This window comes from Arthrobacter methylotrophus (assembly GCF_039539965.1).
GTDB lineage: Bacteria > Actinomycetota > Actinomycetes > Actinomycetales > Micrococcaceae > Arthrobacter > Arthrobacter methylotrophus.
Window position 1 is genome coordinate 2,468,468 of sequence record NZ_BAABED010000001.1, and the last position, 54,751, is coordinate 2,523,218.

The window sequence follows — 54,751 nt, forward strand, 5'->3', positions numbered from 1 at the left end:
GGCAATCCTGGCGATGGCCTCCGCTGACGAGCACCTGCATGAGAAGTCCTTTGCCGAGCTGACCCCCGAGGAAGCTGCCCAAGTGCAGCGGTTGGTGCGGCGCATCGTGCTGGCTACCCCGGAGCGCCAAAGCCGCAGGACACGACAGCGGGCACACGGGGGCGCCAAGCTCGACCTCCGGCGTACCATCCGCGCGGCCCGGCGCACCGGTGGCGACGCGAGCTCCTTGGTCTATGCCCGCCGTCGTCCGCGTCCGCGCCGCTTGGTGTTCCTGTGCGACGTATCCGGTTCCATGGAACCGTACACGCAGGTCTACCTTTCGCTGCTGCAAGGCGCAGTGTCCGGGGCCCAAGCCGAGGCTTTTGTGTTTTCCACCCGGCTGACCAGACTGACCCGCCAGCTTTCGTACCGGAACCCGGACAAAGCGCTGGCGCTCGGAGCTGCCGCCGCCCCGGACTGGGCGGGCGGCACAAGGCTGGCGGAGAGCCTGCGACGCTTCATCGATGGCCACGGCCGCCGCGGCTTGGCCAGGGGTGCGGTCATTGTGGTGCTCTCCGACGGCTGGGCCCAGGACGCGCCGGAACTTGTGGAGGCCCAGATGGCGCGGCTGAGGCGCCTGGCCTACCGGATCGTCTGGATCAATCCGAGGAAGGCCGGTATTGATTACCAACCGCTGGTGGGCGGCATGGCCGTCGCGCTGCCCTACTGTGACGCGTTCGTCAGCGGGCACAATTATGCCGCCCTGTCCGAGGCGGCGGCCGTGATTCGCGCCGATCGGCCACGTCCAGCAGGCAAGCCACAGTGAGCGCGAGCCTGGGCGGCTTGCGGTGGCCAAAGGCATGATCGCTAGCTTTTGGCGTGGGCATCGAGCAAGACGGAGTCCGGAAGTATGGATAGCAGGTCACCTCCTGCCCGCGTAGAAGTGCAGTATTCGCCGTTGCCGGTCAGGAGGCGAGTAGGCTCGGCACTATGAGCCTTAACTCTTCTTCTGACCGGGTCCGGCGACTGGGTGGCTGGCTGCCAGAGCAACAGGACGACCTCGAGGAATGGATTGCCGGTCATCGGGAACGGGCGGAGGCGCGGGGTGAAGATGTTCCTCTGCATCCCGTGATCGTCGAGTTCAAGGAACTGATCGCGAGCGATCCGGTTGTCCGCCTCTACATGACGGAGATGATCGAGCAGGTTCCGAAGTCGAAGCCCTACCGCAAACGGCACCTCACGAGCGTTGACCAGATGCTCCGGCTGATCAACGAGGTCCTGACGACTGCCCCGGAGTTCAGCGAAGGCGGCATGGTCACCACGCCGTTGACGGCGATCCTCGATTGGACCATGGGAACCGAGGCCGGCTTCGCTGCCCACCGCGATCCGCGGATCGTCGCCATGTTCCGCAAGATACTGAACGCTTGGTGCGTGTTCCTGAGCAGCGAGGAGTCGCTGTACGTGCTCAACGACTCGCCTTCGGGGTGGATGTCGGAGAAGGCGCGGCAGGTTGTCGGGATGGACGACTACCAACACGATGCTCTCGCCGAGCACTGGGGATTCACGTCGTGGAACGATTTCTTCACCCGCCGGCTCACATCGACCTCCCGACCCGTCGCTGCACCCGAAGACGACAAGGTCATCGTCAGCGCCTGCGAGTCGACCCCCTACAGGATAAGCTCCGACGTTCAACGCCAGAGCCGGTTCTGGGTCAAGGGCCAGCCCTACTCACTCGAGGACCTGCTCGCCCGCGACGAGTCAGTGGATCACTTTGTCGGCGGAACGGTGTACCAGGCGTTCTTGAGCGCGTTGAACTATCACCGGTGGCACGCTCCCGTCGCCGGAACTATCGTGCGGGCGTACCTCAAGGACGGCACGTACTTCTCCGAAGCGGAATCCGAGGGGGCCGACGCCGTCGAGGCAACCCTCTCACAATCATATTTGGCCCACGTCGCAGCCCGGGCGATCATCCTGATCCAAGCCGACGACCCCGTCATCGGGCTCATGGCGGTGGTCCCCGTGGGCATGGTCGAGGTCTCGTCCTGCGTCATCGATCCGGAGATCGTCCCGGGCCACCACGTTAATAAGGGCGATGAGCTGGGGTACTTCCAGTTCGGTGGCTCGACCGAGTGCCTCGTCTTCCGGCCCGGTGTTATCGAGCAATTCGCCCTCACTGCGATCCCCCAACCGCAGGATCCGAACGCACCACTGGTGCGGGTCAGGTCGAAGCTTGCGACTGCCAAGTCCTGAGCACGACGGCCTGGGACTAGGCAATTAGCTAGCTACATCGGAAGGCCTACCTAACGGCGGGTCAGAAGGAACGAGTGTCGACCACTCGTTTTTGCGGCAACCCGGTAGTCGTAGCCTCTAAGGTACGCGTGTGCGAACTAGTCACAACGGGTGCCATCCACCGGAACCCCTGATCGGACCCCTCTTTCGAGCGGCACCCTCCTGGAATATCAACGAAGGATCACTCGGCCTCTGGCGCAGTGCCTAAGCCGGGGAGGAGTTGGCCATGAGTACCACAAGTCAGCAGCGAGGGACGAGCGAATCGTCACGCGGGGGCCCCACACGGCCCACCGCGAACGGAGCGGGGCCCGGCAGGCTGCTCCGCAAACGCTGGACGGCATTCGGCAGCAGTACGCTGCTGGTTGCCGGCCTGCTGGCCGCGGTGGGGTTCGCCGCACCGGCGCACGCTGCCGCGAACACAGTGGTATCACTGACCTTCGATGACGGCAACGCGGACCAGTTGACGGCTGAAGCCACGATGAAGAGCCTGGGCCTGAGCGGCACGTTTTTCATCACCACCGGGTGGATTGGCCAACCCACCTACCTGACCACGGCCAATCTTCAGCAGATCGCCGCCGACGGCAATGAGATCGGCGGCCACACCGTGACCCACCCGGATCTGGTGTCCCTGACCGCCGCTGAGTCGACGCGGCAAATCTGTGACGGGCGCGTGGCACTGATGAACATGGGCTTCAAAGTCACCAGCTTCGCCTATCCCTTCGCTTCCGAAGACCCGGCCACCGAAGCCCTCGTGAAGCAGTGCGGTTTCAACAGTGCCCGCGGACTGGGCGACACCTCCAGCCCGGATCCCTCTACGGCGACGCTTCCCGCGGCAGATACCATCCCACCCGCCAACCCCTACATCACGGCAGCACCGGATGAGGTAGACAGCACCTGGACCCTGCAGAATCTGGAGGATCAGGTGACCCACGCCCAATCAGCCGGAGGCGGCTGGGTCCAGCTTACTTTCCATCACATCGCCGTCGGCACGGACCCGACGCTGACGATCACTCCCACCCTCTTCAGTCAGTTCGCCACCTGGTTGGCCCAGCAAAAGACGGCCGGTACCGTTGCGGTTCAGACCGTCGACCAAGTCATCGGAGGCACCCAGCAGCCAGCAGTCCAGGGGCCCGCGGTACCTCCACCACCACCGCTCGGAACGAACCTGATCCAAAACCCCAGCCTCGAAACCCTGGTCAACACCATCCCGCAGTGCTGGGCAGCCGGCGGGTACGGCACCAACACCCCCGCTTTCTCCGTCGTCACCCCCGGCCACACCGGTACGAATGCGGAACAGCTCACCGTGACGGGCGCGGTGTCCGGGGACGCGAAACTCCTCCCCGCCTTGGACCTCGGCGGCTGTTCACCAACGGGGATACCCGGACATACCTACCAGTTGAAAGCCTGGTATAAATCCACCGCAGCAACCCAATTCGAACTCTATTACCGTATCGGCAACGGCTATTGGACCTATTGGACTGCCAGCCCCCTCGTCGCCGCCGCGGCGAACTGGACCCAAACCACCTGGACCACCCCACCCCTGCCGGCCGGTGCCTCGGGGATCAGCTGGGGCTTGAACATCCAAACGAACGGCACCATCACCACGGACGACTACGAGATGTACGATAACGGCGCATAGTTCGCATCCCACAACGCGGCGCTCCCTGCATGAGGGCGCCGTCGATGAACACGGACGTCGAGGTCAGTCACCCCGGCGTTCGTCGTCGTGGCGGTAGTCTCTTTGATCCGAGATCGACGCATCTGGCATCCCAGGGCGCGCCGCCGAGGGATGCTCCTGCTCCGAGGTTCTCTGCCCGGACGTCGTCCGTTTGGTGTGCCGTGGCCGTGGTCCGTGAGATTTCCCGCGGCCCGTTCGCCGAGTTCGGCGATCTGCGGGCAAGTTCATCTGGTGTCCAAAGACCATGACTGCAGCTAGGATGATTGCTCCCACGATCACTGCCGCGACCCAGATCCATTGTTGTCCGTCCACGTTCCCGCCTCCGGAGCCCCTTGACCCGATCCGGAACTGCTTCCCCAAGAAGCGTCCAATATCTCACCGAGCATAAGTCACCAAATTACAGCGCGGAAGAGTGGATTATCGTCCAAGCCACAAGAGGGGATGCTCCGCCGATGCTTCCGGTGTCGCCGACGATCAGGTCCGTGGAGGGACCGTGGCTCATTTTTTCTCCTTGACCGGTACCTCTGCGGCGTCGAGCTGAGTCGCTGCCCAGCTGGCGAGCACTTTCAGGGCATCCTCGGAGGGTGTCCCGGGGTCCGCTGTGTAGACGTTGATGCGCAGTCCCGGGTCGGCGGGGAGCTCGAGTGCTTCAAAGCTCAGGTCCAGGTCCCCGACGATCGGGTGGTGGAGGCGCTTGCGGCCGGCGCGGTGGTACTTCACGTCGTGACGGGCCCACCGGGTACGGAACTCCTCGCTTCGCGTGGACAGCTCGCCGATCAGGTCCGTCAGGTCCTTGTCGTACGGGTTCTTCCCCGCGGTGGAACGCAGGACCGCGACGATGTCATCTGCAGCGCGTTCCCAATCGGCGAAGAACTCCCGCGCTTTCGGGTTCAGGAAGGTGAAGCGTGCACTGTTCGGCGGAAGAGGCCCCTCTGCCATCATGTCCAGGTAAAGGGCACGGCCGAGTTCGTTGGAAGCGAGGACATCCCCGCGGTCGTTGCGAACCCAGGCCGGTGCGGCCGTGATCGCGTCGATAACGCGCTGCACGCTCGGCCGCACTGTCTGCGGGCTGTGCCTGCGCCGCGCCCGAGGGGAGGCGGTAGCGGCGCGGGCAAGGTCAAAAAGGTGGGCCGTTTCGGCGTCGTCGAGCTTCAACGCGCGCCCAAGGGCTTCTAGGACGCTGTCCGAAGCGCCGGAGAGATTTCCCCGTTCCAGGCGTATGTAGTAGTCAATGCTCATCCCGGCGAGCATCGCGACTTCCTCGCGACGCAGCCCGCTAACGCGCCGGTTGCCACCGTAGACCGGCAGACCGGCATCGTCCGGCGTGAGCCTGGCACGGCGGGAGGTCAGGAACTTCCGCACATCATCGCTATGTGTCATGGATCCACGGTACGCCGTGGCTTGTGGGACGAGGGAGGGTCCGGCATTACTTGGAACAACCGTGACTCCCGGCCCGTACAGAATCACGGTTGCATGTAAAGCATGAAACCTGCACCCGCAACAGCCTCCCATCCGGGGGCGATCCTGGCGATCATCCTCGTCAGCTACTTCATGATCCTGCTGGACAACTCGGTCATCTTCACCGCCTACCGAGCCTGCAGGCAGAGCTGCGGCTGAGCACGGGCGAGCTCTCCTGGGTCCAGGACGCGTACACGCTGGTCTTCGGCGGCCTGCTCCTCCTCGGAGCCCGGGCCGGTGACCTGCTCGGCCGACGGCGCGTCTTCGTCCTCGGGCTGGTGGTGTTTTCGCTCGCGTCGCTGTTGATCGGGCTGGCGCCGGCGGGCTGGTGGGCCATCACCGGACGCGCCGTGCAGGGTATCGGTGCTGCGATCGTCGCGCCCGCCTCACTCTCCCTGCTCACCGCTAGCTTCCCGGAAGGACGTGAGCGCACCCGGGCCGTCGCTTTGTATGGCGCGACCGCAGGGATCGGCGCCAGCCTGGGCCTGGTCATCGGCGGCGCCCTGGCCCACTGGATCTCCTGGCGCGCCGGGTTCTTCGTCAACGTGCCGATCGGCGCCGCGATGATCGCGCTCGCTCCCCGGTTCCTCCCTGAAACCCGCCGTGCCCGCGGACGCTTCGATGTGTTCGGCGCGCTCAGCGCCACCCTCGGCGTCGGCGCTCACGTGTTCGGCATCATCAACACCTCCGACGCCGGCTGGACGTCCCCGGTCACGCTCACGGCGATCAGCGCCGGCGTCGTACTCCTGATCGCGTTCGTGCTGACCGAACGCAGGGCCGCCCAGCCGATCATGCCGCTGCGGCTGGTCCGGAGCCGCCGACGCACCGGCGCCTACGTGGCACGGTTTCTCTACCTGGGGGCGATGATCGCGTTCTTCTTCACCACCCAGTTCCTCCAGGAAGTGCTCGGCTTCGACCCCCTGCAGGCCGGCATCGGATTCCTCCCCATGACCGCGGTCAACTTCGCCGTCGCGATGACCATCCCCGGCTCGTTGGCCGGGTGCCGGGATCGCTCCCGCTCCTGGCCGGGATACTGCTCACGCTCGCCGGGATGTTCTGGCTCAGCCGGGCCGGCATCGACTCCGCGTATTTGACCGGAGTGGCCCTGCCGATGATTCTCATCGGCGCCGGGCAGGGCCTCGCGTTTGCGCCCCTGACCACCTTCGGCATCACCGGAACCCCCGCGTCCGACGCCGGCGCGGCATCCGGGCTCGTGAACACCTTTCACCAGGTCGGCACCTGCCTCGGACTCGGCATGGCGGTCGCCGCCGCAGCCACCGTCCCGGCAGCGGGCTCCGCCGTCGCGCACCTCACCACCCAGGTCAGCACCGCACTCACGACAGGCAGCATCCTCCTGCCCCTGGCACTGGCCGTCACCGCGGCCCTCATCCTGCCCGCAGACCTGGCCGCCCGCCGCACCAGGACCCCCCAGAAGCCGCGCCGGAACCGCAGCTCGAAGCCGTCCGTTGAACCTCCCGGCCGCCCACCCCAAGGGGGTACTGACATGCACTCCCACAACCCCGCACATCTGAATAGCGTGAAAGGCATGGACATGAAACTAACACTCAACAACGGCATCACAATGCCAGCCCTGGGCCTGGGCGTCTTCCAAAGCGCCCCGGAGCAGACGACGGCGGCCGTCGCGGCCGCGCTAGCCACCGGCTACCGGCACATCGACACCGCCGCCGCGTACGGCAACGAGCGGGAGGTCGGTGAGGGCATCCGCCGTTCAGGCCTGGACCGCTCCGAGGTGTTCATCGAGACCAAGGTGTGGGTCAGTGACTACGGCTACGACCAGACCCTGCACGCCTGGGACAAAGCGACAGGCAAGCTCGGCGTCGACTACCTGGACCTGCTCATCCTGCACCAGCCCGCCCCCGACCGGTTCGAGCAGACCACCGCCGCGTACAAGGCATTGGAGACCCTGCTCGACGACGGGCGCGTCCGGGCGATCGGCGTCAGCAACTTCATGCCGCACCACCTGGAGCAGTTGCTCGACTCGACCGACGTCGTCCCGGCCGTGAACCAGATTGAACTACACCCCTACTTCACCCAACCGGACGTACAAGCAGCCGACGCCGGGCACGGCATCCTCACCCAGGCGTGGTCACCGATCGGAGGAATCACCTTCTACCCGGGATGGGGCGAGGAACGCCGGAACGTCATGGAAGACCCGATCATTGCCGCCATCGGGCGGGCCCACAGCAAGAGCCCGGCGCAGGTCATGCTCCGCTGGCACCTGCAGCAGGGCCGCTCGGCCATCCCGAAATCGACGAACCCGGCACGCATCGCCGAAAACTTCGACGTCTTCGATTTCGAACTCGCCGCCGACGAACTCGCCGCCATCGATGCGCTCAACACCGGCAACCGCAACGGACCGGACCCGGACCAAGCCCGGCCGGAGCGCTTCGCCATGGTCATCCCCGAAGCCTAAGTCCCAAGACCTAAGACCTAGATAGGGAAACAGCATGGAATACCGTCCCCTCGGCCGCACAGGCGTCCACCTCAGCCCCTTGTGTCTCGGTGCGATGATGTTCGGCCCTTGGGGCAACAACGACACCGCCGATTCCACCCGCATCATCCACCGCGCGCTCGACGCCGGCATCAACTTCATCGACACTGCCGATGTCTACTCCGGCGGGGCATCCGAGGAAATCGTCGGCCAGGCACTGGAAGGCCGGCGGGACGAGGTTTTCCTTGCCACGAAGTTCTTCATGCCCATGAGCGAAGACCCCAATCACCGTGGAGGATCCCGCCGCTGGATCATCCGCGAGGTCGAGAACTCCCTTCGCCGCCTGGACACCGATTACATCGACCTCTACCAGGTCCACCGGCCCAGCCCTGACACCGACGTCGAGGAGACCCTCGGCGCGCTCACCGACCTCGTCCGCCAGGGCAAAGTCCGCTACATCGGCTCCTCGGCCTACTCCGGATCCCAGATCGTCGAAGCCCAATGGGCATCCCGGGAACGGAACCTGGAGCGGTTCGTTACCGAACAGCCGCCCTACTCGATCCTGGTCCGGGGCATCGAGGAGGACATCCTCCCCACGGTGCAGCGCCATGGCATGGGAACCCTCACCTACAGCCCGCTCAGCGGCGGCTGGCTCTCCGGGCGCTGGCGCAAAGACTCCGCATCCGCACCCACCTCTTCCGCGCGTCCGGGCGCCCGGTTCGACATGACAAGCCCGGCCAACCAGCGAAAACTCGACATCGTCGAAGAACTCGCCCAGCTCGCCGGACAATCCGGTGTGACGCTCATCGAGCTGGCCATCGCTTTCGTGATCAACCACCCCGGCGTGACCGCCGCAATCGTCGGACCGCGCACCATGGAGCAGCTCGAGTCCTACCTGCCCGCCGCGGACATTACGCTCAGCACCGACGTACTGGACCGGATCGACCAGCTCGTCGCACCAGGCGTGACCGCCAACCCTGACGACAACAGCTACGGAGCACACGAACTCACAGAGCAAGCACGACGGCGACAGACGTGACCGCCAACGGCGGTGAGAGCGATCGCGCGATGGGCGTCGCCAAGCAACTCTTCACAGACAACAAGTAAGGACGAACATGAACATCGAACCCACCGTGCCGACCTCCAAGAACCCGCCGGCCCAGTTCGCGGGAGACGTGTGGCTGGATCCCATTGCCCTTCCCCACGAGAGCGAGCAGACGATGGTCGTAGCGACCGTCCGCTTCTCTCCCGGAGCCCGCACCGCGTGGCACTCCCACCAACACGGTCAATATCTTCGCATCACCCAGGGTGTAGGCCGTTTCGGAACCCGGGACGGAAAGATCATCGAAGTCCACCCCGGCCAGACGGTCTATACCCCACCCGGGGAGGAACACTGGCACGCCGCCGCCCCCGGCTGCTTCATGGAACACATCGCAATGCTCCAAAACGGCGAAGATCCATCCAAGACCACCACCTGGGCCGGGCACATCACAGACGACGAATACAACGGCCGCTAACCACCGGACGTCGCTCACGGGTGGTCGCGACGCAGGGCGGGTGACCCTCTTACCGACGGAGTTCGAAGGCGTCGAGCAATCGTTTTACCGAACCGCCGAGGTTCCAGTCGGTCGCGAGCCGCTCGAGTTCAATGCGCGAGTCTCCGACGACGGGCTGCAAGACCGCTCCGGCCTCTTCGAGAGTGGGCAATGCGAGGTCGCGCACGACTTTCACAACCACGGGCGCAACCGCCAGGTAGTCGGCGGAGGCCGCGAGTTTCGACCGGACGGGCGCGGACAGTCCGCTGCCTGGATCCGTCGCGGCCTCGAGCAACCCGTCAAGGGTGCCATATGCTGCGAGGAGCGACGCCGCGGTCTTCTCGCCGATCCCTGCGACGCCCGGCAGCCCGTCAGAGGCGTCGCCACGCAGCGTCGCATAGTCGGCGTACTGTTCGGGCAGCACACGATACTTGCCAACGACGACGGCATCGGTCACGATCTCGAGGTTCTTCATGCCTCTCGCCGTGTAGATGACCCGCACCTGGCGGCCGTCGTCAACGACCTGGAACAGATCCCGGTCGCCCGTCACCACGTCAACAGGAAGGTCAGCGTGGCTGGCGTATGTGCCGATGACGTCGTCGGCTTCATGCGCGGCAGCCCCGACGACGGCGATTCCCGCGAGGCCGAGCACCCGCCGGATCATCGGAACCTGCATCTGCAAGGCGTCCGGCACCACTTCCAGATCCGGAGCACCCGCTACTGCCTCCGCGACCCGATGCGACTTATACGTCGGGATCAGGTCCACCCGCCACTGCGGACGCCAGTCCTCGTCCCAGCACGCCACCAGATGCGTCGCCCCATACTCGGCGGTGAGGCGCGCGATCATATCCAGCAGTCCACGAACGGCATTCACCGGCGTGCCGTCGGCCCGGCGGATTGAATCGGGTACACCGAAGAAGGCGCGGAAGTAGAGCGAGGCCGTATCGAGGAGCATCAGGCGGTGAGGCATAACCGATCCTTGCATCCAGGCCACGGATTCGCCGATTCGCACCGCCGGACGGCTCCCACTGGCACCTACTTCAGCAGGTGCACGACCCACGTTTCAGTGTCGGCCGGATGCCGCAGAGATGACAATGAGAAGGACGACGAGCAGCCAGATGATGCCGGCAATCGTGTCAATCCAACCAAGGACCTTGCCGAAGGTCGCCGAGTGGTGCAGGGCCTCCGCCTTCTTTGCATTTGAGATCGCAAGCGGACCGAAGACGATGCCCAGGAAGAAGAACCCGATTACACCGAAGATCGTGGACTTTTCCTTGAATTTCGTGCCGCGAAAGAACTCCAGGGAGTTGTTCTGCTGCACGTTCGGGTAGTTCGGGTATTGATATGGCTGGTTGTATTTGGGTTGCGACACCTGAGACCTTTCGATGGTGATGAGACTTCGACCTGGCGGGGAATATCGCGTTCACCGCGCTTTGTCGGTCGTCGTCTACCCCGGGCACGAGAATACTCCAGCCGGCAGGCCATGGCGGCAACTTAGGGAAAACCTAGGAGAATCTTGGGAATCGATGAACGGATTCTCCAAAGACCGCCTTCGTGCCGAGATGGTGGCGGCACGGCCTCAAACAAGAAGGGTATCGCTTTTGACTACCCTGACCATCGGTGCAAGCAGTTCCAAAAGGTCTAGCGTCTGGTCATGCGCTGCGTCGCTTTGACCGGCGCAGGCGTCCTCGACCACTGTGACATATCGGCCTGCATCCGCGGCGCCGAGGGCTGTGGCCAGGATGCAGCAGTCAGTCGCAACACCGGTGAGGACCATCTCTTCCCCGACGGGAATCCGTTCCGCGAGCTCTTCCCCCCATTTCGAAAACGTCGGAAGATCAATGGAGCCCCTCACCTCGACCCCCTGAAGTTCGATATCCCATAGAGGATCGGCCGGATCCAGGCGCATGCTTTGCCAGCGGTCATAGTACGAGGACCATGAGCCTTTCTCCTCGGGGTCGGGGACAAAGCGGGTGAGGATGGGGTCCATTCCAGAGGCTGACAGGGCCGCGATGGTTCGGGCCGCTTCGTCGTAGCGCGGGATGTGCCACTCCCCCGCTTCGCGGAACGCGCGTTGCATGTCAATCACCACCAGATGTCGCTTTGCCCCGCCCGTTGCGGTACTGCTCTTGCTGTTAGTCACGATGTGTGGCCTTCCTTTCCGGCATTTGGAGGTCAGGTGGGTGGCTCCCCACCTGGCTGTGGGGAGCCACTTGGCTTTAGAGGGTCCGCCCGGCGGCGCTGCGGTCCAGCATGTCGTGCCCGGAGAGGCGCTGACGGCGGTGGGTGAGGAGATAGACGCTGGTCGCGACGGCGGCTCCGACGTAGTAGGAGAGGTCACCGATCTGGGGGAAAGCGGTGGCGATGGGTCCGGTGTAGATCGAAGACATCCAGAACGGGGAGGAGAGGACGACGCCGGCGGCCCAGGCAACGAAGCCCCATTCGAACTTCCGGCTCTTATCGAAAAGCTCCCGTAGTCCGCGCTCAGTGCGGCGGCCTCCGAACAAGTAGTCGCACACAAGGACCGCGACGTACGGGGCGATGCAGTAGGCGGTCAGGTTGAGAAAAGCCGTGAATCCTTCATTGAACCCGTCTTGGCCCCAGAGAGCCACAAGATAGGAAACGACGCAGATGAAGATGACTCCGGTGTGGCGCTTGACGGGTACACCCATGGTCTGGATGGAGATGGCACCGCCGTAGACGTTCAGGAAGTTCTGCGTGAAGGAGGACAGCGCGACGACGCCGAGGCCGATCGGCGCCCACCCGCCCATGAGCTCCTTGAGGGCACCGATGCTGTCGGTCGCGGTGGCTGTTGATCCGAGGAGCGTGCCGAGAATGCCCATCCAGACCAGCGTGACGCCATTTCCCAGCATGGTGGCCCAGCCGGCGCCGCGGCGGTTGCCGGGCGTGTTGGGAAGGTAGCGGGAGTAGTCGGAGGCGAAGGGCATCCAGGCCACGATGAAGGAGAAGAACCAGCCGAAGAAGATGATCCATCCGCCGATCCCGTCGAAGCCCTGTGCCGCCGGATTGAAGTCGTTGACGATGTGTCCGTTGACGGCGGCCACGGCGGTGATGAAGACGAAGCCGATCACCAGGACGAAGGAGAGGATGCGCTGGAGGAAGTGGATCAGGTTGTACCCGATGACCGCTACACCGAGCTGGATGCCCATGAGGACGAGTGACGAGAGCCAGAAGGGAATGTCGGTGAGCAATGCAATGGCCTTGCCGCCGAGGATGACGGTCACTGCCGCCCAGCCGATGCCGGCGAAGACGTTCACATACGCCACGGGGAACAGGTTGCCGATGAATCCGAGCGGGCCGCGCCCCTGCATCTGCTGGGGTACACCTAGCCGGACGCCCATCGCGGAGAGGTAGCCCATTCCGGCCGAGGCGGTCACGCCGGCAAGGACGATCGCCAAAGCGGCGGCCCAGAACGGGAGCCCGAAGTAGGTGGCGCTGAAGCCAAGGACCACGATGGGGAAGTTCATGCCGGCTGCGAACCAGAGGAAGAACTGCGAACGCGGCTTGCCGTGGCGTTCGACGTCGGGGATGTGCTCGATGCCGTATGGCTCGATCTTGGTGAGGCTGTCGCGATATCCGCGATCTACAGCAACGCTGTCTTCGGAGACGGAACTCATAGTGTCTGGGCTCATTTTTTGTCCTATGGTGGAATGCGCACCTAGGTGCGCTGCTTGAGAGAGCAGGTTGTGTCGGTGCGGCTGGTTTCCCGTGCAAAGGCTCATCAGCCGTGCCGACACCTAGAGTTCGGCGAGATTTCCGCCGTCGTAGAAATGTCCGGCCTTGTAGACCATCGGCGCAGAATCGTCGATTTCCGCGTGCCGGACCCGGCAGATGAAGACTGTATGGGTCTTCGCTTGGAACCGCTCTTGAATTTCGGCCTCCAAAGAAGCCGCCGACCCGTTCAAAAGCGGGCTTCCCTTCGGCCCCTCGTGCCAGTCCAGGTCCGCAAACTTGTCTGCCGCCTTCGAGGCGAACACCCGCACCGTCTCGTGTTGTGCCGTTCCCAGGATGTTGATGCCGAGGTGGCTCGACGAGAACAGCGCCGGGTAGGTGCTGGAGGTTTTCTGAACACAGATCAGGACCAGGGGCGGCTCAATGGAAACTGAGCAGTATGAGTTCGCTGCCAGCCCTTTGGGGGTTTCGCCTTCCTTGGTGGTGACCACGGTGACACCGGTGATGAACTGGCGGTTGAACGCCTTCATCAAGTCTGCGTCAAGCTCCGGGAAGTCGCTGCTGTCTCCAACGTCAGGAGTGGCTATCCCGCGCAGCGGGCGAATCCCGAGGGCAGCCAGCAGCTCGCTCCCGTCCCAGGTCACGGTTTCTTTCGTGATCTTGCCATCCTTGAGGACCAGGATGTTCGAGCCCCTGGTGTGGACGGTAAGTCCTGTTGCCGGGACGCCGAGGTATTCATGGGCATGGGTGCCGGTAGACGTCCAGAAGACGGCGACCGTGCCATTTCCCTCAACGACGTTGTCGATCGTGGTGCGCAGGTCCGGAAAAGCTTCCCGCACCGCGGCAATCTCGGCTTTGAGACCCGTGATGTCGACAGTGGCGCCCGTCGCCTTGCTGGTTCGCGTGTAGCCAACCGCTACGAGACTGTCGAGGGCATCAAGGTCACCCTTGTCCCAGGCCTCGAGCCAAGCTGATGTGATGAGCGGTTCAAGAGTCTGTTGCATACCAATGACGGTAAGGCAGGTCACTTGTTTGGGTCAATAGCCTTGCTGAAAGTCCTTGAAAATAGCGAAAATCCAAGGAAGTTCATAAGTGGCAACCAAAGTCTTGACGCACTTCATGCATGCATCATAAGCTGACTTGCATGCAAGAGGATCTGATGGTCACCACGGAAACTGTCGAGCAGGAAGGCCTCCTCGAGAGGATCCGGCGACTCGTCCTGGGAGGCGAGTTCCCTCCGGGCGCGCTCCTGCCCGAGGCTTATCTCGCCCAGGAATTCGAGGTCAGCCGCACCCCTGTTCGCGAGGCCCTCAAACAGCTCCAGCAAGAAGGGCTGGTGGAAATCCGTCCGAAGGTCGGCACCTTCGTGCGGGAGCCCACCCGCCGGGAGATCGTCGAGCTCTTCCAACTCAAGGAATCCTTGGAGGGCCTGGCCGCATCGCTGCTCGCCCGGCGCGGGGACGTCTCCGAACTTTCGGTGCTCCGCCGGAACCTCCGGGACTCCGACGAGGCAGTCCTCACAAGGGACAAAGAGGCCTATGCCCGGCTCGTCCACGAATTCCATTGGACGATTGTCCGCGGCTCGGACAATTTCAAGCTTTACGAACACTATGAACGGCTCATGAACCAGCTGGCGTACCAGCGGCTTGTGGTGCGCACCGTCGAGCACCCCGGCCGGATCGCCGCGTCCACCCGCGAGCACCATGCAGTCCTCGAAATGATCGAGAACAAGGACCCCTTCGGCGCGGAATCCGCGATGCGGAACCACGTCTACGCGACGTCCCGTGAAGCCTTGATTACCGAGCCGGCGTTGGAACGCCGGAACTAACAAACGACAACACGAGAGGAAGCCATGCGCTTTTCGATTTTTCAGCCCGACCTGGCGAGGACCCAATGATGAACGACGAAGGCTTCGGTATCCGCAAGATCGTCTATTACAGCGAGGAAATCCTGCTCGAAAACGGATCTGCCCCGGCGGTGCCTGCCGTCCGCGCGACTGCCGCCGCCGTCGTCGCCAATCCTTGGCTTGGCGGGAAGGCGAGCGATGACCTGTCGTCGGAAGTCGTCCAGCTTGCACCGGTCCTCGCGCGGAAGCTGACGGACGTCCTGAGCGCGGAGCTAGGCGGCGTGGACGCCATCCAGGCCTTCGGCAAGGCAGCGATAGTAGGCACAGGCGGCGAAATCGAACACGGCGCGGCCCTCATCCACACTCCGTTCTTCGGCAACTTGGTCCGTGAGTATTTCGAGGGCGAATCGATCATCTGCTTCGCGGATGACAGGGCCGACGCCGGCAGCACCCTCGTCGTGCCGTTGTGGCACAAAAACGCTGCTGCAACCCGCACGCACTACCAGACCATCACCACGCGGATCGGTGACGCGCCCGGGCCCGGCGAGATCGTCGTCGTCCTTGGCGCATCCACCGGGCCGCGGCCCCATTCGCGTATCGGTGACCGCCTCACGGACCCGGTCGTTAAAGCAGACATACTAGGAGAATTGATTTCATGAGCATCCGCAAGATCGTCACCTTCACCGAAGACGTACTCATCGAAGGCGGACGGGAGGTCGCACCCTCCGCGCGTGTCGCCGTCGTCGCAGCCATTGTCAAAAACCCGTGGGCCGGCCAGGGCTTCGTCGAGGACCTCTCCGCAGGAATCGACGCCAACGCCTCGGACATCGGCGCCCTGCTCGCCCCCCGCGTGCTCGAAGCACTCGGCGCCCCCGCCGAAGCGTACGGCAAGGCTGCCATCGTCGGCCTGAACGGTGAAATCGAACACGGCTCCGGCCTCATCCACACCCTTGCCTTCGGAAACCACTTCCGTGACGCGGCCAATGCCACCACGCTACTGCCGGCCGTGGAAAAGCGCGGGCCGGCGGGAGTCGTGTTCGACATTCCGCTCAAACACATCACGGACGCGACCATCCGCTCCCACCACCAGAGCATCGAGGTCCGCATCAATGACGCACCGCACGCCGATGAGATCGTGATCGCCCTTGCCGCCGCCGCCCAGGGACGCCCTCAGCAACGACTCGCGGCGTTCGCCACCGAATCGAAGTAGGTGACCGCCGTCGTGACCCGCGCCCGCATAGCCCTGATCCACGGCGTCGGCCTCGATGGCTCGATGTGGGGACCCCTGCGTGAGTTCCTCGAACCGGAATACGACGTCCAGATCCTCGAACTCCTAGGCCACGGGCGTCGGGAGAAAGCCCCCGAAGGCGTGACGCTTGCCGAGCTCGCAACGGACGTCGCGGAGCGCCTGGACCCGGGCACACATGTTGTCGGGTTCTCGCTGGGCGCCCTCGTAGCGCAGCATCTGGCCCGGTTCCGGCCAGACCTCGTTGCCTCCCTCGTTTCCGTCGGCTCGGTGTGCGCCCGGACGCCGGAAGAACACGCTGCGGTGATGATGCGTCTGGCCGCAGCGGAAGCGGACTTCCCGGCAACGGTGGAGGCGTCGATCCGCCGGTGGTACCCGGAAGGCTCTGCGGTGCCAGCGGAGTTAGTCGAGGCGACGCGGGAAGTCCTGCTTCGCAACGACCCGCAATCCTTCCTGGCCTGCTACCGCGTGTTCGCCACCGCAGACGCGGAAATCGCGCCCGAACTCCCCCGGATCACCGTTCCTTCCCATGCCGTGACCGGTGGGCTGGACCCCGGGTCGACGCCGGAGATGAGCGCCCGGCTGGCCGCGGCCATCCCCGGCTGTACTTACTCCGTCATCAGCGGGGCGCGCCACATGATGCCCGTGGAACGTCCCCAAGAACTCGCCGACACCCTCACCGCCTTCATCAAGGAGCATTCCCATGTCCACTGAACGCCGCTACGAGCACTTCATCAACGGGGAGTGGGTTCCGCCGTCGTCCGGGGAGTACTTTGACAGCACCAACCCGGCGACGCTGGACGTGCTCTACCGTGCCGCGCGGGGCAACGAAGCCGATGTCGAGCGGGCGGTATCTGCCGCGGCGGCCGCCTTCGAAAACCCCGCATGGCGGGACCTCAGCCAGACAAAGCGCGGGCACTTGCTCCGCCGCTTGGGCGACCTCGTAGGCGAATACGGGGACGAACTAGCCCGGATGGAAACCGAAGACAACGGCAAGCTCCTGCGGGAAATGCGCGCCCAGCTCGCCGCGATGCCCGAGTATTACTACTACTATGCCGGGCTGGCTGACAAGATACAGGGCGACACCATCCCGGGCTCCAGCAAGGCGATGCTGAACTACACCCTCCGCGAACCCCTCGGCGTCGTGGGTGCCATCACCCCGTGGAACTCTCCCCTGACGCTGACCACCAGCAAACTCGCCCCCGCCCTTGCGAGCGGCAACACCATCGTGATCAAACCCTCCGAGTACACCTCCGCCTCCGTGTTGCGCTTGGCCGCTCTGGCCGACGAAGCCGGCTTCCCGCCCGGTGTCATCAACGTGGTCACCGGCTTCGGAGCAGAAGCCGGAGCGGCCCTGGTCGATGACCGCCGCCTGGCCAAAATCTCGTTCACAGGCAGCACCGCCACGGGCGCCCGCATTGCCTCCGCTACCGCGTCCCGCTTCATCGGCTCGACCCTCGAACTGGGCGGCAAGTCCCCGAACATTGTCTTCGCCGATGCCGACGTCGCCAATGCTTCCATGGGGGTGGTGGCCGGCATCTTCGCCGCGGCCGGCCAGACCTGCATCGCCGGCAGCCGCGTGTTCGCCCACAAGGCCGTCTACGACGAACTGCTGGAGCGGGTCGCCAACCGTGCCCGCAGCATCGTCATCGGAGATCCGCTCCTTGACGCCACCGAGCTCGGGCCGCTCGCCTTCCAGGATCAGCGGGACAAGGTGGCCAGCTACGTCGATCTCGGCGTATCCGAAGGCGCCACCGTCCTCACCGGCGGCGCCCGGCCCAACATAGGCCTCGGCGGCTACTTCTTCGAACCCACCGTCCTCACCGACGTCGACAATTCCATGCGCGTGGTCAGGGAGGAAATCTTCGGCCCCGTCGCAGCCATCATGCCATTCGAAACCGAGGAAGAAGTGCTCCGGCTGGCAAACGACACCAGCTACGGACTGGCAGCGGGTGTCTGGACCACCAACCTGGCCAGGGCCCACCGGATGGCCAGCCGCCTGGAAGCAGGCACCATCTGGGTCAACACTTACCGCACCATGTCTCCCCAATCACCCCGGGAAGGCTTCAAGACCAGCGGAGTCGGCGTCGAACACGGCATGGAGAGCATCCGGGAATACACCAGGCTCAAGAGCGTCTGGATCAACACCGACGAATCCCCCATTGCCGACCCCTTCATCATGAGGAGCTAACCATGCCTCTTATCGAAGTCTCCATCGCCCGAGGCCGGAGCCCCGAGCAGCTCCGCGCGCTCATCGCTGAGCTTCACCGCGCCGCCGAACGCTCAGTGGGCGCGCTACCCGAAAACACCACTGTCATCATCCGCGAAATCGAACACGAACACTGGTCCCGCGGCAACCAGACCATCGCCGAACGCAACGCAGTCGCCCAGGAAGCGGCACCCATCCAGCACGTGTCGGCGAACACCGCGCCAGAACAAAGGAGTCACTAATGCGCTTTTCCCTCTTCGCCCATATGGAGCGCTGGGACGAGTCCGTCTCACACCAAGAATGCTTCGAGAACCTGACAGAGCTCGCCCTCATCGCGGAGGCCGGAGGCTTCAGCACCATCTGGATTGGTGAGCACCATTCGATGGAGTACACCATCTCGCCCAGTCCCATGCCCCAGCTTGCATACTTGGCCGCGCGCACCTCGCGCATCCGCCTGGGCGCCGGAACGATCATCGCGCCCTTCTGGAACCCGCTGCGCGTAGCCGGCGAGACGGCGCTCCTGGACGTCATCAGCAATGGCCGGATGGAAGTGGGACTGGCACGCGGCGCTTACCAGTTCGAGTTCGACCGCCTCATGGGCGGCATGTCAGCAGTCGACGGCGGCAAGCACCTGCGCGAACTGGTACCGGCCGTGCGCGCGCTCTGGGAAGGCGACTACGCCCACGACGGCGAGATCTGGCAGTTCCCGACCTCGACGAGTGTCCCCAAGCCCGTGCAAAAGCCGACACCGCCCATGTGGATCGCCGCCCGCGACATCTCCTCACACGAGTTCGCAGTCGCAAACGGCTGCAACGTGATGGTCACTCCCCTCATGAAGGGCGACGAAGAGGTCGAAGACCTTGCGCACAAATTCGACACCGCGGTGGAACACAACCCCGGAGTCCCCCGCCCCGATCTCATGGTGCTCCGCCACACCCATGTCCACCCAGCAGACGAGCCCGAGGGATGGCGGCGTCCTGCCGAGGGCATTCAAAAGTTCTACAGGACGTTTGATGCCTGGTTCGGAAACAAGACCACTCCGAAGAACGGCTTCCTCGAACCGAGCCCAGCCGAGAAGTTCGCCGACCGCCCGGAGTTCACCCCTGAATCCCTCCACAAGACCGCGATGATCGGGACGCCTGACGAGATCATCGAGCGCATCCGCCACTACGAGACACTCGGCGTCGACGAGTTCAGCATCTGGTCCGACAACAGCCTGAGCCACGAGGAGAAGAAGCGCTCCCTGGAACTCTTCATCGAACACGTCATTCCGGCCTTCCAGGAACAGCCCGCGTCCGCAGCACATTGATGTTATGGAGGGCCTTGCGGATGCCGTGCCGGGTTCCGTGTCCCTTCCCCCAGCCATAGCAAGGCTGACTTCTCCGGGCCGGTTTGGGGGTGTCTGATGGACACTGCCACCGGCCGCCGCGGCTGCGTAGCGTGGTGAATGTGGACAGAAGCGACGAAATCCGTGAATTCCTGATCTCGCGTCGGGCGAAGATCAGCCCGGAGCAAGCAGGCGTTCCCCTCTATGGGAAGCTGCGGCGTGTTCCCGGGCTCCGCCGTGAGGAAGTGGCGCAGCTCGCGGGGGTGAGTCCGGATTACTACACCCGTCTGGAGCGCGGCAGTATCCGCGGGGCCTCTGACGCTGTGCTCGAGGCCGTGGCGCCTGCCCTTCAGCTGGACGAGGCCGAGCGGGCGCACCTGATGGATCTGGCTCGGACGGCCAATGCGCCGTCGCGTCGGACACAACGGCGGCCACCGCAGCAGAGGGTCCGTCCCGGGGTGCTGCGTCTGCTGGACGGGATGACCGCAGCGGTCGCCATCGTCCAGAACGGACGTTCGGACGTGCTGGCCTCGAACCTGCTGGGCCGGGCGCTGTACGGGCCGGTGTTCAACTTCGCCGGAATGGTTCCACGACCACGTCCGGGTAGAGGACATGTTCTTTGACGGGGCCGGCGACCCGCATGGCGGTCCGGCCCGACGACGACCGTCCGGGCATCGGACTCACGTTCAGGGTGCGGGACGCCGAAAAGAACAGGATCCAGGCATAGCCAGATGGAATCCGATACAAGGTCCGACCGCAACAGCCCCCGCTTTCCTGCCCACGTTCTCCGCGACTACGCGTTGATAGGCGACGGGGAACGCGGCGCCGTGATCGGGCCGCGCGGAGACGTGGTCTGGATGTGCGCCCCGCAATGGGAGGGCCCGCAGTGTTTTCGTCCTTGGTGGGCGGTTCCGCGGTGTTTGCGGTGACTCCCGTCAACCCGCGGTATGTCTGGGAGGGCACTACTACGACGGCACGCTGATCTGGAACAGCCGCTGGGTCACGACGGACGGAATCGTCGAATGCCGCGAAGCCCTCGCATTGCCCGGCGACCTTGAAAGGGCTGTGCTGATGCGCCACATCCGGCTCATCTCGGGCACCGCTCCGGTTCGGGTCCTTCTTCAACCCCGGCCCGGCTTCGGGTCTCAGAGGGTGAATTTCTCCAGATCCGACGACGGCGTATGGTCCGGTGACGGGGGTGGATTGACGCTGCGCGTCAGCGGGATGGGCCAGGCAAGCGTGCTGGACGGCCTGCTCAGCGTTCATCGGGATACTCCATCCCTTTTCCGGATGCGAGCTTCCTTCAGCGGCGAGGACGGGCCGACATCGGTGATCCCCGGAGCCGCCATTCTCAGCTCCCCTCCACTCATGACCAAGAGCTTCACGCGCCAGCAACGCCATGCTAGGTCCGGTCAGGAAACCTCGTCAACAGGCACCACAACCGGGTTGAATCGTCCCGGAATGCCCGCGGAATTGCTCCCTCGCCGCGGAAGGTGACGGGACCTACTGTTGAGCTATGGACGCCACAGCAGCTCACGCCTTTGCAACTCCGCCGGTATCAGTCCACCGACCGACCACTGCCGTAGAAGACGTCATCACCCTCGCGGCCGGTGTCTGGCTCCTCACCGGAACCTATGTTGACGGCTGGGCGCACAACAACCTTCGCGACCTCGAAACGTTCTTCACTCCCTGGCACGCGATCCTCTACTCGGGCTTCGCGGCCTGCGCCCTCTGGATCGTAGCCCTGACCTGGCGCCGGCACGCCCCCGACGCGCGGTGGATGGAAGCGATACCCGCCGGCTACGGGGCCGCGACAGCCGGGGTCCTCCTCTTCCTCGTATCCGGGGCAGCCGACTTCGCCTGGCATTCTGTGTTCGGCATCGAGCAGGGCATCAAGGCGCTCTTCAGCCCGTCCCATCTGGGGCTCGCCACCGGCGGCTTCCTCATCCTCAGCGCGCCGTTCTCCGCAGCATGGCACTCACCCGAGCGGTCATGGCCGCGGCTGATGCCCGCCGTCGTGAGCGCCATGCTCTCGGGCATGGTTGCGGCGTTCATCCTGCAGGAGTTCGCGGTCTTCGCGCGCCACGGACTCATCCAGACGTATAGCGGCTCTGCGGGAGCCCAGCCCGCGGTGACCATTCCGACGTCGTCGAGCATCATCGTCTCTTTGGCGTCGTTCTTCGTCTCGACGGCCGTGCTCTTTGTGCCCGTCCTCTTGCTGTCGCTGCGTTGGCGCCTGCACGCCGCCGTGCCCGCGGCCATGACACTGCTACCCTCCGTAGCCCTGCAGATCATGGTCGCGCTGCGGGACGCCTGGCTCGTGCCCGCGGCCCTCGTCGGTGCGGTCCTCGTTGGGGTGGTGTGGGCGGTGGCGCGACCCAAGCCCGACCGTCCCGCAAGGCTCCTCACGGCGATCGGTCTCTCCCCCGTCGTGTTCTGGGCCCCGTACTTCGCTGGTGTGGCGCTCCACGACAGTGCACTCAGCTTCTCGTCTGAACTTTGGGGCGGGACGCTCGCATGGACCGGACTCGAAATGCTCGCGCTCGCCGCGCTCACATTCAAGGTGCGAACAACGGCCGGTACCACCTCGAAGCTGCCAGCGGGTGAAGGGCGAGGAGGCTGAAGCGGCCGACCGCCCAAACCGCGGCGGGCTGAATGACCGGGTCCCGGGACAGGCGGTCATCGAGAAGTTGCTGGCTGACAGGGAAGGTGAGCCCCCGCCGTCGTTCCTGGGACGAATTTTCGGTGCTGACCCGCTGAGTCCGGACAACCACCCCTGGTAAAAGGGCGCGCTCGGCGAAATTAACAGTGGGGAAGATCCTTCAACGTCTGGGGCCTGAATGGACGGTCCTGCACGCCGTCCCGATCGGCGCCGGCACCTCTGATATCGATCACGTCCTGATCGGTCCGGCCGGCGTCTTCACCCTCAATACCAAGAACCATGCGGGTCAATCCGTCTGGGCGGCGGGGCGGACCCTGATGGTCGCGGGCAAGAAGCAGCGCCACCTCCAGAACGCCAGCTATGAAGCCGCCCGGTCGGCAAAACTCCTCGCCTCCGTGGCGAACCAGGCGGTGGAAGTCACCGGGGTTGCCGTCGTCACCGACCGGCAGCTGCTGCGCTGGCTCAACGGCCGCCCGACCGTACTCACTCCGGGGCAGTCCAATCTCCAACGCTTTTTGTCACCATAAGGGGCCGTGGCAAGACCCGCAGGCGGGCTTCTCAGGACGGTTCTTACGCTGCTCTTCTTCGGCGCCGGGGTCAGAAGGCGGGAATGGTGAATCCCAGGCCCAGCAAGCCCCGGCCCGCCTGCTCAAGAATCGGATCCATGCTGAGGGTCGGGTGGTTGAGGAGGACATTCACGTCGCGTTGGATTCGCTGAAGGGGGTGCGAAAGCCGGTAGACGCTTCCGCCCGATCCTGAGGTGATGAGACGAACCGCTTCTTCCGATGCCTCGCCGCTGAGGGCCAGGGAAAGCCGGTAGCTGGCTCGCTCGTCGTCTGTCAGGGTTGACAGCTGGCGTTCGTATGACCCGGCGATAACGCGGACCGCTTCTTGCCAGTGTAAGCGTGCCGTGGCGACCATCCCATAGGCCTTCGAGAAGCGGGCTTGCGCGAGCGGAGAATCCGCTTGGCGGTTCTCCACCGTGTTTTTGACCTTTCGTCCCATGATCCGTTCCCGGAATATGTCGACGGCGTACTCGGCGGCTCCCAAGGCGGTGGTGGGTGCCACCAGGTTCAGCAGGGCGGCCATGGGAGTGTGGATCATCGGGTCTTGGTGGATCCGGCTGCCGGGGTTGTCCGCTGAGCTGAGGAGCGCCCAGTCCATCGCCCTGTGCTCTGGAACAAACACGCTCTCGGCCCGGAGGTCATTGCTGCCTGTCCCCCGCAATCCGGCTGTTTGCCAAACGTCCAGCAAATCGAGTTCAGCGATCGGGACGAGGCACTGTAGACGGACGTTGTCGCACTGCACTGCCAGGAGCGCCCACTCGGAATGCATCACTCCGGAAGCAAAACTCCAATTTCCTGTGATGGAGAACCCTCCCGGGACCTTCCTCGCCACACCCACGGGAGCCCCGGTGGCGGCCGCCAAGGGGGTATGCCCGTTCGCGAACACTTCTTCCTGGACCCGTTGGGGCCAGCGCGCAAGCATCCAGACATGCTCGAGCAGGTGCCCGGCGGTCCAGGCGGTGGACGCGCATCCGCGGGCAAGCCGCCGAATGACGTGAACGTAAGTCTCCACTCCCATGCCGTAGCCGCCCAGGGCTTTCGGAGCCAGGATACGGAAGACCCCGACTTCCTCCAGCTCCGCCATGGTGGAATCGGGAATGCGGCGAAGCCGCTCCGTTTCCTCCGCCCGCTCCCGCAGACGGGGAATCAGCGCATCCACGCGCGCGAGCATGTCCTCGTGGCCGGGTACGGTTCCGGGGGTTGCGGCGATCGGGGCGCGCCCGACGACGAGTGGCGAAAGCTCCAGCGTGTGTCCGGTACGGTCACGCTTCGAGGACAGATAGCGATGGTTGTCCGGAGACAGATGGACCCCGGTGGGGACCTGTTCGGTGACGTCGATGCCGAGCGCTGTGAGCTGCGCGGCTTTGTCCGGGTTGTTGCTGAGCAGGCGGATCCTCGTGGCGCCGACGGTCTCCAGCATCTGAGCGGCGGCCGTATAGTTGCGCTCATCCTCCCCATGGCCAAGGGTCAGATTGGCCTCGTACGTATCGAGGCCGGTGTCCTGCAATGCGTAGGCGTCCAGCTTTGAATAAAGACCAATGCCACGGCCTTCCTGACGGAGATAGAGCAGGAAACCGCCAACGGCGGCAATCTGCTCGACTGCTTCACGCAGTTGCGGACCGCAATCGCAGCGCTGGCTTCCGAACACGTCCCCTGTCAGGCATTCGCTGTGCAGCCGGACCAGAGGCGCTCCGTCTCCTGACTCCCGGCCTGGATAAGCATGCTCCCACTGACCCAAGGCGAGCAGCAGGTGTTCCTTGCCGTCGGCCAGGCCACGGAACGTCAGCACCTCGGCTGTTGTGCGGAATCCGTCCGGAAAGCGCAGTGGAACTGTGACCTGGCTGCGCACGGTGGCCGTGGGCACAACCTCGGCCGGCGTGGCGGTCTCAACAACAGCGGTCACTTGAGGTCCTCGACATTCGACGTGAGAGGCGGAATTACTTGAAGATTGAAGTTAACCGTACGAGCGATTAGTTCAAGATGCAAGTAATATGACTCCAGATATAAGTTCATGAATGAATTTTCAGGAGCTATGGTTGGCAACAATGGCAGCTCCAGCTCCAGTGAGACAAGCTACGTCGCCCTGACTCGCGCAGGGGGTGCGCGCCCGCCGGCTAGAAAGGGCGCGACGCCGAATTTTGCTCGGGGACCCTGCTGATGTCGGGGCCAGGCTTTGCCAACGCCAAGAAGAAGTCGGAACCGCCCGCAGCTTCATATATCGTTTGCGCGCTACAACGATCCGTTGTCCTTGCGGGCCCGGCTCGGCTGAACTCGAGGCGGTTCCCCCGGCATCTTCGGGTAGTCCGGCGGGAAAGGCAGCTCCCCAAGCCCGGAGCCCAGGTCACGCTCCCACCATTCCATGAGCGTGTCGATGACACCAGGCTCCGCATTCATGTCCGCCCACGGATCACCAACGGTCCTGAGTCGCTCCGGGACCGTCAGGATGGTGAAGTCCTGGGGACGGACGCTTTCCAGTTCGTCCCACCTGATCGGGCAGGAAACGGGGGCGTGCGGCAGAGCGCGCGGGCTATAGGCACCGGCGATCGTGCGGTCGCGGTTGGCCTGGTTGAAGTCCAGGAACACGCGCTTACCACGCTCCTCCTTCCACCAGTTGGTGGTCACTTTGTCCGGCATACGCCGCTCAAGCTCCCGGGCAGCCGCGATCACGGCGTGGCGCACGTCCAGGAACTCATAAGTCGGCTTGATCGGGGCGTAGACGTGCAGCCCCCGGTTGCCGGACGTCTTGATAAAGGCGCTCAGCCCGGCCTCGTCCAGCACCTTTCTCAGCTCCAAGGCAGTGGGGATGGCGTCGTCGAAGTCCGTGCCGGGCTGAGGGTCAAGATCAATGCGCAACTGATCCGGATTGTCCGGGTTTTCCGCGCGCGAAGGCCATGGATGGAAAACCACGGTGTTCATCTGCACAGCCCATACAGCCGCCGCAGGCTCGTCAAGAACAAGTTGAGGGTGCGAACGTGCACTCGGATAGATCACCGTCACTGAGCGAACGAAGTCGGGCGTCCCTTTCGGCGGATTCTTGGAAAAGAACTGTTCGCCGTCGATATTCCCCGAAAAGCGCTGCAGCGAGACCGGCCGGTCACCATTAGCGGAGATAAACGCACCGCCGACTTCGGCGACATAGTGCGCCAGATCCAGCTTCGTCAGGCCCTGGTCCGGCCAGAGGACCCGGCTCGGACTCGAGATCCGCACCTCACGGGGGCCGTTAGGTCCGTCAACGGTGAGGGTGGTTGCTTCGCTGACCATGAGGACAAGGTACCCCCGCATGGCCCGATCCGTCAGCAATTCCAGACAACCAAGGCGCCCCAATGACTTTGCTATTTCCACCGGCACGACGATCGCGAGCCAGCCGGCGGCATCGTTGCGGACTTCCAGAAACGCGGCAGGGCGCAGTCCGGCGGGAAAGGATGCCGCCTCGGTAGGCCGCAAGTCTGGACAGAAAGCTTGATGCAAAGATACATGCCCCGGCGTGCACAGCGGCGTCTTCGGAATGGGCTCAGGAAGCCCTCGGTCTGCCGGTCTCTGCGTTCCGCGGCGGCAGTGGGGCTGCGTGGAAAATGGAAAATCTGGGTCCCGTCAAGTGTCGGGCGCATGGTATCCCGGACCGTTATTGAGACTTCCCGGGCGTCGATGCCGTGCCTGCCAGATCCTCGTCCTGGCCGTTACATTCACCCAGACGTCGCCGTGATGCTTTGAGCCGTCCGGGCCTGATGTGAAGAAGGCCACGCTCTCATCGTCGTCACGTTCCGCCGTTACGGAACTATCACCTAAATATGAGAAGAACTGCAGCAGCTATCACCTTGTCCGTCGGCGCCGCTCTTCTATTGAGCGCCTGCAACCCCGGCGTCAACGGAAACGAAAACGACAAGCAAGAAACCAAGACCTTTGCTACCGCTAAGGACGGCTCAGGGGTACTACCCGGCTGGATTCCAGAACAGGCCACTGACATTAAAGAGATGCTCCGCAGCACCGGCTTTGAACGAATCATCGTGATGAAGAACGTCACGCTCCCCAATAGCTGCAAAACAATCCCGGCCGGTCAAAAGCCCGCTCCCGTTGACGATGCTGACGGCAAATTCAAGGCTGCTGACTACAACAGCGGCGAGGCAACTTTGAAAGCCGACTGGTGGCCCGCCGGGACAGAGCAGAAGGCGAGCTCGCTCTGCGGCAAGTGGTGGGTGACGGTCGATGGAGAATCCACGTACGCCTATTCCCCCGAGACGAAAGCCGTGATCAAGGCTATCGACGGATCGAAGAAGTAACCCCAACTCGACAACACCTCCGGCGGATACAGGCTGCCCCTACTCCCGCAAACCTTAGTGCCGGATTTTTCACTTTTCGCACACCACCCCAAAGGGCTCGGAAGCAGGACTCCGGGGCATTCTTCGTGAAGCAGATACGGCTCCAGTACGCCGGGGCCGTATCTGGAGCGCGGTGCCGGAGGCAACCTCACCGAATCCGGAACCGCAGGGTGAGGATTCATCGCCCGCCCCGGCGGAGGCCGGTTGAATCCGCAGAGCTGCGGACAGGGCAGGGGACTTTTGGTCCTCGGCTCGTGGGTTCGAACCCCGCCGGATGCACCATTGCCAGGGCAACAGTCATTCTCTCCTGACCGGGGACCGCGAGGCGCTCGCGGCCTTGAGCTCCCCTTCGAGGCGCCGGTTGTCGGCCTCCAGGAGCAGGACCATCCGGATGCCCGCGAGGTTCAATCCCAAGTCCAGAAGCTCGCCGATCCGCCGCAAAGTCACCAGATCGTCCTCGCTGTACTGGCGGGTCCCACCCAGGGTCCTGCCCGGTTCCAGCAGGCCCCTGCGTTCATACAGGCGCAGGTTCTGCTGCCCTGTCCCCACCAGTTCGGCCGCAACGGAAATCGCGTATACACCCCTCCCCCGGTCCTCGGCCTGGCCCATCGGATTCCTCCAAATCTTCCAAAATCAGGCTTGCCCTGCCCCCTTTGCAGTGCTATAAGAAATATATACCAGCCACTATAGATCGGCTGGGTTGTCAACAAAAAGCTGCGATCTGCAAGGAGTGACACACCATGCTGATGCGAACGGATCCGTTCCGTGAATTCGACCGACTGGCAGAACAAGTGCTCGGCACCACGGCAAGGCCGGCGGCCATGCCGATGGACGCCTGGCGGGAAGGCGAGGACTTCGTGGTCGCCTTCGACCTCCCCGGAGTCACCGTCGACTCGGTGGACATCGACGTCGAACGCAACGTGCTGACCGTCAAGGCCGAGCGCCCGGACCCCGTGGGCGAGGGCACGGAAATGATTGCCTCCGAACGCCCCCGCGGCGTCTTCAGCCGCCAGCTCATCCTCGGGGATGCGCTGGACACGAACGGCGTCAAGGCAAGCTACGACGCCGGAGTCCTGACCCTGCGGATCCCCGTGGCGGAGAAAGCAAAGCCGCGCCGCATCGAAATTGAAACCGCCGGAAAACAGCGCCAGGAAATCAGCGCCTGACCATCGGCGCGGCCTCCCGGACCGGGAGCACCTCAGCGGCCCATGATGCGAAGAGGGCGGTCGAGTTCACAGACCACGCCACAGCGCAGCCAGCGCAAGGATGATGAGGCCCCGAGGATGACTCCCGCAACGATGGTCCCCGGTTGAACGGACCGGGGACCATCCCCGTCCCCCGCCCAAGAGAACACAGCACGGCCATGACGAAGAGCAACGGCCCCGATCCTTACGACATCCTGCATATCACCACCACCGCCACGGCGCGTGAGGTGGCCCACGCTTACCGCACGCTCATCCGCGGCCGGCACCCGGACACCCGGCCGGCCCGCGAACACCACGCCGGCCCCGGCCCATCGGCGCCGGAGCTGCAGGAAGAGCTCCAGGAGCTCCAGGACATCATGGCCGCCTACGCCATCCTCGGCAACCCGGAAAAGCGGGCGGCCTACGACCGGGAGCACTCGCGTCCGGCCGCACGCTCCAAGTCCCAGCGGCCGGACGACATCCCCACCCTGACACCAGGGCAGCTGCTTCCCGCCGCCTCGCTGCTGATCGGACCGGTCATCTGGGAGCCGCCCGGCGGACGGTCCCCTGGAATGCCGAACTGGCAAGGGTCATATCCTCCAACCCGCTACACGCTGATCCGCCGCTGAGAGCCTAAATCACGCAATCGCAAGGAGCCTCCATGAGTGCCTGGCGCCCGTACGACAGCCAATTGATGCCCGCGTTCTACGAACGCTTCGAAAAACGATGGGGCAAAGGAACAGCGCCGTTCCTGGACCCCGAAACCCACGAACAACCCATGCCCCGGGCCCAATGGATCAACGCCGACACCGGCGCCGCCCTGGCGGTCGTGCCCATCTGGACCGAGGACCCCCAGCACCGCTCGTTCGGGGTCTTCTACCTGCCCCCGGCCGGCGACATCTGGGTCCTGCGGCCCGGGTACACGAACTACCTCGAAACCGACCTCAGGAATGCAGAGCAAGCCACCCTGCGCAACGACGCATTCCGAAAAGCCGTCGCTCACGCCAAAGAATTCATCTACGGAACCCAGCCCTGAACACCGGGCCCGGACCAGCCGGACAACTCAGCAAGCCGGGCACGACCCATCCTCCGGATCCACCGCGGATCCGACCCGTTCCCGCCATGGTCCGCGGCCCCGATAGACAATACCGGACTACAAAACCCATTACCGGACTACGCCATGACCTCTCTACAGATTAGCCAGTTCCTCCAGGACAGCATCATCAAAGATGACACGAACGATCCAGGACTCGACGCCGACGCGTTCTACGGGCTCTACGTGAGCTGGTGCTCGCTGAACCGCAAAGTCCCCCTCCCCGACCATGCCTTCCGTACCGCACTGCGCCTCGCGGGCCTTCGTACGGAAAAGAACGGGAAGGGCAAGAAGGGAGTCTTCCAAGGCCTGCGAATGACGGGACCAGCCGCTGTGGACTACATCCTTAACAGCAGCGACTAAACCCTGGCGTAGCTACCGCCGCGGCCATCTTCCTGGCGGATTCCGAGCTCGAAACAGCCTACCGGCTCGCGGGGCCGTCTACGCCTTGGGAGGAAACGCGCCCGTCCTAGGGCGCTCCGTCGTCTTCATAGTGTGTGGCGTTTGCGAGGTCGCGTCCGGCGATGTAGCCGAAGGTAAGGGCGGGGCCAAGATTGATTCCGCCAGCGGGGTAGTGCCCACCCATCACTGAGGCTTGGTCATTGCCTGCGGCGTAGAGGCCGCTGATCGGGTGGCCGTCGGTATTTAGAACCCGGGCTCGTGAATCGGCCGCAAGTCCAGCAAAGGTACCGAAGGATCCGGGGACAATTTTTACTGCGTAGAACGGCCCCTTTTCCAGGGCGCACAGTGAGGGATTGGGCGTGTGGGTAGGGTCGCCGCCGTACCTGTTGAACTCAGTGCTGCCGCGGTTGAAGCCGGGGTCGATGCCCTTGCGTGCATTGTCATTGAACTCTGCGACCGTCGCGGCAAGTCCCTGTGGGTCGATGCCGCAGGCTGCGGCCAATTCTTCGAGGGTGTTGCCCTTCTTGAGGTAGCCGGACCGCAAGTACGGGAAGAGCGGCACGGGCAGCGGTTTGGCCATGCCCAGCGGGAATTTCCGCACGAACGCGGCATCGGCGATTTGCCAGGCTTCGACAGGTTCGCCCTCAGGGGTGGCAGCTAGAAGACCTTCGACGTAGTCGTAGTAGCCATTGGCCTCGTTGACAAAGCGCTTTCCGTCCCGGCGGACCCCGATGCTGCCGGGCTTGGCACGGTCCATGATGTGCGGGAAGGTTCCGGTGCGTCCGTTCCGGTAAGGGACCAGGGAGACCGGGCACCATGCGGCCGGGGATGCCACATCGGTCTCGAAGCGGGCACCCACGGCCTGCGCCATGGCGATGCCGTCGCCCGTTGTCTCCTTTGGGGCCAGCGTCCAGTGTTCCCGGCCGGTGGGCGTCTTGGGGAACAGCTCCTTCCGGCGGGAGACGTCGTGGGGGAACCCGCCAGCCGCCAGGACGACGCCGCGGGAGGCGTTGATCTGCAGTTCGCCTTCCAGAGAACTCACGACGGCGCCCCTCACCTTCCCGGCCCCGTCGGTCAGCAGGTGCTTGGCCGGTGTGGAGACGAGGATCTGCACGCCCAGGTCATCGGCGGACTTCAGCAGCCTGCCAGTCAGCGCGGTCCCGTTGACCAGCTGCATGTTGCGGCGGTGCGTGAGGAGGTCCAGGAGGTGAAAGCCCACCCGCCAGCCTGCATGGAAGATGCCCCGGATGTTTCCCTGGGAGGCGGAAAGGAACTTTGTCAGGTCCGGACCGGCCATGATGCCCATGCCCAGGAATGAGGTTTCGTAAAGCTGGTGGCGCATCTTGGCACGCAGTTCGGGCTTGATCCGGCGGGCGTTCAGCGGCTTTGGTCCTACCGAGCGGTGCCCTGTGCCCGCACCAGGAGTGCCGCCGTAGATGTCCTTGATCTTGGCCCCCGGAACAAACTGGAGGCTGGTTTTGTCCTGGAAGAAGCCCACCATGTGAGGCACCGCTTCGAGGAACGCTTCCACTCTGTCTTCCTGGTAGTTCCTGCCGAGGCGGTGGCGCAGGTAGGTGCGGAACAATTCGCGGTCCTCGTTGACGCCGTCGGCTTTGGCCAGCGGGTTGCCGGGGGTCCATGCCCAGCCGCCGGACCAGGAGGTGGCACCCCCACAGACTTCTGCTTTTTCAACAACCACTACCTTCAGTCCGTGGTATGCAGCGGTCACGGCGGAGGATAAACCGCCCGCCCCGGAGCCGACCACCAAGACATCGCAGTCCAGGCTCGGGAGGACAGGTGAAGGACTTTCTGGTGCAGTCATTTTCGGTGCTTTCTCAGTGGAAGTAGGTGTCGGAGTCCAGGCGTGGCGGTGCGCCGGTTTCGAGTGCATCAATTGCAGACATCTGCTGCTGGGTCAGGGCGAAACTGAAGACGTCCAGGTTCTCCCGTTGGCGATGGCTGTCCGCAGACTTGGGCACAGCCACACGGCCGTGCTGGACATGCCAGCGCAGGGCGATCTGGGCCCCGGTCTTGCCCAGTTCCCTGGCCGGACTGCTGACCGCCGGATGGTTGAGGAAGCCGCCGTTGCGGCCGAGCGGGCTATAGGCACCGGTCAAGATCCCGTGCCCGCGGTGGTAAGCAAGCTGCCCTGCTTGGCCGTGCTCGGGATCGAGCTGTATCTGGTTCAGTGGGACGGCCAGGCCGGCGTCCTGGACAAGGCGCAGGTGCGCCGGCTTGAAGTTCGAGACACCCCATGCCCTGATGGAGCCGTTGTCAACGAGGTCCTGTAGTCCTTCACAGGCTTCGACGAACCGGCCTTGCTGCGGGTTGGGCCAGTGGACCAGGAACAGATCCAAGTGGTCGGTTCCGAGCCGCTTCACCGCTTCGCCGAAGGCATCGCGCACTCCGCTGCGGCTGTGCCAACGGGTATTGAACTTGGTGGTGAGGAACAGGTCCGCGCGGTCGATCCCGCTGCGGCGGATGCCTTCCCGCACCGCGGCTTCGTTGCGGTAGTTCTCGGCTGTGTCGATGTGCCTGTAGCCATTGTTGATGGCCTGGACCACCGCCGCTGTGGCGTCCTCATCCATGAGGGGCCAGGTTCCCAAGCCAATGAGCGGAATGCGCACCCCTGGAGTGACTTCTGCCGTGCCGATCTCGTCTGTGATGCCGCTCATCTGGTTTCCGTCCCCTGGGGATTTGCTGTGGCCTGGACAGTTCCGGCCGTTGCCAGCACGCCGTCCACGCCGGACTTGAGCAGGCGCGCCCACCCCAGCTCGCCGAGTTCAGCCACCCGCCGTTCCGACGGCGCCTCCGCGCTGACAGGAAGCCCGTCCGGTAGAGCGGCCACCGCATCCGCAAGCCTGAAAACGCCCTCTCCGGGAACTCCCCGCTCAGACCGCGACTCGACGACGAGCGCCTCGCGGGTGACTGGCCGTTCCGCCGGGCCGTCGCACAGCTGCAGGAGCGGCACGAGTCCCGCGTTGGCGCGCAGCTCCTCCCACTGGGCGGCTGCACCCGAACCGTTGTAGCGGTTGAAATGCAGGGTATCCACCACGATCCGGCAGCCGGCCTGGCGGGCGATATCTGCGGTCTGGGCGATCGAGGCGACGGGCTGGTAGGAGATCGCTTCAAGGGTGGGAGTGATTCCGAAGCCGCGCCCGTCCTCGGTCATCCGGGCCAACGTGCGGACCAACCGGGCGCTGTCCGGATCAGCTCCTGCGACTGTGAGGGAACTTGCCCCCAGTGCCTGGCCCGCCTCCATCATGCGCAGCCATGCTTCGCGCTGGTCGCTGCCGTCCAGCAGCAGGAATTCGATATCCCGCACGGTGACGCCGGTGTCCCGCATTCGGAGAAGGGTTTCGCGCAGCATCGGTGTCCCTGGCTGGAGGTCGTAAGGCCGTTCCGTTACCGTCACCGGGCGCACGCGGACGCCGATGAAATCAAAGCCTGCCTGGGCTGCGACCCCCACCAGTTCAGGCGGCGCGGTGTTCAACAGGGACAACTGGGCAAGGCCGACAGGCCTGCGCGCGTTTCCGGTCATGACTGTGCTCCGTTCAGGCTCAGCTCGTTGTTTGGAGTGGCGGCGCCCATCAGGAGAGAGGCGATCCGCTGGGCTGCGTCGTAACCGCTCTTGACGGCGTTGGAGGCAATGGCAGGGGTCTGGTCCACCACGGTTCCGGCAAGGGTCACCGGCGCTCCAGTCTGGCGGCTCAGCTCAGCGTCGCGAATCTTCGCAGGGATGGAGCCGTCCAGCGGAACCACGGAGCGTGAGACCAGAAGCGGTCCCGGCGCGTCCAGCCACTCTCCTCCAGGGGCAAGGCCCGGACTACTGATCCGGACCCGGCCGCCGTCGTATTCCTCGATGGTTGATTCGAGGCGGATTCGCACTCGGGGGTTGGCCTCGAGCCGGGGCACGGCCAGAATTTTGGCGCGGCGGCCGGACTCGGGGGCAATCCCCTCCTGCGGCCCGATGAGCAGGACGGCAGTCCCCCGGTCAGCAAGCGTGTCAGCAACGCTCATGGCAACGGAGTCGGCCCCCCAGATTGTCACGGCCTCAGGCGCGACGGCGCGGTCTCGCAAATCGACGTTGAGCACTTCCGGATGATTGGCGAGCCATTCGCGCACATCGACGACGTTCGCGGAGTTTGCCCCACGAAAGGGGACGTCGGGCCGGAGGCCTCCTGTTGCGAGCACGACGGCGTCTGCCGCAGTGTCGCGGACCAGGCTGTCGAGGTGCTCAGTGTCCACGTGCGAACCCAGCTGGACGTCAATGCCAAGCCGTGTGTTCTCCCCGGCGGACCATTCGGCGAAGCGGTGGAAGTCCGGGGTGGACTTCATCCGCTCGGCGAAGCCGAACTGACCGCCGGCGCGGGCGCCGTCGTCGATCACTGTCACTTTAGCCCCTGCTTCGGCAAGTTCCCGGGCGGCGGTGAGGCCGGCGGGGCCGGCACCCACCACCACCACGCGGGCACCATCACGGACGGCTGGTGTCGGGACCGGGACCCGGGAGCGGCCGACCGCGGGGTTGACGGTGCAGGTGACTTGGCCGAGTCCGAGGTTGTCGATACAGACGTTGCAGGCGATGCAGGGGCGGTAGCTCTCATCACGGAGGACTCCGCCCACAAAAGCAGGATCGGCGTGGATGGCCCGGGCGAGGCTGACGAAGTCGCAGGTCCCCTGGCTGAGGACCTCCTCGATGATTTCCGGTGAGTTCAGCCGGCCGGCCATCCCCAGCGGAAGCCCGAACTGGCGGTAGGCCTTGGCATAGTCAGCAAGGATGCCGGGCTTCCATTCGCCAGACTGCACAATCCATTCGCCGGCCTCGTAGCTGCCGGCGGAAATGTCCAGGAAGTCCAGCTGGTCCAGGCTGGCTTTGGCGATGATGGCCACCTGTTGCTCGGCGGTGATGCCGTCCGCGGGGCCCTCCACTACGGAGACGCGCATACCCACGATGGTGTCCGGGACGGCAGCCCGGACAGCGTCGATGACCAGGTTCATGAAATGCTCCGGTGCAGCGAACTCGTCGGTGCGGTGGTTGGAGATGGGTGACATGAACTGGTGGATCAGGTAGCCGTGGGCGCCGTGGATGTTGATGACATCGAACCCCGCCTTCACCGCGCGGCGGGCGGCCTGGGCGTAGGCCTCCACCAGCTCGTAGCACTCCTCGACGGTGAGTTCACGAGGAACCTCGCCGCCGGCCACTTCGCACGCCACGGGTGACGGCGCCAGGTTTTTGTACCCGGAGACCGCAGACTGCGCGGTTCGCCCGCCGTGGTTAATTTCGACGGCGGCCAACGCGCCTTCGGCGTGCAAGGCGTCCGTGAGCCTGCGCAGGCCCGCGATCATGGCATCGCTGTGCAGGCCCAACTGATGGCTCCGGCCCTTGCCGTCCGCCCGGACGTAGGTGGCTTCTGTGGTGACCATGCCCAGGCCCGCTTTTGCGCGGGTGACCAGGTAGTCGACGTACTGCTCGGTGATGCGACCGTCCGTGGTGCCGTAGTTACGTTCCATGGGGGCTGAGGCGAGCCGGTTGCGAAGGGTCTTCGGTGTGCGGCCGTTACGGCCCAGCGTCAGTGGTCGGGCGGCGTAGCGCGGGTTCTCTTCCATTGCTGTTCCTTAGCCTGCAATCCGAGCGAGCGGCGATGTGCTTTCAGGCAGCGGGGCGAAGGGGACCGGGAGACCTGTCCGGGACGATTCGTAAACCGCCAGCAGTATCCGCAAAGCCTTCGTCGCGTCTCCGCCTGTGACAGCCGGTTCACCGCCTCCGCGGATACTCCGGACAAAGTCGCGAACCTGGGCGGTGTGGTGCGGGATGAGCTGGCCGTTGATCGTGGACAAGCTCACGTTCGGGTCAACTCCTGCGGGGTAGACAGGCTCGGTACTAATCGAACCGGATACGGCCCATAGGTCCACGCGTCCGTCGCTGCCCTCCGGGAATTCGCTCAGGCAAGCGGAAGCTCCGGTCTCCCCCGTGACGCGGATCTGCACGCCCAGGCTCGGGGACACCGCCGTCGACGCTTCGAGGGTAGCCATGGCGCCCGAGGTGAACGTGATGATGGCCGTTGCTGAGTCCTCCACTTCGATGTGATCGCCGTGTTTGTAGGTGTTGATTTTGCCGTAGACCTCGGCCACCTCGCCCATGAACCACTGGAGCAGGTCGATGTAGTGGATGGCCTGGGTCATGAGGACCCCACCGCCGTCGTTGGCCCATGTCCCGCGCCAGGCGTCGCGGGAGTAATACTCCGCCTCGCGGTGAAGCATCACCGAGCATTGGCCCATGATGGGACGCCCCAGCGTGCCGTCCTCGATCGCAGCGCGGATGCGCTGGGCTGCCGGCCAGAACCGGCGCTGGAAGAGGACACCCAGCTTCACGCCGGCATCCTCGCAGGCCTTCACCATGCGCTCTGCGGAGGCCAAATCAGTGGCGATGGGCTTTTCGCAGAGCACGTGGGCTCCTGCCGCAGCGGCTTGGAGCACCACATCCTCGTGGGTGGGGTGCGGTGTGCAGACCGAGACGATGTCCAATTCAAGGTCCAGGAGCTCCTGGACTGTGTTGACCGCTGCAGGAATTCCCCACGCTTCCGCGGTGTCCTTGGCGCGCTGGAGGTCGATGTCGCAGACGCCCACGATTTCGACGTCTTTAAGGGAGCGGAATGCTTCCAAGTGGTTGGCGGAGATCGCCCCGCACCCTGCGATTCCGATGCGAAGGGAGCGGGCGGTGACAGATGATGGAGTGATCATCAACAGGTGCCATCTTTCTGGTGCTGGTAGGAAAGTGTGATGCGGTGTGGCAGGAGGTTGGGCCTGGTTAGTACGTGGCCCGGCCGCCGGAAAGGTCGAAGACCGAACCGGTGGTGTAGGAGGCCGCCGGGGAGATGATGAATTCGATCAGGGCGGCCGCTTCGGCGGGTGTCCCGAACCTGCCCATCGGTATTTTGGCCGCCTGGGCCGCCTGCTGTTCCGCCGGAACTTCCGCGAAAAGCGGGGTCACCACATTGCCCGGGGCGAGGGCATTGACAGTGACGCCGGTGAGCGCGAATTCCTTGGCGAGGGACTTAACAAGGCCTAGAATCCCGGCCTTGCTGGCAGAGTAGGCGGCCATATTGACCACGCCTTCCTTGCCCGCCGTCGAGGAGATATGGAGTAGCCGTCCGTAGCCTGCCTCGGCCATCGTCGGCAGGACAGCCTGCGAGACGATGAAGGCCCCTGTCAGGTTGATCTTCATGATGCGTTCGAAGTCTTCGATCGATGTAGCGGCCGCCGGGGCCACGGGCCCCAGGATGCCGGCGCAGTTCACCACCGCGTCGAGCCCTCCCATCTCCAACGCCGCTGCAGAGACGGCAGCGGCAACCGACGCCGGGTCGGTGACGTCCATGGCGAGTGATGAGGTGCCTGGTTCTGTGGGCCAGGTGCCCGAGGGCAGGTCAGCGCCTACCACCGCGGCGCCCGACGCCCTGAGTTGTGCCGCCGTCGCACGACCGATGCCGCTGGCTGCCCCCACCACCAGGCAGCGGGACTCGGCGATGGTGCCGGGTTTCTGAGGAGCCATTCTTAGCTGACCGCCTGTCGAAACGTGGCCAGCATCCTGTCTGCGTCAGCGGGGATTCCGGTGAAGAGTTCGAAGGCCGCGGCGGCCTGACCCACCACCATGCGTCCGCCGTCGAGTACGGCGCAGCCCTTGCCGCGCGCTGCCTTGATCAGCTGGGTTTCGAGCGGCCGGTAGATGACGTCAGCCACCCACAGCCCCGGGTGAATCAGGTCGATATCCACGGGAACACCGGGGTGGCCGATCATGCCGATGGGCGTTGAGTTCACCAATCCATCGGCCTCCCGGATGCTTCCGGAGACAGCGTCCGTCCGGGTCGCCGACACCTCGCTGTCCGGAAAGTGCGGGGCCAGCCTGGCCGCGAGGTTTTCGGCCCGGGCCGGTTCGATGTCTGCAATGACCAGGTGCTTGGTTCCGGCGCGAAGGAGCCCGAAGGCTACCGCCGCTCCAGCTCCGCCGGCACCGATCTGCACGACCGAGTTGGCAGCGGCAGACGGTAGGCCGGCCCGGAATCCGCCTATGAAGCCGGTGTGGTCGGTGTTATGGCCTACCGCTTTGCCATCATGAAAAGTGATGGTATTCACCGCACCCAGGATGCGGGCATCCGGGGAGAGCGCGTCCAGACCGTCCTGCACCAGTTGCTTGCTTGGATAGGTGACGTTGAGCCCGTCGTATCCGAGGTCAGCTGCGCCTTGGACCAGGGCTGCGGACTTGTCAGCCTGCTCGCCTATGGCGTCGAGATCGATGATCCGGTAGGTGTAGGAGAGGCCCAATCTGGCCCCCTCCGCTTCGTGGAGGCCCGGGGTGAGTGACCCGCCGATGCCGGCGCCGAGCAGTCCCACAACAAACCGGTGGTTGGTTTCGGCTCGACGCGGCTGGAACGCCCATGTGCTCGCCAGGGCTTGCTGGTTCACGCCTGGACCCTGGAGATGGCGTCGTTGGGCTCAGTGGCACGCGAAGCCACGGAAGCCGCCGCGTGGAGGCGGGGATCGGTTTTTTTCAGTCCCAGGAGGGCCGTAGGAGTCTTGAACGTCTCAGGTGCTGTAAGCGCCGCGATGGCGGAGATGGCACAGGCCGCGGCGGCAAAAGTTGCGACGGGAACCCAGAGGGCCTTGTCGCCGCCAATCAGCAGCTCGGAAATCACCGGGGCGAATCCGGCCAAAAGCAGGCCGAACATGAGGCTGATGGCCATACCCGAGTAACGGACCTTGACCGGGAACTGCTCCGGGAAATAGGCGGGGTAGATGGCGTTCGAACCGCTGTAGGCGACACCGATCAGCAGAATGCCGGTGAGGAATATCAGCGGAACGTTGCCGGCGGACAGGGCTGCGAAGAACACGTAGATCATCCCGATCTGCAGCACGAGACCGGTCAGGAAGACGGGTTTCCGGCCGATCCGGTCGGCTAATATGCCTGCCAGCGGTCCCATGGCGACTGCCGCCAGGTTGGCCACGGCTATGACTGTCAGCATCAGTCCCTTGTCCACGCCCACAACCGATGTGGCATACGAGAGTGCGAAGACATTGATGATGGTGTTGATGATGGTGAACAGCGACATCGCGGTGACACGGATGACCGTGACCCAGTGGTACCGGAACAACGTGGCGAGCGGCACCTTGACTACTGCGTCGTGCTCCTTGACTTCCGCGAACACGGGGGGCTCCTCGAGGAGACGCCGGAGCACAAAGGCGATGACGGTAACGACTGCGCTGGCGAGGAACGGGATGCGCCAGCCCCAGGCAAGGAGTTGATCCTCGGGCATCGACGCCACCGGAATGAAGACGAGGGTGGAAAGCACGATGCCGAACATGATGCCGCTCATCGTCCAGCTGGTGTAGAAAGCGCGCTTCCGTTCGGGCGCGTGCTCAAGGGTGAGAGAGCTGGAACCGGGCGATTCGCCGCCGGCCGACAGTCCCTGAAGAAGCCGAAGTGCCACGATGAGGATCGGCGCTGCCATTCCGATCTGGCCGTAGGTGGGCAGGCAGCCGATCAGGAAGGTCGATGAGCCCATCAGGATCAGGGTGAGGAGCAGCACGCGTTTCCGGCCGAATTTGTCCCCGAGGTGACCGCAGATGACCGCCCCGAGCGGGCGGGCGATGTATGCCACGCCGACCGTGGCGAAAGACAACAGCATCGAGGACGGGCCGGAGGCGAAGAACAGCTTGCCAAAGATCAGCGCCGCCGCTGATCCGAAGATGAAGAAGTCGTAGTACTCAAGTGCGCTGCCCACAAACCCCGAAACCGCTGCGATCTTCGCATTGTTCTTGGGCCGTGCTGGCGCCGATGTCGACACTGACATGGTGTTCCCTTCAGGTAACGGGACCGTCTCGGGGGCTCCTGGGGTGGGCCGGCTGCGAAACGGTTTGCCGCGCTATGCGGCTTCTCCATCCAGTGTGGCTGTCATCACTTAGTTAGTCCACGACTAAAATGATCTATCACTATGCTCAAATTCGACTATATACGGCAGGGTCAGCTCGGGACCTCAGGAAAGATCTCTTCGACAATGGCGAGCACAGCCGCCAACACGGCGGAGTCATTTTCCTCGGACCACGCGATGGCATGATTCATGAAGTGCTGCGGGTGTTCCAGGGCCACGTATGTTGCGCCGGAGGGTATGATCCCGACTATCCCGCTGCTCATCAGAGTGACTCCCACACCGGCGGCCACGAAGGTCAGCACCATGTAAGGGTCCGATAACTCCTGAACAATGCGCGGGCGGAAGCCGGCTGCCATGCAGGATGCCAGCATCACTTCGGTCATGGAGGACGAGCCGTCGAGCGGCGGAGAGATGAAGTCATCGGCCGCCAGCGCCTGCAAGGGTATGGATCTTTCCTGTGCCAGCGGATGATCCAGCGGCAGAACCGCGCCGATTTCTTCGCTTGCGACCAACCGCGTCCTCACCGAGGGGATCGGGGTCTCGGGAAGACCCACGAAGGCAAGGTCCAGGGTGCCGTTAGCGACACTGGCCAATCCGTCCGCCGTGCGCACACGGCTGGTGAGGTCCATTTTGATGTCGGGGTGACGACGGCGCACAGCACGGGTTAGCGGCGGCAGGGTCAGGTGGTTCACCGCTCCGGAGAACCCGATTCTGATGTTGCCCCTGACGCCCTCAATCTCGGCCTGTGCCGCCTCGCGGGCCAGCCGCATCTCCTGAAGCACACGATACGCCCGCGGCAGGAGGGCAGATCCCGCCGGCGTGAGGGCCACACTTCGGGTGTTGCGCTCAAAGAGGCGGGTCCCCAGATCCGCCTCAAGCTTCCGAATGGTCTGGCTTAGGGGGGATTGCGAGGTGTGCAGGCGAAGTGCCGCGCGCCCAAAGTGGAGTTCCTCGGCAACCGCAACGAAAGCTTCAAGCCATCGGATTTCGGTCATTCGCCCGCCCTCGCCGGCACCCCGCCTGCGGGTGCTTACCCGGATCCTTGGGGGCGCATAAAGTGTTAGGAACCAACAATAACGTGCAATTAGGTTTGATCTAAGCTTAATGCCGGTAGGACCAATGAGCGTGCTGCAATCCGCGGATCTGGCATTCGCCATTCCGGGACCCCTTCTGGCGAGCTGGTAGGCGCGTGGCCCTTACGGAGGATCTGAACCTCGCTGTACTTACTCCCGTAACCCGATTTCTTTGACACCAGGCAACCACTGCGTGATCCAGACGCCGCTATCGAGAAAGACCATCCCTGCACGAACCTCCGACTACACCCGGCCTGTTCTCGGACCGAACCGCCACGGAAACGTCCTCGGCACGGTCCCACCTATTTAGAAGTTAGCATTGAGCCGCTCTAATAACTTATCTCGTTGATCCAACATACTGGCAGCCTGGCCAATGGCCACCTGAAAAATATTACTTTCCAGAGCTTTCATCGCTTCATCAATAAATTCATTCACCGGCATCCCACCATGCGTTTGATCCTTATCCTTGCGCCGTTCATGGCCAAGCTCGGTATCCACTGACGGAGGCACTATCTCATAGAGGAAATATTTACGATACCCGGCTCCGGCCTGCCCCTTAATTGCTCCACCACAAGCGATGAGAGATGAATGGGCGCAATCAGGTTTGTCGCAATTTCCCGCTCCAGTGCCGATAAATCGATCGGCTTGGTCAGGTCACCCGTCAATTGTATGCCAGCGTTATTAATAAGAATGTTCAGGTCGGGACACTCGTGAATCGCCTGCCGAACCAGGTTCTCCCGAGACTCCGCCGCCGTCAGATCGCACTGGATGGTTACGAGATCAGGGTACTGCGCTTTGAGTTCCTCTAATCGATCGTTTCGCCTGCCACAGATGATGACTGTATTGCCAAGGCCCAGGAAATGCTGCGCCAAGCCTTTGCCGATACTGGAGGTGCCACCCGTTATGAGTATGGTGTTACCGGTCAACTTCATGACTCCTCCTAAGCAGCAAGACAGCCTTGCCGCGGTGATCTTCTTATTTTAAGAATCTATATGCTTCACAAACTTCGGCTGAGGAACTCGGGGCGGACCGAAAGCCCGTGGCCACGCTCTTGGAAATGTCGCGGGTACCCAGGGTGTCCCGCCTGCATTGTTCCAAAAGCGCAACGGTCCTGCTCAAGCAGCGGGCTTCTGATGAGCTGAGACAGAGCCGTCAGGAAGACCACGCTGCCTGCTGCCGTTTCCGGTCCCAGACACTCCAGACGATGAGGGCAGCGAAAACAATCACCGCCAAGGCCGCGGAAACCCCCACCATCACATCAATAGGCAGCAAATAGACCAGAACGGCCCGCGTGCTGGCCTCAGCAATCAGCCCCGCACCCCAAACGGCCGAAATCTTCAAGTGCCAACGGTGCGCCGCCGGGTTGTGATGGAATTCCCGATCCATTTCCCCGGCGCGCTCCGGTCTCCACGTCTTGGCTGCGTCCAACGTCAGAGGATGCCCCAGTGCGGCCAAAACCAGGAACGACATACCCAGGCCACCGGTGATAGCCGAATCCTTAAGAAGCAGAAACCGCGGGTCACCTGTGAGGAAAGACAGACCCAAGCCGAGTCCAAAGACGATCACCATCAACATCGCAAACGCATTCAGGGAATGTCGCCTGAACGCGGTCCACAACAATCGGCAGCCAGCGGCCCCCGTCGCCGCCAACAGCGCAGCCCAATCCGTCGCACCGGCAACGTGAAAGACATAATAGGCAACCAGAGGTACGCCAACGTCCCAAGCCAGACCGCGGACCAGCGCACGCATCATCAACCCAAGACGCTGCTGTCCCGAAGCCTGCTCGGCATTCATCGGGATACTCCATCCCTTTTCCGGATACGGGCTTCCTTCAGCGGCGAGGACGGGCCGACATCGGTGATCCCCGGAGCCGCCATTCTCAGCTCCCCTCCACTCATGACCAAGAGCTTCACGCGCCAGCAACGCCATGCTAGGTCCGGTCAGGAAACCTCGTCAACAGGCACCACAACCGGGTTGAATCGTCCCGGAATGCCCGTAAATCACTGCCCACCCGCTGGTCAATGCCAAGGCCTCTGCCGCACCCAGGATGCAGGACCACGGCTACGTTGCGCCGCTGGACGTGCTCGTGGGAATGGGCTGGCTGAAGCCTGTGCAGCCCGTCCATCGAACGCGGATAACGCACGCACTGGCTCTACCCGACACTGTCAGCGGCCAAACGCGCGCGTCCAGGAGCAGGCCAGCCGGCCGCCGGACCTCGTCCAGTCTCTCCGCTGAAAGACCGGACATGCACGGGGTGCGGCGTGCACGGGGAGTTGCTGCTAATGGAAGACGAAGCGCCGCTGTGCATGACGTGCGCCGATCTCGACCACCTCACTTACCTGCCCGCCGGTAATACCACTCTGACGCGCCGGGCGCGCAAGGCCAGCGGCTTGTCGGCCGTAGTAGTGCGCTTCAGCCGGTCCCGACCGCGTTACGAGCGACAAAGCGTCCTCGTCGAGGAGCAGGCCCTGGTGAATGCCGAGGCCTCGTGCCTGGCGGACGCGGAGGCGCCCACCCGCCGTCGAGCTCGCGATGAGGAGCGGCGCCGCGAGGCTGACAGCCAGCTGCGGACCGCCGAGGGACAAGGCCTTGACCAAGCAGGCTCTGGAGTTGGCCGGCGTGGCCTCCATTCGCCACCAAGACACCGACTACGACGCACTACCCATGGCGGGCGTGCCGCGGGATAAAGCCCGCGAGGGGGTACGTGAAAAAGTGGGCGGGGTGCTCAACCTCTGGCGTCGGGGCTGAGACAGTCCGAGATGTCGTTGGTATTTCGGGCATGCAGCACATCCACAAAATGTCTCCGCTGGAAAAGCACCAAGGACTGGGACCGCCGCATTCCCGGCTCGAAGGCGAACATCGACCATATCGCCATAACCCGCAGAGGGATCCGGGTGATCTTGGCATGGGCCTGGGAAGCGCTGCCTTGCCGGGCGGATCGTCTCTGCCCTTGCTACACTGGATGATGGATCCATAAATTAGTCAAGCAAGGGATCGTCAAGCAGGGATTGTGTTGGGCAGGGAGGCAGGCATGGAAGAGTTCGCGGATTTCCGGGCACCGTTGTACGAGGTGAAGGCCAATCTGTTCAAAGGGCTGGCCCACCCCGTGAGGATCCGGGTACTGGAGCTGCTGTCAGCGGCCCCCGAGGTGTCCGTGACGGAGCTTCTGGCCGCAACGGGACTGGAGGCCTCGCACCTGTCCCAGCACCTGGCGGTGCTGCGCCGGTATCACCTGGTCAAGGGAGAACGGCGGGCGCTGCAGATGTTCTACACCCTGGCGTACCCGCAGGTCGCAGAACTCCTCTCCGTGGCAAGACTGCTGCTCAAGGACATGCTGCACACCACCCGGGCCCAGCTTGAGTCCTCGGAAGCGACCGCGCCCGCGTCAGCCGCAGCGGGCAGCACCCGGTGAAGGCCCTGACCGCGGCCCGGGCCTTGCTACCCGGCCGGCAGGACTACGCACTGTTGCCGCGTACCTGGAAAGGAGACCTGGTCGCCGGGATCACCGTCGGCATCGTCGCGCTGCCGCTGGCCCTGGCATTCGGTGTCAGCTCCGGCGCGGGCGCGGCCAGCGGACTGATCACCGCGGTGATCGCCGGCGTGATCGCGGCCGTCTTCGGTGGCTCCAACATCCAGGTCTCCGGACCCACCGGAGCCATGGTGGTGGTCCTGGGCCCGGTCATCGCCGCCCACGGGCTCGGCGCACTAGCCGCAGTCTCGGTCCTTGCCGGGGTGATCGTGGTCACCGCCGGACTCCTCAAACTCGGGCGGGTCGTCACGCTCCTGCCCTGGCCGGTGATCGAAGGCTTCACCGTCGGAATCGCCGCGATCATCTTCCTGCAACAAGTCCCCGCCGCGTTCGGCACCAAACCCGGGCCCGCCAGCAACGCCGTCCTCTCAGCCATCCAAGCCCTCGGCACCGCGTCCCCGACCTCGCTCATCGCCCCGCTCGCCCTCGTAGCACTCGTGGCAGTAATCATGATTGCCGCGCCGCGGATCCACCCCCGCATCCCAGGCTCCCTCATCGCGATCATCATCGCCAGCGTGGCCGCGCAACTACTTGACCTGCCGGTGACACGGATCGGGACCCTGCCCGATTCCCTACCAGCCCCGACGATGCCCTCCCTGGACCCGGCAACGATCACCGCCCTGGCCGGATCCGCAGCCACGATCGCGGCCCTTGCCGCGATCGAGTCACTGCTCTCGGCACGCGTCGCCTCCTCGATCTCCGATACCGGCCCCTACGACGCGGACCGCGAACTCCTGGGCCAAGGCCTCGCATCCGTCGCGTCCGGATTCTTCGGCGGCATGCCCGCCACCGGCGCCATCGCCCGCACCGCGGTGAACATCCGCTCCGGCGGCCAGACCCGCTTGGCCGCCATCACCCACGCACTGGTCCTGCTCGCCGTCGTCTACCTCGCCACCGGCCCGGTCTCCCGCATCCCCCTCGCCGCCCTCGCCGGAGTACTCATGATCACCGCCACACGCATGGTCTCCCTCAAAACGCTACGCAGCGTGATCGGATCAACCCGGGCCGACACGATCGTGTTCTTCGTCACCGCACTCATCACCGTGTCCTTCGACCTGATCCAGGCCGTGGAAATCGGAATCGCCGCCGCCGCCTTCTTCGCCCTGCGCGCCCTGGTCCGCTCCAGCGGCGTCCACCGCGAAGAAATCCCCGGCCCCGTCCACGAAGGCGACGAACACATCGCCGTATTCCGACTCGACGGGGCCCTGTTCTTCGCCGCCGCCGAACGCGTCCTGGAACGAGTCAACGCCATCCGCAACGTCGACGTCGTCATCATCCGCATGTCACAACTACAAATCCTGGACGCAACCGGAGCCAAAACCATCACAGACATCATCCAAACCCTCGAACGCCGCGGAATCACCGTCCTCATCAAAGGAATCCAGGAACGCCACCTCCGACTCGTCACCCAAGTCGGCGTCCTGGACTCCCTACGCCACCACAAACACCTCTTCACCGAACTAGCCCCCGCCATCGAACACGCCCGAAGCCACGTAACCCGCGCCACCACCACCCGCGCTAAGCACGGCCGGAGCACGGAGTCGGCTCCAGCCGTAACCGACCCCACCGACGAATGAATCCAATGGAAAAACACCTCAGAACCATCCGCACCGCCATCTCAGACTTGGAAAGCCAGCCCTCCCGGCAGGATCGTGCCCATGCCGATCTGGTCCAGGCCCTGTGCGAGGCCATGGCAGCACAAGTCCCGCCCGCCGATGCCGCGGCGGCTGCCAACATGAGCCTGAGCGAATTGTTCAACACGCTACGCAAGCGCAGCTGAGAAACGGTTCCTCCCTCCCTCCGTCGGATCGACACCATTTCCAACGCCAGCCAGAAGCACAACACTTCCCTACCCCAAGGAGCGACATGACTGCCTCCCAGCAAAACGCGGCGCAGGCTCCCGCGCGCGGATCCCGGATCGTCGGTGTCGGTTCCTACCAGCCGGACAGGGTTCTCAGCAACGACGAGCTCAGCCGGATAGTGGAGACCAGCGACGAATGGATCCGCACCAGGGTCGGGATCGAAACACGCCGCGTCGCCGACACCGAATCGTTCGCGGACGTGGCCATCGGAGCCGGGCTGGACGCACTCATCCGCAGCGGCCAACTCCCACCCGACAGCCCCGTGCTGCTCTTCGGATTCGGTGGAGGATTCTCCTACGCAGGCCAGGTCATCCGCACGCCGAGCACCGCAGACACGTCCTGTTAACCGACTCCCGCCTTGAAAGAAAACAAATGCCTTCCTTGAACGAAACCAGCGCCCGTGTCCGGGCCGCCCATCTGCTCGTGCGGTCCGCCGAAGAGTGGGACACCCTCTCAGAAGAGTTGCTCCGGGCCTACGACCTCAAAGACAACGACAAAGTCGAAATGCTCCACGAGTCTGTCCTTGCCGCCTGGAAATCGGTCACCCGCAACCTCCTTACCGACCCGCTGAACGCAATCGGCATTGCTGTCACCCCGGCCACCACCTACTGGGGCATCGCAACCCTGACCGCCGGCAAACGCAACCGCCAGCCACAACTCACCCAAACGGACACCCCCGGGACCAGCGGCACCCAGCCCCGCCTACGGAATTTCGAGGAAGTCATGGCCGACTACAACGCCTGCCTCGAGTATCTGGCCGGCAACGAACAGCTGACAACAGCAGTAAACACGCCAAGCCGGAAACTGCAGTAATCCGCAGGCCCCGCCCGGTGTTGCGAACTCCGCTTGGATTCTTCCTTGTACCCACAGCCCCGCCCGCCGTCCGCCGTCGACATGTTCACGAAAGTCCGCTTGTGTTGAAGCCCCGCTACGTCAAAGACTGGACCACCCTTGCAGGTGCCAGCGTCGAGATCCGGCTGCAAGGACAACTGGTGGACAGCGGCTGTGTCGATTCTGTCACTGATGACGGCGCCATCCTCTGGCTCGTGAACCCGGCACAGATCCGGAAGCTCTACGAAAAAACCGAATACCACGAAGCCTGGGTGATCGAGGAGCCCGCCGCGTCCCGGGACCGCGGCAGGAAGGACACCACACCATGACCGGCTCCAGGCACGACCGGCCAGGGGGTGACGTTGTTCGCCGAGATGCCGACGCTGCGTTCGCCGGACACCCGCTCTGCTCCTATGACCAGACGGCCGGTGCGACACTGAAGCGGAAAAGCCGAACCGTCACCACTTCCCCACCTCCAGCCACGTCATGCACGCGCAGGCACTCCCCGCCCTGAATGAATAGGCACCGGGTGACAGATCTGTATCAGCACATTTTTCACGGAGACGAATGTCCCCTACGGCAAATGCGGTCTGTCCGACCAACCGGGGAAACGTCTCAATCGACCTGTCCCTCCCCTTGCGACATCCAGTAATCGTTGATCGCCTGAACGGCCTGCTCTTTCGTCATGCGGGCAACATCTCGTTCATTCAGTCCAACGGTGTGGGTGAGTTGCCAGACCAGCGCCAGGGGAATAGCCAAAGCGGGAGGGGCTGCCATTCCGCGGGCAGGCAAGGCTCCGTCATCGACGCATGCCCAAAACTCATCCTCACCGACCTCGAGCTGATCTTGGAGAATATGGTTCCAGATCGAACTCGAATACGTGGTGCGATCCACCGGGCGGGAAATCCGGGTCCGCAAGATCCGTCCATCTTGCAGACTCAACCGGTAGGTCGCGTGATGGCGCAGTGGTTTCCCCCGGGCATTCGTCACCAGCTCCCAGCGCTCGGTTAGACAGAACTTTTCATGGTCGTCCCGTCCGCCCATGCGTCGGACGCTCATGCCACCGAGCCGGTGAGCCAGGCGGTCAATTGCTGATCGGTGGACAGGTCAATGAGCTGAACCAAGGCCCAGTTCTCGCGGTGATTGGGCGCCGCGTGCAAATGGTCCTCCCAGTCCTCCGCGTAGTCCCGCAAAGCATCGACGAAGTCCGCCAAGGCTTCAGCCAGTTCCGTGGCCTCAGCGGCAAAAGGCTGCCCCGGCATGAAGACAGCCCATGCTCCGTCCTCGTTCACGACCTGGGCATTGGCGACGACCGTCAGTTCCAGATACCGACGCAAGCTCTCTCCATTGACCACGGCGGCTGTAGCCCGGTCAGGCCGCCGTATCGTGGACAGCCCTCCCCGCTCGCTGGCATCGAGGATCGTCTTCAACGAATCCCGTGCCTGGGTAAACCCGTAGACGTGTCCACCGACTGCCTCATGTGCGGGGGTGCTCATATATCCATCATCCGAACGTACATCAAGTACGTCAAGTACTTCTATGTCGCTTTCCGTTCCGTGGTCGTCACTGGGACCATTTGGTGGCTGATGCCATAGCAAAATCACCGAAGACTGTTCCCGCGGGGGTGCCGACGTCACTCGCTTGGCAGTTTCCGCGGATCAGGGAACCCGAGCGAGACGTACCCATGCGCCCGATTGTTCAGTGAAGCTGCCAAGACCGGAGTGGACTCATCATGGGTCGCGACCGTTTTCCCTGGTTATGGTCGGATGATTCGGCCGGCGTATTGGACCAACCTGCCCTTGAAGGAAATGGGTGCCGCAAGGAACAAGGTGTCCAGCTTCGGACAATCAAAGCCTTCGCCAATGTGGGAGCCGGTTCCCAACACCAGCAGCGGCTGCGCGTCATCGGAGTTGGAAAGACGCTCGACGGCGGCTTGTGGTTCCTTCGTCTTCATTGCCCCGGTGAAGACCATCGGTTTCAGACCATCCGCCTCGAACCGGGACCTGAAGGAATCAAGATGGGTTTTCCAGGTCGTCAGCAAAAGAATTCGCGAGTTTTGTTCGTAAGCCGCCATAACGTCGTCGTAGATTTGCTGCAGGCGATCCTCGTTGGCGATCAAGTCCTTGTAGATGGCGGGAGTCCCGCCAGGCGCGCTGGGCTCCGCGACGCCGTCGTAACTGTAGGAAGTCCGGTGGAGCTTCAAAGCCAGCGACGGCTCGGCAACCTCATGCGGGTGGCGCGGTAGCTGCTGCGGAGCAGGGGGCGAGATGGTGTGAGTTATGGTGGGCCTCGAACTGCATTCCGGGCCTTGAAAACATTCGGTAGTCCCGAAAACCTGACCAGTACGGGCCAGTCCGGCCGATGTACGGGCCGTAGACCCTTCGAGGGGCCGCCCTCGGCCGTAATGGCGGGCTTGTTCATGCGGCGAATGCCGCCTTAATAATCCGCACCGTGTCCTCGACGTCCTCCGGTTTGACCAGCACCCCGGGATCCAAGGTTTCGCCGATGACCGCGCCCTGGATGACGCGTTTGAGGGGAATTTCCAACCGCTTCCCGGAAGGGTTGCGGGGAATGCTGGGGACAAATACGACGTCGTCGGGCACGTGCCGGGGGGACAGCTCTGTCCGCAGTGCGCGGCGGACAGCCGTCTCGAGATGGACAGTATCGGCGCCTTCCTGCGGTTCGATGAGCAGGACGAGCCGGCCCATGCCGCCGGCCCGGTCCTCGAAGTGCAACACCATGCTGTCGCTGACCTGCGGCAGGCCATCGAGGATGGCGTAAAACTCGGCCGTGCCCAGTCGTACGCCGCCACGGTTCAGGGTGGCGTCCGACCGGCCGGAAATCACCCAGGTCCCACGCTCGGTCTCGATAAGCCAGTCGCCGTGTCGCCAGACGCCCGGGTATGCACTGAAATAGCTGTCGGTGTAACGCGCGTTGTCTTTGTCCCCCCAGAAGAAAACCGGCATCGAGGGCATGGGCTTGGTTGCTACGAGTTCGCCCGCCACGCCGTGCAGCGGGTGTCCGTCGCGGTCCCACGACTCCACTGAGACGCCCAACGGCCGGCAGGACATTTCGCCCGCGTAGACTCCCGTGAGCGGGCTGGCACCCAGGAAGGCGGCACATATATCAGTACCTCCGGAGGTGGGGGCCAGCACCAGATCCGGACTGACGGCGTCGTACACCCAGGCCGCGACATCCGCCGCAAGGGGCGAACCCGAGCATTGGATTTCCCGCAGACGGCTGAGATCCCACGTGGTGCCGGGCGTGAGACCGGCGTGCGCGCACGCAGCAAGGTAGGCGGAGCCGGTGCCGAGGTAGGTGGCCTTGGTTTCGGCTGCTACGCCCCACTGGGACCATTCGCCGTCGAGCGTGGGCCAGTTGGGGTCGCCGTCCATCAGGACGACGGCGGCGCCGGTCAACAGGGTGGAAATGCCAAGGGTCCACACCATCCAGCCGGTGGTGGTAAACCAGAACGCGGTGTCCTTTGGCCCCATGTCGAAGTGCAGCCCCATGGCCTTGAAGTGCTCCAGCAGCAGCCCGCCGTGGGAGTGCACAATTGCCTTGGGTTTGCCGGTGGTTCCCGAGGAGAACAGGACCGTCAGCGGGTGCGCGAAAGGCACGGCCTCAAAACGGATCTCCGAACCGTCCCCGGTGAAGTCACTATAAGCAATAGTGTCGGCGGGTAGCTCGCAGTCCTGATTCAGGTACGGCAGCAGTACCACCTGCGTCTCGGGAAGTTCCAGCCGGATCCGGGCGATGTCGTCAGCGCGGGACAGGTCTTTTTTCCCCCAGCGGTAGCCATCGATCGCGATGAGTAGCGTCGGTTCGAGTTGGGTGATCCTGTCCACCACAGACTTCGGTCCCATTTCCGGTGGCACTGAGCACCAGATCGCTCCCAGCGCTGTGGTGGCCAGGTAGGTGGCCAACGTCTGCGGGATGTTCGGCAGGTATCCGGCCACACGGTCCCCCATCTTGACGCCCTGCCGGATCAGCCCCTGCTGAATCCGGCCGATTTCGTCCAGCAGCCGGGCGCCGGTCCAGTCGGAACTGCCGGTGGTCTGGCTCCGGGCCTTGACCATGACATCGTCCGGGCGTCCCCGAAGCGCGCGGACGATGTGCTCGGTGTAATTGATAGTCGCACCCGGGAACCACTCGGCCCCGGGCATCTTGTGATCCCGCAGCACGGTTTCATAGGGGGTGTGCGTGATGATTTCGAAGTGGTCCCAGACTTCCGCCCAGAACTCCTCGAGATTGTCCACGGACCACCGCCAGGCGTCTTCGTACCCGGCGAACGTTCTGCCCGTCTTCCGCTCGATGCCCGCGAGGAAGCGGCCCATCCGGTAGCCGGACCATTCCTCCCGTTCGGGGGCTGCTCGCAGCAGGGTGCCGGTTTCAACAGAACGCATGAGATTTCCTTCTGGATAATTCGGGGGAAGAACGGGGGGACTGCCTAGATGGCGGGGGCGCTTCGGCCAAGGCCGATCATCCATAGAGACTCGGTGCCGCGTAGGCCATCACGGCCACATCGAACCCGTCGATCAGGATGAGGGTCAGTGCGATTGCGATCGCCATTACCTGGAACCGGGTCATCCTTGAGTGCCGTATTTGGGCTAAGACGTCCATGTCCACTTTCTTGTTGTGCAAAGCTCAGGGAGCGTTCAGTGATCGTAGTCACACAAAACCGCAAGCGTCCACAACTCTGTTCACAATTTCGCTTAGCGAAATTTGACTCGGAGTACCCGTTTAGCACTTTCCAAGGTCTCGAAGGGAACCCAGCCGGCCGACCGTCCCTAGCCGGAGCGGGTGGGTTATGCCAAGATTCTGCTATGCGAAATCTAGAGAATCCTGTGAAGCTGGAATCCGTGGACCGAGCCCTCCAGCTGCTCGTCCTCTTGCGAGAGGGGGAGGTCTTAAGCGTCAAGTCCGCCGGGGAGCGGTTAGGGGTGGCTCCCTCTACGGCGCACCGACTACTGGGGACGCTGGTGGCCAGGGACTTTGCCACCCAGGACCGGGAACGGCGCTACCGCGCGGGATCCCAACTGGTCCCCCAGGGCGAGAGCCGGTTCTCGGTGAACCAGCTGCGCCAAGTGGCGCGCCCGGCACTGCAGAGGCTCTATGGCGACGTCGTCGATACCGTCCAACTCATGGTCCTGGCCGGTTCGCATGTGCGGTTCATTGACGGCATCGAGTCTGAAGCGGCGCTGCATGTGAAAGCAAGGATGGGGGATCTGATGCCTGCGTACTGCTCCGCCGGGGGCAAGGCGATCCTGGCCGAACTCAGCAACGTGGAACTGGAGCAGCTCTACCGCGGCGGCCTGACGCCGTGGCCAACCGCGAGAGTTCATACTCTCCCCGCACTAAAGCGGCAACTGGCTGCGGTCCGCAAGACCGGGTACGCAGTCAATACTGAAGAGACGGAGCAGGGCGTCAGTGGCCTTGGCGTCTGCATCAGAGATGCCACGGGCAAGCCCATGGCAGCCTTCACCACCGCGATCCCCACAGCCCGATACCAGAAGGGCAAAGTCCCGGATCACGTCAAGGCGCTCAGGGAGGCCGCGTCCGCAACGGAGGCCGAGCTGCTGACGGGGGCAAGCGAGCCTCACTAAGATCACCAAATTACGCACAGCGGAATCTCTTCAGAAATCATTGCGGAGAGCGGTACGCCCTTCGTACGCTCGCAATGTGGCACGGACCACATTCCGGCCTGTTCAACAACGACAGGCATGAACGAAGGAAGTTTCCCGCATATGGACGTCGACCTGGAAGAGCTCGCTGCGATCATCGAGCAGCTCGACAAAACAGAGTTCACTGATTTCTTGTACGAGAAGGGTGCACTGCGCCTGCATGTCCGCCGAGGGGGCCACATTCCGGATGTTGCCGGTCCAGGCAACCCGGTGGCCGTGTCTACGCCGGCGCCCGTTCCCGCACCGGCCGCAGTGCCCGTTCCAGCACCGGCCGCAATGCCGGCCGCCGTGAATGGGCACTCCCCCGCCATTAGCCCTGACGCGCTGCGGGAGGGCCACATCCTGGTCACCGCACCAATGCTGGGAACATACTACGGCGCCCCGAAGCCCGGCGAGCCGGCCTTCGTCCAGGTCGGGGACTCGGTGGCCGCCGACGCCGTGCTGTGCATTGTTGAGGTCATGAAGCTGATGAACTCGGTGACCGCCGGCGCCGCAGGTGAGATCACCGCAGTCTTCGTCAAAGACGGGGACCTGGTGGAGTTCGAACAGCCTCTGTTCGCCATCCGGGCCGCCTCATGACCCACCGCATCTTCATAACAAACCGGGGCGAAATCGCCGTCCGCCTCATTGAGGCCTGCGACCGGCTGGGTTACGACACAGTCCTCGGAGTCTCATCTGCGGACAAGGACACCCTGGCAGCCCGGAGGGCCGGCCGCGTGCTAACCCTCGGCGGGCCCCGTCCTTCTGACAGCTACCTGAACATGAACGCCGTCGTTCAGGCTGCGATTTCCACCGGCTGCACGGCAGTGCACCCGGGTTACGGTTTCCTCTCCGAACGCCCGGCCTTTGCCGAACTGTGTGCAGAGAACGGGCTGACCTTCATTGGCCCGTCGCCGGAGGCGCTGCGCGTCCTGGGCGACAAGCTGACGGCCCGGCGGCTGGCCGAATCCGTGGCAGTCCCGGTCTCCGCCGGCGGCACCGCCCAGACGGCCGAGGAAGTGCAGCAGCTGGCCGAACGCATCGGCTACCCGGTGCTCATCAAGGCAGCGCACGGCGGCGGCGGCCGCGGCATGAAACTCGTAGAGAGCACCACGGAATTGGCCGAGGCCTGGCAGCTGGCCTCCTCCGAAGCGGAAGCCTCCTTCGGTGACGGCACCGTATTCCTGGAACGGTTCGTCCAGGACGCCAAGCACGTGGAGGTCCAGATCCTTGGCGACCGCCACGGCCACCGCGTCCACCTCGGCGAACGGGAGTGTTCGGTACAGTACCGCTACCAGAAGGTCGTGGAGGAGGCACCGTGCACTGTACTCCCCGAAGCTACCCGGGCGCTCCTTTACCAAAGCGCCCTGCGCATCGCCGAGGCCCTGGACTATGTGGGCCTGGGAACCGTGGAGTTCCTCTACGACGTGCAGCGTGATTCGCTGGCCTTTCTCGAGGTGAACCCGCGCGTGCAGGTGGAGCACCCGGTCACCGAGGCGATCACCGGCGTCGACCTTGTCCGTGAACAGCTGCTGGCCGCGCTTGGCGAGCCACTGTCCTTCACCCAGTCCGACATCGCCCTGACTGGCAATGCCATCGAATGCCGCATCACGGCCCAAGACCCGGAGAACGAGCTGCGACCCTCGCCGGGAACCGTCACGCGCTGGCGCCCGTCCGCCGCCGGAGGACTCAGGCTCGATACGCATATCTACGAGGGCTACCGCTTCCCGCCGTTCTACGACGCCCTGATGGCCAAACAAATCGCCTGGGCACCGGACCGCGCCGCCGCCATCAAACGCATGGAACAGGCCCTGGCAGCATTCGAGATCGAAGGAGTCACCACCTCGCTGCCTCTGTTGCGCAAGATCCTGGCCCATCCAGACTTCCAGGACAACACGGTCACCACCCACTGGCTGAACGAACTGATGACGGAAA

Annotated in this window: 65 protein-coding genes and 1 pseudogene (2 of these 66 cut by a window edge); 36 read left to right on the forward strand and 30 right to left on the reverse strand. The window is 63.9% G+C overall.

The genetic code is table 11. The features are described from left to right. The 3 genes from ABD884_RS13090 to ABD884_RS13100 all read left to right on the forward strand — a co-directional run. Positions 1-805: the 3' portion of a vWA domain-containing protein gene (locus ABD884_RS13090; protein WP_345046191.1), read on the forward strand. The gene continues 440 nt to the left of window position 1, outside the view; only the last 805 of its 1,245 coding nucleotides appear in the window; the start codon falls outside the window, past its left edge; the stop codon is at positions 803-805. Positions 806-969: 164 nt separating this feature from the next. Next, entirely contained in the window at positions 970-2,229 is a 1,260-nt protein-coding gene (locus ABD884_RS13095) for a phosphatidylserine decarboxylase family protein (protein WP_345046192.1), read from the forward strand. Between the two features lie 265 nt (positions 2,230-2,494). Then, positions 2,495-3,907, forward strand: a complete 1,413-nt coding sequence (locus ABD884_RS13100) for a polysaccharide deacetylase family protein (protein WP_345046193.1) — start codon at positions 2,495-2,497, stop codon at positions 3,905-3,907. A 63-nt stretch (positions 3,908-3,970) separates the two neighbouring features. On the opposite strand, the gene ABD884_RS13105 is transcribed toward ABD884_RS13100, so the two are convergent. Further along, the gene (locus tag ABD884_RS13105) at positions 3,971-4,306 is read right to left on the reverse strand and encodes a hypothetical protein (RefSeq protein WP_345046194.1); all 336 of its coding nucleotides are present in this window, start codon (positions 4,304-4,306) and stop codon (positions 3,971-3,973) included. A gap of 138 nt (positions 4,307-4,444) precedes the next feature. Continuing rightward, positions 4,445-5,326 carry a helix-turn-helix transcriptional regulator gene (locus ABD884_RS13110; protein WP_345046195.1) on the reverse strand — a complete coding sequence of 294 codons (882 nt, stop codon included), beginning with the start codon at positions 5,324-5,326 and terminating at the stop codon, positions 4,445-4,447. Positions 5,327-5,415: 89 nt separating this feature from the next. Here ABD884_RS13110 and ABD884_RS13115 point away from each other — a divergent pair, with 89 nt between their 5' ends. From ABD884_RS13115 to ABD884_RS13130, 4 genes are all read left to right on the forward strand, one after another. Next, a complete protein-coding gene (locus ABD884_RS13115; RefSeq protein WP_345046196.1) occupies positions 5,416-6,498 on the forward strand; it encodes an MFS transporter in 1,083 nt (360 codons plus the stop codon). 458 nt (positions 6,499-6,956) lie between these two features. Further along, a complete protein-coding gene (locus ABD884_RS13120; RefSeq protein ID WP_345054785.1) occupies positions 6,957-7,838 on the forward strand; it encodes an aldo/keto reductase in 882 nt (293 codons plus the stop codon). A 34-nt stretch (positions 7,839-7,872) separates the two neighbouring features. Continuing rightward, positions 7,873-8,895 (forward strand): aldo/keto reductase, encoded by a 1,023-nt coding sequence (locus tag ABD884_RS13125; protein ID WP_345046198.1) that lies wholly within the window; start codon positions 7,873-7,875, stop codon positions 8,893-8,895. 76 nt (positions 8,896-8,971) lie between these two features. After that, positions 8,972-9,373 carry a (R)-mandelonitrile lyase gene (locus ABD884_RS13130; protein ID WP_345046202.1) on the forward strand — a complete coding sequence of 134 codons (402 nt, stop codon included), beginning with the start codon at positions 8,972-8,974 and terminating at the stop codon, positions 9,371-9,373. Between the two features lie 49 nt (positions 9,374-9,422). On the opposite strand, the gene ABD884_RS13135 is transcribed toward ABD884_RS13130, so the two are convergent. From ABD884_RS13135 to ABD884_RS13155, 5 genes are all read right to left on the reverse strand, one after another. Then, positions 9,423-10,361, reverse strand: coding sequence for a 5'-3' exonuclease (locus ABD884_RS13135; RefSeq protein WP_345046205.1), 939 nt, complete (start codon positions 10,359-10,361; stop codon positions 9,423-9,425). A gap of 93 nt (positions 10,362-10,454) precedes the next feature. Next, a complete protein-coding gene (locus ABD884_RS13140; RefSeq protein ID WP_345046208.1) occupies positions 10,455-10,763 on the reverse strand; it encodes a hypothetical protein in 309 nt (102 codons plus the stop codon). 207 nt (positions 10,764-10,970) lie between these two features. After that, positions 10,971-11,534 (reverse strand): cysteine hydrolase family protein, encoded by a 564-nt coding sequence (locus ABD884_RS13145; protein WP_345046211.1) that lies wholly within the window; start codon positions 11,532-11,534, stop codon positions 10,971-10,973. Between the two features lie 76 nt (positions 11,535-11,610). Further along, positions 11,611-13,044 carry a purine-cytosine permease family protein gene (locus tag ABD884_RS13150; protein WP_345046214.1) on the reverse strand — a complete coding sequence of 478 codons (1,434 nt, stop codon included), beginning with the start codon at positions 13,042-13,044 and terminating at the stop codon, positions 11,611-11,613. A 105-nt stretch (positions 13,045-13,149) separates the two neighbouring features. Then, positions 13,150-14,088: a flavin reductase gene (locus ABD884_RS13155; RefSeq protein WP_345046223.1), complete on the reverse strand. Its 939-nt coding sequence runs from the start codon at positions 14,086-14,088 to the stop codon at positions 13,150-13,152. Between the two features lie 140 nt (positions 14,089-14,228). Between ABD884_RS13155 and ABD884_RS13160 the strand changes: the two genes are divergently transcribed. The 13 genes and pseudogenes from ABD884_RS13160 to ABD884_RS13220 all read left to right on the forward strand — a co-directional run bounded on the left by ABD884_RS13160 (position 14,229) and on the right by ABD884_RS13220 (position 22,901). After that, positions 14,229-14,912: a GntR family transcriptional regulator gene (locus tag ABD884_RS13160; RefSeq protein ID WP_345046228.1), complete on the forward strand. Its 684-nt coding sequence runs from the start codon at positions 14,229-14,231 to the stop codon at positions 14,910-14,912. A 65-nt stretch (positions 14,913-14,977) separates the two neighbouring features. Next, positions 14,978-15,589, forward strand: a complete 612-nt coding sequence (locus ABD884_RS13165) for an amino acid synthesis family protein (RefSeq protein WP_345046231.1) — start codon at positions 14,978-14,980, stop codon at positions 15,587-15,589. Next, positions 15,586-16,140: an amino acid synthesis family protein gene (locus ABD884_RS13170; protein WP_028266934.1), complete on the forward strand. Its 555-nt coding sequence runs from the start codon at positions 15,586-15,588 to the stop codon at positions 16,138-16,140. The genes ABD884_RS13165 and ABD884_RS13170 overlap by 4 nt, the downstream gene beginning before the upstream one ends. Further along, entirely contained in the window at positions 16,141-16,890 is a 750-nt protein-coding gene (locus ABD884_RS13175; RefSeq protein WP_345046238.1) for an alpha/beta fold hydrolase, read from the forward strand. Next, complete coding sequence (locus tag ABD884_RS13180; RefSeq protein WP_345046241.1) at positions 16,880-18,367, forward strand: aldehyde dehydrogenase; 1,488 nt, start codon at positions 16,880-16,882, stop codon at positions 18,365-18,367. The genes ABD884_RS13175 and ABD884_RS13180 overlap by 11 nt, the downstream gene beginning before the upstream one ends. Positions 18,368-18,369: 2 nt before the next feature. Further along, positions 18,370-18,627, forward strand: coding sequence for a tautomerase family protein (locus tag ABD884_RS13185; RefSeq protein ID WP_345046244.1), 258 nt, complete (start codon positions 18,370-18,372; stop codon positions 18,625-18,627). Then, positions 18,627-19,694: an LLM class flavin-dependent oxidoreductase gene (locus tag ABD884_RS13190; RefSeq protein ID WP_345046248.1), complete on the forward strand. Its 1,068-nt coding sequence runs from the start codon at positions 18,627-18,629 to the stop codon at positions 19,692-19,694. Before ABD884_RS13185 ends, ABD884_RS13190 begins: the two co-directional genes overlap by 1 nt. A 140-nt stretch (positions 19,695-19,834) precedes the next feature. Continuing rightward, complete coding sequence (locus ABD884_RS13195) at positions 19,835-20,335, forward strand: helix-turn-helix domain-containing protein (RefSeq protein WP_345046251.1); 501 nt, start codon at positions 19,835-19,837, stop codon at positions 20,333-20,335. A gap of 328 nt (positions 20,336-20,663) precedes the next feature. Continuing rightward, positions 20,664-20,837: pseudogene (locus ABD884_RS26210) on the forward strand (hypothetical protein); the annotation flags it as partial. Positions 20,838-21,002: 165 nt separating this feature from the next. Next, positions 21,003-21,209, forward strand: coding sequence for a hypothetical protein (locus tag ABD884_RS13205; RefSeq protein WP_345046258.1), 207 nt, complete (start codon positions 21,003-21,005; stop codon positions 21,207-21,209). A gap of 19 nt (positions 21,210-21,228) precedes the next feature. Continuing rightward, positions 21,229-22,335: a hypothetical protein gene (locus tag ABD884_RS13210; protein WP_345046262.1), complete on the forward strand. Its 1,107-nt coding sequence runs from the start codon at positions 21,229-21,231 to the stop codon at positions 22,333-22,335. Beyond that, a complete protein-coding gene (locus ABD884_RS13215; protein ID WP_345046265.1) occupies positions 22,316-22,495 on the forward strand; it encodes a hypothetical protein in 180 nt (59 codons plus the stop codon). Before ABD884_RS13210 ends, ABD884_RS13215 begins: the two co-directional genes overlap by 20 nt. Before the next feature lie 25 nt (positions 22,496-22,520). Continuing rightward, positions 22,521-22,901 carry a nuclease-related domain-containing protein gene (locus ABD884_RS13220; RefSeq protein ID WP_345046270.1) on the forward strand — a complete coding sequence of 127 codons (381 nt, stop codon included), beginning with the start codon at positions 22,521-22,523 and terminating at the stop codon, positions 22,899-22,901. A gap of 70 nt (positions 22,902-22,971) precedes the next feature. Here the strand turns inward: ABD884_RS13220 and ribA are convergent, their stop codons facing one another. Together ribA and ligD are read right to left on the reverse strand one after the other, a co-directional pair. Next, complete coding sequence (gene ribA / locus ABD884_RS13225) at positions 22,972-24,843, reverse strand: GTP cyclohydrolase II RibA (protein ID WP_345046275.1); 1,872 nt, start codon at positions 24,841-24,843, stop codon at positions 22,972-22,974. A gap of 326 nt (positions 24,844-25,169) precedes the next feature. Further along, a complete protein-coding gene (ligD, locus tag ABD884_RS13230; RefSeq protein WP_345054788.1) occupies positions 25,170-26,201 on the reverse strand; it encodes a non-homologous end-joining DNA ligase in 1,032 nt (343 codons plus the stop codon). A 527-nt stretch (positions 26,202-26,728) separates the two neighbouring features. Here ligD and ABD884_RS13235 point away from each other — a divergent pair. Beyond that, a complete protein-coding gene (locus ABD884_RS13235) occupies positions 26,729-27,217 on the forward strand; it encodes a hypothetical protein (protein WP_345046278.1) in 489 nt (162 codons plus the stop codon). A 336-nt stretch (positions 27,218-27,553) separates the two neighbouring features. On the opposite strand, the gene ABD884_RS13240 is transcribed toward ABD884_RS13235, so the two are convergent. Then, positions 27,554-27,865, reverse strand: coding sequence for a MerR family transcriptional regulator (locus ABD884_RS13240; protein ID WP_345046282.1), 312 nt, complete (start codon positions 27,863-27,865; stop codon positions 27,554-27,556). A 131-nt stretch (positions 27,866-27,996) separates the two neighbouring features. Here ABD884_RS13240 and ABD884_RS13245 point away from each other — a divergent pair, with 131 nt between their 5' ends. After that, positions 27,997-28,422 (forward strand): Hsp20/alpha crystallin family protein, encoded by a 426-nt coding sequence (locus tag ABD884_RS13245; protein WP_028266917.1) that lies wholly within the window; start codon positions 27,997-27,999, stop codon positions 28,420-28,422. A gap of 32 nt (positions 28,423-28,454) precedes the next feature. Here the strand turns inward: ABD884_RS13245 and ABD884_RS13250 are convergent, their stop codons facing one another. Continuing rightward, the gene (locus ABD884_RS13250) at positions 28,455-28,610 is read right to left on the reverse strand and encodes a hypothetical protein (RefSeq protein WP_345046288.1); all 156 of its coding nucleotides are present in this window, start codon (positions 28,608-28,610) and stop codon (positions 28,455-28,457) included. A 9-nt stretch (positions 28,611-28,619) separates the two neighbouring features. On the opposite strand from ABD884_RS13250, the gene ABD884_RS13255 reads away from it, so the two are divergent. From ABD884_RS13255 to ABD884_RS13265, 3 genes are all read left to right on the forward strand, one after another. Then, positions 28,620-29,069 carry a J domain-containing protein gene (locus tag ABD884_RS13255; protein WP_345046294.1) on the forward strand — a complete coding sequence of 150 codons (450 nt, stop codon included), beginning with the start codon at positions 28,620-28,622 and terminating at the stop codon, positions 29,067-29,069. Between the two features lie 32 nt (positions 29,070-29,101). Further along, positions 29,102-29,476 carry a hypothetical protein gene (locus tag ABD884_RS13260; RefSeq protein WP_345046297.1) on the forward strand — a complete coding sequence of 125 codons (375 nt, stop codon included), beginning with the start codon at positions 29,102-29,104 and terminating at the stop codon, positions 29,474-29,476. A gap of 144 nt (positions 29,477-29,620) precedes the next feature. After that, positions 29,621-29,896, forward strand: coding sequence for a hypothetical protein (locus tag ABD884_RS13265; protein ID WP_035741805.1), 276 nt, complete (start codon positions 29,621-29,623; stop codon positions 29,894-29,896). 106 nt (positions 29,897-30,002) lie between these two features. Here the strand turns inward: ABD884_RS13265 and ABD884_RS13270 are convergent, their stop codons facing one another. From ABD884_RS13270 to ABD884_RS13330, 13 genes are all read right to left on the reverse strand, one after another. Then, complete coding sequence (locus tag ABD884_RS13270) at positions 30,003-31,757, reverse strand: FAD-dependent oxidoreductase (RefSeq protein ID WP_345046302.1); 1,755 nt, start codon at positions 31,755-31,757, stop codon at positions 30,003-30,005. Between the two features lie 13 nt (positions 31,758-31,770). After that, positions 31,771-32,610: an aldo/keto reductase gene (locus tag ABD884_RS13275; RefSeq protein ID WP_345046305.1), complete on the reverse strand. Its 840-nt coding sequence runs from the start codon at positions 32,608-32,610 to the stop codon at positions 31,771-31,773. After that, complete coding sequence (locus ABD884_RS13280; protein WP_345046309.1) at positions 32,607-33,476, reverse strand: sugar phosphate isomerase/epimerase family protein; 870 nt, start codon at positions 33,474-33,476, stop codon at positions 32,607-32,609. The genes ABD884_RS13275 and ABD884_RS13280 overlap by 4 nt, the downstream gene beginning before the upstream one ends. Next, positions 33,473-35,542, reverse strand: coding sequence for an FAD-dependent oxidoreductase (locus ABD884_RS13285; RefSeq protein WP_345046313.1), 2,070 nt, complete (start codon positions 35,540-35,542; stop codon positions 33,473-33,475). The genes ABD884_RS13280 and ABD884_RS13285 overlap by 4 nt, the downstream gene beginning before the upstream one ends. Before the next feature lie 9 nt (positions 35,543-35,551). Continuing rightward, positions 35,552-36,676, reverse strand: a complete 1,125-nt coding sequence (locus tag ABD884_RS13290) for a Gfo/Idh/MocA family protein (RefSeq protein WP_345046316.1) — start codon at positions 36,674-36,676, stop codon at positions 35,552-35,554. Positions 36,677-36,743: 67 nt separating this feature from the next. After that, positions 36,744-37,484 carry an SDR family NAD(P)-dependent oxidoreductase gene (locus ABD884_RS13295; RefSeq protein WP_345046318.1) on the reverse strand — a complete coding sequence of 247 codons (741 nt, stop codon included), beginning with the start codon at positions 37,482-37,484 and terminating at the stop codon, positions 36,744-36,746. 2 nt (positions 37,485-37,486) lie between these two features. Then, entirely contained in the window at positions 37,487-38,395 is a 909-nt protein-coding gene (locus tag ABD884_RS13300) for a shikimate dehydrogenase (protein ID WP_345046321.1), read from the reverse strand. Next, entirely contained in the window at positions 38,392-39,780 is a 1,389-nt protein-coding gene (locus ABD884_RS13305) for an MFS transporter (RefSeq protein ID WP_345046325.1), read from the reverse strand. The genes ABD884_RS13300 and ABD884_RS13305 overlap by 4 nt, the downstream gene beginning before the upstream one ends. Before the next feature lie 170 nt (positions 39,781-39,950). Further along, positions 39,951-40,853: a LysR family transcriptional regulator gene (locus ABD884_RS13310; protein ID WP_345046330.1), complete on the reverse strand. Its 903-nt coding sequence runs from the start codon at positions 40,851-40,853 to the stop codon at positions 39,951-39,953. Positions 40,854-41,237: 384 nt separating this feature from the next. Continuing rightward, positions 41,238-41,429 (reverse strand): hypothetical protein, encoded by a 192-nt coding sequence (locus ABD884_RS13315; RefSeq protein ID WP_345046333.1) that lies wholly within the window; start codon positions 41,427-41,429, stop codon positions 41,238-41,240. An 11-nt stretch (positions 41,430-41,440) separates the two neighbouring features. Beyond that, on the reverse strand, positions 41,441-41,863 hold the full coding sequence (locus ABD884_RS13320) for an SDR family NAD(P)-dependent oxidoreductase (RefSeq protein WP_345046338.1): 423 nt from the start codon (positions 41,861-41,863) through the stop codon (positions 41,441-41,443). A gap of 220 nt (positions 41,864-42,083) precedes the next feature. Next, entirely contained in the window at positions 42,084-42,725 is a 642-nt protein-coding gene (locus tag ABD884_RS13325) for a VC0807 family protein (RefSeq protein WP_345046342.1), read from the reverse strand. Positions 42,726-42,861: 136 nt separating this feature from the next. Further along, positions 42,862-43,074, reverse strand: a complete 213-nt coding sequence (locus ABD884_RS13330) for a hypothetical protein (RefSeq protein WP_345046348.1) — start codon at positions 43,072-43,074, stop codon at positions 42,862-42,864. Positions 43,075-43,463: 389 nt separating this feature from the next. Between ABD884_RS13330 and ABD884_RS26215 the strand changes: the two genes are divergently transcribed. The 8 genes from ABD884_RS26215 (at position 43,464) to ABD884_RS13370 (ending at position 47,482) form a co-directional block, all read left to right on the forward strand. Continuing rightward, on the forward strand, positions 43,464-43,679 hold the full coding sequence (locus ABD884_RS26215; protein WP_425548309.1) for a DUF2293 domain-containing protein: 216 nt from the start codon (positions 43,464-43,466) through the stop codon (positions 43,677-43,679). A 49-nt stretch (positions 43,680-43,728) separates the two neighbouring features. Continuing rightward, positions 43,729-43,908 (forward strand): hypothetical protein, encoded by a 180-nt coding sequence (locus tag ABD884_RS13340; protein ID WP_345046355.1) that lies wholly within the window; start codon positions 43,729-43,731, stop codon positions 43,906-43,908. Positions 43,909-43,962: 54 nt separating this feature from the next. Beyond that, entirely contained in the window at positions 43,963-44,343 is a 381-nt protein-coding gene (locus ABD884_RS13345) for an ArsR/SmtB family transcription factor (protein ID WP_345046359.1), read from the forward strand. Beyond that, positions 44,340-46,037 (forward strand): SulP family inorganic anion transporter, encoded by a 1,698-nt coding sequence (locus tag ABD884_RS13350; protein ID WP_345046362.1) that lies wholly within the window; start codon positions 44,340-44,342, stop codon positions 46,035-46,037. The genes ABD884_RS13345 and ABD884_RS13350 overlap by 4 nt, the downstream gene beginning before the upstream one ends. Further along, the gene (locus ABD884_RS13355) at positions 46,034-46,240 is read left to right on the forward strand and encodes a hypothetical protein (RefSeq protein ID WP_345046366.1); all 207 of its coding nucleotides are present in this window, start codon (positions 46,034-46,036) and stop codon (positions 46,238-46,240) included. The genes ABD884_RS13350 and ABD884_RS13355 overlap by 4 nt, the downstream gene beginning before the upstream one ends. 86 nt (positions 46,241-46,326) lie before the next feature. Beyond that, on the forward strand, positions 46,327-46,668 hold the full coding sequence (locus ABD884_RS13360; RefSeq protein ID WP_345046370.1) for a 3-oxoacyl-[acyl-carrier-protein] synthase III C-terminal domain-containing protein: 342 nt from the start codon (positions 46,327-46,329) through the stop codon (positions 46,666-46,668). Positions 46,669-46,694: 26 nt separating this feature from the next. Continuing rightward, positions 46,695-47,135 (forward strand): hypothetical protein, encoded by a 441-nt coding sequence (locus tag ABD884_RS13365; protein ID WP_345046373.1) that lies wholly within the window; start codon positions 46,695-46,697, stop codon positions 47,133-47,135. Between the two features lie 17 nt (positions 47,136-47,152). Continuing rightward, positions 47,153-47,482, forward strand: coding sequence for a hypothetical protein (locus ABD884_RS13370; protein WP_345046376.1), 330 nt, complete (start codon positions 47,153-47,155; stop codon positions 47,480-47,482). Between the two features lie 286 nt (positions 47,483-47,768). On the opposite strand, the gene ABD884_RS13375 is transcribed toward ABD884_RS13370, so the two are convergent. The 6 genes from ABD884_RS13375 to ABD884_RS13400 form a co-directional block, all read right to left on the reverse strand. Then, on the reverse strand, positions 47,769-48,095 hold the full coding sequence (locus ABD884_RS13375) for a cytotoxic translational repressor of toxin-antitoxin stability system (protein ID WP_345046380.1): 327 nt from the start codon (positions 48,093-48,095) through the stop codon (positions 47,769-47,771). A gap of 113 nt (positions 48,096-48,208) precedes the next feature. Beyond that, a complete protein-coding gene (locus tag ABD884_RS13380) occupies positions 48,209-48,649 on the reverse strand; it encodes a hypothetical protein (protein ID WP_345046383.1) in 441 nt (146 codons plus the stop codon). Positions 48,650-48,716: 67 nt separating this feature from the next. Continuing rightward, the gene (locus ABD884_RS13385) at positions 48,717-48,839 is read right to left on the reverse strand and encodes a hypothetical protein (RefSeq protein ID WP_345046386.1); all 123 of its coding nucleotides are present in this window, start codon (positions 48,837-48,839) and stop codon (positions 48,717-48,719) included. 70 nt (positions 48,840-48,909) lie between these two features. After that, on the reverse strand, positions 48,910-49,356 hold the full coding sequence (locus ABD884_RS13390) for a DEAD/DEAH box helicase (RefSeq protein ID WP_345046389.1): 447 nt from the start codon (positions 49,354-49,356) through the stop codon (positions 48,910-48,912). Between the two features lie 214 nt (positions 49,357-49,570). Next, positions 49,571-51,559, reverse strand: coding sequence for an acetoacetate--CoA ligase (locus ABD884_RS13395; protein ID WP_345046393.1), 1,989 nt, complete (start codon positions 51,557-51,559; stop codon positions 49,571-49,573). A 76-nt stretch (positions 51,560-51,635) separates the two neighbouring features. Beyond that, on the reverse strand, positions 51,636-51,776 hold the full coding sequence (locus ABD884_RS13400) for a hypothetical protein (protein WP_345046396.1): 141 nt from the start codon (positions 51,774-51,776) through the stop codon (positions 51,636-51,638). A gap of 203 nt (positions 51,777-51,979) precedes the next feature. On the opposite strand from ABD884_RS13400, the gene ABD884_RS13405 reads away from it, so the two are divergent. From ABD884_RS13405 to ABD884_RS13415, 3 genes are all read left to right on the forward strand, one after another. Further along, positions 51,980-52,759: an IclR family transcriptional regulator gene (locus ABD884_RS13405; protein WP_345046400.1), complete on the forward strand. Its 780-nt coding sequence runs from the start codon at positions 51,980-51,982 to the stop codon at positions 52,757-52,759. Positions 52,760-52,876: 117 nt separating this feature from the next. Beyond that, complete coding sequence (gene accB / locus ABD884_RS13410) at positions 52,877-53,416, forward strand: acetyl-CoA carboxylase biotin carboxyl carrier protein (protein WP_345046404.1); 540 nt, start codon at positions 52,877-52,879, stop codon at positions 53,414-53,416. Continuing rightward, positions 53,413-54,751, forward strand: partial view of an acetyl-CoA carboxylase biotin carboxylase subunit gene (locus ABD884_RS13415; RefSeq protein WP_345046408.1) — the 5' portion only. 14 nt of this gene lie beyond the right edge of the window; 1,339 of the gene's 1,353 nt are visible here — the first part of the coding sequence; the start codon lies at positions 53,413-53,415; its stop codon lies off the right edge, out of view. Before accB ends, ABD884_RS13415 begins: the two co-directional genes overlap by 4 nt.

Coding starts and splice junctions, on each gene's coding strand:
- ABD884_RS13235 (WP_345046278.1), top strand. CDS start 26,729: ATGAGAAGAACTGCAGCAGCTATCACCTTGTCCGTCGGCGCCGCTCTT.
- ABD884_RS13205 (WP_345046258.1), top strand. CDS start 21,003: ATGCGAGCTTCCTTCAGCGGCGAGGACGGGCCGACATCGGTGATCCCC.
- ABD884_RS13325 (WP_345046342.1), bottom strand. CDS start 42,725: ATGAATGCCGAGCAGGCTTCGGGACAGCAGCGTCTTGGGTTGATGATG.
- ABD884_RS13360 (WP_345046370.1), top strand. CDS start 46,327: ATGACTGCCTCCCAGCAAAACGCGGCGCAGGCTCCCGCGCGCGGATCC.
- ABD884_RS13170 (WP_028266934.1), top strand. CDS start 15,586: ATGAGCATCCGCAAGATCGTCACCTTCACCGAAGACGTACTCATCGAA.
- ABD884_RS13135 (WP_345046205.1), bottom strand. CDS start 10,361: ATGCCTCACCGCCTGATGCTCCTCGATACGGCCTCGCTCTACTTCCGC.
- ABD884_RS13270 (WP_345046302.1), bottom strand. CDS start 31,757: ATGACTGCACCAGAAAGTCCTTCACCTGTCCTCCCGAGCCTGGACTGC.
- ABD884_RS13180 (WP_345046241.1), top strand. CDS start 16,880: ATGTCCACTGAACGCCGCTACGAGCACTTCATCAACGGGGAGTGGGTT.
- ABD884_RS13260 (WP_345046297.1), top strand. CDS start 29,102: ATGAGTGCCTGGCGCCCGTACGACAGCCAATTGATGCCCGCGTTCTAC.
- ABD884_RS13305 (WP_345046325.1), bottom strand. CDS start 39,780: ATGTCAGTGTCGACATCGGCGCCAGCACGGCCCAAGAACAATGCGAAG.
- ABD884_RS13395 (WP_345046393.1), bottom strand. CDS start 51,559: ATGCGTTCTGTTGAAACCGGCACCCTGCTGCGAGCAGCCCCCGAACGG.
- ABD884_RS13210 (WP_345046262.1), top strand. CDS start 21,229: ATGGACGCCACAGCAGCTCACGCCTTTGCAACTCCGCCGGTATCAGTC.
- ABD884_RS13150 (WP_345046214.1), bottom strand. CDS start 13,044: ATGAGCCCAGACACTATGAGTTCCGTCTCCGAAGACAGCGTTGCTGTA.
- ABD884_RS13285 (WP_345046313.1), bottom strand. CDS start 35,542: ATGGAAGAGAACCCGCGCTACGCCGCCCGACCACTGACGCTGGGCCGT.
- ABD884_RS13255 (WP_345046294.1), top strand. CDS start 28,620: ATGACGAAGAGCAACGGCCCCGATCCTTACGACATCCTGCATATCACC.
- ABD884_RS13275 (WP_345046305.1), bottom strand. CDS start 32,610: ATGAGCGGCATCACAGACGAGATCGGCACGGCAGAAGTCACTCCAGGG.
- ABD884_RS13340 (WP_345046355.1), top strand. CDS start 43,729: ATGTCTCCGCTGGAAAAGCACCAAGGACTGGGACCGCCGCATTCCCGG.
- ABD884_RS13320 (WP_345046338.1), bottom strand. CDS start 41,863: ATGAAGTTGACCGGTAACACCATACTCATAACGGGTGGCACCTCCAGT.
- ligD (WP_345054788.1), bottom strand. CDS start 26,201: ATGGTCAGCGAAGCAACCACCCTCACCGTTGACGGACCTAACGGCCCC.
- ABD884_RS13165 (WP_345046231.1), top strand. CDS start 14,978: ATGATGAACGACGAAGGCTTCGGTATCCGCAAGATCGTCTATTACAGC.
- ABD884_RS26215 (WP_425548309.1), top strand. CDS start 43,464: ATGAGGAGCGGCGCCGCGAGGCTGACAGCCAGCTGCGGACCGCCGAGG.
- ABD884_RS13125 (WP_345046198.1), top strand. CDS start 7,873: ATGGAATACCGTCCCCTCGGCCGCACAGGCGTCCACCTCAGCCCCTTG.
- ABD884_RS13160 (WP_345046228.1), top strand. CDS start 14,229: ATGCAAGAGGATCTGATGGTCACCACGGAAACTGTCGAGCAGGAAGGC.
- ABD884_RS13265 (WP_035741805.1), top strand. CDS start 29,621: ATGACCTCTCTACAGATTAGCCAGTTCCTCCAGGACAGCATCATCAAA.
- ABD884_RS13405 (WP_345046400.1), top strand. CDS start 51,980: ATGCGAAATCTAGAGAATCCTGTGAAGCTGGAATCCGTGGACCGAGCC.
- ABD884_RS13380 (WP_345046383.1), bottom strand. CDS start 48,649: ATGAGCACCCCCGCACATGAGGCAGTCGGTGGACACGTCTACGGGTTT.
- ABD884_RS13290 (WP_345046316.1), bottom strand. CDS start 36,676: ATGATCACTCCATCATCTGTCACCGCCCGCTCCCTTCGCATCGGAATC.
- ABD884_RS13240 (WP_345046282.1), bottom strand. CDS start 27,865: ATGGGCCAGGCCGAGGACCGGGGGAGGGGTGTATACGCGATTTCCGTT.
- ABD884_RS13280 (WP_345046309.1), bottom strand. CDS start 33,476: ATGACCGGAAACGCGCGCAGGCCTGTCGGCCTTGCCCAGTTGTCCCTG.
- accB (WP_345046404.1), top strand. CDS start 52,877: ATGAACGAAGGAAGTTTCCCGCATATGGACGTCGACCTGGAAGAGCTC.
- ABD884_RS13295 (WP_345046318.1), bottom strand. CDS start 37,484: ATGGCTCCTCAGAAACCCGGCACCATCGCCGAGTCCCGCTGCCTGGTG.
- ABD884_RS13095 (WP_345046192.1), top strand. CDS start 970: ATGAGCCTTAACTCTTCTTCTGACCGGGTCCGGCGACTGGGTGGCTGG.
- ABD884_RS13110 (WP_345046195.1), bottom strand. CDS start 5,326: ATGACACATAGCGATGATGTGCGGAAGTTCCTGACCTCCCGCCGTGCC.
- ABD884_RS13130 (WP_345046202.1), top strand. CDS start 8,972: ATGAACATCGAACCCACCGTGCCGACCTCCAAGAACCCGCCGGCCCAG.
- ABD884_RS13385 (WP_345046386.1), bottom strand. CDS start 48,839: ATGGGTACGTCTCGCTCGGGTTCCCTGATCCGCGGAAACTGCCAAGCG.
- ABD884_RS13355 (WP_345046366.1), top strand. CDS start 46,034: ATGAATCCAATGGAAAAACACCTCAGAACCATCCGCACCGCCATCTCA.
- ABD884_RS13185 (WP_345046244.1), top strand. CDS start 18,370: ATGCCTCTTATCGAAGTCTCCATCGCCCGAGGCCGGAGCCCCGAGCAG.
- ABD884_RS13190 (WP_345046248.1), top strand. CDS start 18,627: ATGCGCTTTTCCCTCTTCGCCCATATGGAGCGCTGGGACGAGTCCGTC.
- ABD884_RS13155 (WP_345046223.1), bottom strand. CDS start 14,088: ATGCAACAGACTCTTGAACCGCTCATCACATCAGCTTGGCTCGAGGCC.
- ABD884_RS13345 (WP_345046359.1), top strand. CDS start 43,963: ATGGAAGAGTTCGCGGATTTCCGGGCACCGTTGTACGAGGTGAAGGCC.
- ABD884_RS13100 (WP_345046193.1), top strand. CDS start 2,495: ATGAGTACCACAAGTCAGCAGCGAGGGACGAGCGAATCGTCACGCGGG.
- ABD884_RS13400 (WP_345046396.1), bottom strand. CDS start 51,776: ATGGACGTCTTAGCCCAAATACGGCACTCAAGGATGACCCGGTTCCAG.
- ABD884_RS13365 (WP_345046373.1), top strand. CDS start 46,695: ATGCCTTCCTTGAACGAAACCAGCGCCCGTGTCCGGGCCGCCCATCTG.
- ABD884_RS13120 (WP_345054785.1), top strand. CDS start 6,957: ATGAAACTAACACTCAACAACGGCATCACAATGCCAGCCCTGGGCCTG.
- ABD884_RS13245 (WP_028266917.1), top strand. CDS start 27,997: ATGCTGATGCGAACGGATCCGTTCCGTGAATTCGACCGACTGGCAGAA.
- ABD884_RS13310 (WP_345046330.1), bottom strand. CDS start 40,853: ATGACCGAAATCCGATGGCTTGAAGCTTTCGTTGCGGTTGCCGAGGAA.